Genomic DNA, 56240 nt, shown 5'->3' on the forward strand with positions numbered 1-56240 from the left:
TACGACGGGATCTGCAGGCGCCAGGACAGCCACCAGTGATGACAGGAGACCGTGCGGTCGGCGGTGAGCGGGGGTGGCTGGACGATGCCGGAGAGGCGGGGGCTCGTGGTGATCTTCGCGGCGCCGTCGCCTTCGTAGTGCCCGATCCGGTAGATGTCGACGCTGAACTGCTGCGGCGGGTCGACGGTCACGTGGAAGTCGATCGCCTCGCCGGGGGCGGCCGCGCCGGTGGACGTGAACCCCTTGATCTGGCGGTGCACGTCGTCGGCGGTTCGGGGGCCGCCCGTACGGGGGGCCGGGATCCGTGCGGCGCCGGGGGCCGGTGCGTGGTCGACGTACCACGGGACCACCTGGCCGGTGTCGTCGAAGTAGTGCTCGCTGCCGCGGAGCCAGGGCAGGGGGCCCTGGCCGAAGGGGTCGGTCACGGCGTGCGCGAGGGCACCGGATTCCCAGCGGCGGATCACGGGCTGGGAGGAGCTCATCGGGGGCTGAGCTGGGGTCGGTGGTGGCTGGGGTGAGGTCGGTGGGGGCTGGGGTGAGGCCGGTGGGGGCTCGGGTGAGGCCGGTCGGGGCTCGGCTGACGCCGGTGCTGGCTCGGCTGACGCCGGTGCTGGCTGGGGTGAGGCGGCCAGGGACTGCTGTGAGGCGGCCGGAGGCTGCTGTGAGGTGGCCGGGGGCTGGGGTGAGGCGGCCGGGGGCTGCTGTGAGGCGGCCGGGGGCTGGGGTGAGGCGGCCAGGGACTGCTGTGAGGCGGCCGGGGGCTGGGGTGCCTTGGGGGGTAGTGGGTGGGCTTCGGCTTCTGACATCTGCGGGGGCACGGTCGGTCCCGGCTCCGTCCCCGCCGAGGGGCCGGTCGACTTCGGGGGAGGGGTCGGATGCGGCCGCTCGGTCGGCTGCGTTTGCGCCGCCGGCCGCGGCTCTGCCTGCGGCTGCGACTGCGCCGACGGCTGCGACTGCGTCGGTGGCTGCGGTCGTTCGGTCCGCTTCGGCCGCTGCTCCGTCTCCTCCGGCCTTGTGCCCTGCTCGCCACGATCCGGCCCCATTGCCTGCTCCCCTCCCTCATGTCCCGGAGTCCTTGTCCTTGCGTGCGCCGTATCCCGGAGAACTTGTGGATCGGACGCCATACGGCCGCGCATCAGTCGGCCGATACCCAGCACATCACATTACGCACTCACTCCGTCACCGTTCGTTGTGAATTGACTCGATCCGGAGTGGGCAGCCTCCGGGTCGGCCGGCGTGGGACGGAGCGCCGCCAGACGAGTACTGCTATGCCCGGCCGTCGACCCACGGCGGCTGTCCGACGCCATAACGGGCAGGTCAGACCAGCCGTACCGGCTTCTCCGGGCGGACTCCCAGGCGTGCGATCCAGCCACGCAACGGCTCCGGATCGCCGTCTTCCACAAGTCTCAGAACCAGCGGCGTAAGGTCCGCCGCGCGTTCGCCGCCGACCAGGAGCGCCGGCCCGTCGAGCCAGTCGAGGCCGGGAGCGGCCCCGGCGGTGTCCACGGCGGCGCAGCACACCATCGCCGTGACATGGTCGGTCAGCAGCTCACGGCCGGTACGCGGCGGCTGTGACGGGAAGAGCGGCAGCATGCCGTCGTCCCACAGGCCATCGCCCCCTCCCGTACCGGCGCCAGGAGTGCTACCGGAACGATCCGCCGCAGCAGAGCGCGCGTCCGGGGACGCGGACTCCTCCCGGGCCAGCTCCGCGCTGAGACACGCCGCGAGGGCTTCGCCCCGCCCGTGTTCGCCATGCGGGGGTATGCCGGGGTCGGCCACGTCGGTGCGGGCCGCGTCGGAGTCGGCCATATCGGTGCAGGCCGCGTCGGAGCCGGTGTTCGGGGGGGCCTCCGCGCGGGCGCCTCCGTCTGCGCCGGCACCCGCATCGGCACCGGCACCGGCACCCGCCTCGGCACCCGCATCGGCGCCGACTGCGCGGGGCGCGGGCGATGCGGCAGCAGGTGCCGGCTTGGGCGTCGGGCCGTACGTAGGCGCGGTGGGAGCAGCCGGGGACGGGGAGCCTGGAGCTGCGGTGCGTGGTGGAGCTGCGGCGGGTGCTGCAGGTGTCGAGCTTGTCGACGGGCCGGTGCCGCGGACGGTGAGGTGGTCCATCACTCGCGCCAGGGTCGGACCCTCCGAGTGGGGCGCCGCGGCGTGTCCGGCCGTGCGGGGCAGAGGCCACAGGGCGTCCAGTACACGATGCAGGCGCGCCGCGTCCGTACGCCACTTGCGGTCGACCACCTCGTCCGGATATTCCTGCCAGCTCACCGGCGCCCAGTCGGGCCCCGGCTCCGCAGGCCCGCCGTGGAAGAGGTGGGCGGCGAGCAGGGACGCCGCCTCGTCCACCGCGCCCGGCTCCTCCAGCAGATCACAGGCCGGCCGCTCCCCGAGCCGGGAGGCGAAGCCCTCGGCGAGGCGGTCGCGGCGCGAGAGCTCGGTGAGGGCGGCCACCACACCCGCGTCGAGCCGGGACGGCCAGCGCCCCATCCGCCATGCCGGCAGTGCGACCCGTGTCAGAAGCCGGTCCCATCCGGCGTACGCCAGGCCCACCTGTTCCTGAGCGACGATCCGCAGACCGTAGTCCACAGCCTGTGCACGCTCGGCGGCCGCTGCCGCCACACCCCGCTCCATCTCGGCCGCATGCCCGCGACAGCTGCGCAGCAGGAGCCGGGCCACCCACCCGACGGACGCGAGCACCGCCCGGGACAGCGGCCCCCTCCTGGGTACGGACGTCACCGCGACCGCCGCGTCCAACCCTCGTACGAAGCGTCGGGCCGCGGATATGTCGGGGTGCGCGGAAGGCCCCGTACCAGCGACGACCGGGGCGAGCACCGCCCGCAGTTCACCGACGCGCATCCACCACAGGAACGGGGATCCGATGACCAGGACCGGCGCCGCCGTGCCCCGGCGCGACCGGGCCGATGCCGTCTGCACGCCGCGTATCGCGCCACGTATGTCGTCTCTTCCTTCGGCAGCAGGCGGGCCGTGCGCCGGGTGGGTGCGGTCCTCGAGCCAGCTGTCGCAGTCCGGGGTCAGCGCTATCGCCGAGGGTGCGGGCACGTCGAGCCGGTCCGCGAGGTCCCTCACCATCCGGTAGAGGTCGGGGGCGGACGCCTCCGGGATCGACACTGTGGGACTCACCGCCGGTCTGGAGCGGGCTATGACGAGAGCAACGCCCGCTGCGGCGACCAGCACGGCGACGGCGAGCAACGTCACGATCCACCGGAGGGCGTCCCAGCCACGGCCGCCCATATGCCCGGTGGCGCCGCCGGCCAGCAGTACGACGGCGACGGCGGCGGGCAGCAGAGCAACGGCCAGCGCCCTGCTGCGGATGCGCAGCACGGCGAGGGCCCGGGAGCGCGCGACCTGCGCGCCCACCTCCACAGCCATACCGGACACGACCGGATGTCACCCCCTAGTGCCCGCCCGGCGCGTGCTGTGCCAGCCACCGCCGTCGGACGTCCTTGGCGTTGCTCACTCCCCCACTGTGGCACCCACCACTGACATCGCAATGCCGGTGGGCCAAGTGCCGGAACGCTTGCGCCGCACCCTAGTTGGGGCTCCCGCCCGCGTCAGCCGGATGGGTCAGCGCTCACTCGATGGAGGGGCTTTGGGTAGAGGTGGATGACAGGTGGGTGAGGCTTGGGCCCTGAATCGGAGGGGATCCGGGTGTCGGGGCTGTGGGCTGGGCGCCGGAAGTCTCCGGGGCCGGGGCCGACGGCCCGGGGCTGTGGCCCCACGGCCGGATTCTCCGGTGCAGGCCGACGGCCCGTCGGCCGGAGCCCGGACTCTCCGAGTCCGAGGCCGACGGCCCGGGACGGTGCCAGGGCAGGAATCTCCGAGCCCGAGCCCGAGCCGGAGCCGGAGGCCGGCAGCCCGTGCTGTGGCCGGGGCCGGATGCACCGGTCCGGGGGTCCAGGGCTCAGGCATGCGGGCCCCCGGAATCGGAGCTTCAGTCCCCAGCGGCCTCCGCCGCCTTCGCGGCGATGTCCGTGCGGTGCTGGGAGCCTTCCAGCTGGATGCGGGACAGCGCCGTGTACGCGCGCTCGCGCGCCTGCGTGAGGTCCGCGCCGGTCGCTGTCACCGACAAGACGCGCCCGCCCGCGCTCACGACGGCGGGGCCGTCCTGCTTCGTGCCGGCATGCAGCACGTACGCGTGGGGGGCATCCTGCGCCGCCACCTCGTCGAGGCCTTCGATGGCGTCACCGGTACGCGGCGTGCCCGGGTAGTTGTGCGAGGCGACGACCACCGTCACGGCGGCGTCGTCGCTCCAGCGCAGCGGCTCGAGGTCGGCCAGCGTGCCGTTTGCGGCGGCCAGGAGCACCCCGGCGAGCGGCGTCTTCAGACGCGCCAGCACCACCTGGGTCTCGGGGTCGCCGAAGCGCGCGTTGAACTCGATGACCCGTACGCCGCGCGCGGTGATCGCCAGACCGGCGTAGAGGAGACCGGAGAACGGCGTACCGCGCCGCCGCAGCTCGTCCACCGTCGGCTGCAGGACGGTCTGGAGGACCTCGTCGACCAGCTTCGGGTCGGCCCACGGCAGCGGCGAGTACGCACCCATGCCGCCGGTGTTCGGGCCCTCGTCGTTGTCGAGGGCGCGCTTGAAGTCCTGCGCGGGCTGCAGGGGAACGACGGTCGTACCGTCGGTGATCGCGAAGAGCGAGACCTCCGGGCCGTCCAGGTACTCCTCGATGACCACGCGGTCGCACGCGTTCGCGTGGGCCCTCGCGGCCTCGATGTGGCCCGTGACGACGACGCCCTTGCCCGCGGCGAGGCCGTCGTCCTTGACGACGTACGGGGCGCCGAACGCGTCGAGCGCCTCGTCCACCTCGTCCGGCGTGGTGCACACGTAGCTGCGGGCGGTGGGGACTCCGGCCGCGGCCATGACCTCCTTGGCAAAGGCCTTGGACCCCTCCAGCTGCGCCGCCTCCTTCGAGGGGCCGAAGCAGGGGATGCCCGCCGCGCGCACGGCGTCCGCGACGCCGGCCACGAGCGGCGCCTCGGGGCCGACCACGACCAGGTCGGCCTCCACCTCCGTGGCCAGGGCGGCGACGGCCGCGCCGTCGAGGGCGTCGACCGCGTGCAGCTCGGCCACCTCGGCGATGCCCGCGTTACCGGGAGCGCAGTGCAGGGCGGAGACGTCGGGGTCGAGGGACAGAGAGCGGCACAGGGCGTGTTCGCGGGCGCCGCTGCCGATGACGAGGACCTTCACGGCAGCCAGCCTAACCGCCGACGGCGTATGCGCTTGTACGGGCTTCCGAAGGTGGGGGTGGGGAGCGTTTGTGCGTTCCTCCAGCCTGCCGCCCCGCCGACGCGCTCAAACGTTGGAGAACTCGCCCTGTTCGTTGGACTACTCCGGTGTTCGCTGGAGTACTCCCCCTACTCGTTGGAGTACTCCTCCACGACCGTCGCGCCCAGCTCCCGGACGATCAGGTCATGGCCGGACAGGGCCGACTCGTCGAGATCCGGGTCGTCGGCCTCGGGAACGTCGTCCTCGGGGGCGACATGGCGCCGCTCCGCCTCGCGGCGCTCCGGCTCGGAGGGCGAGGACTGCGGCGGCCCTGGCCGCGCGGGCGCCGCCGAAGCAGGGGGCTGGGGCTGGGCATGGGCGGGGGCCTGGGCCGAGGGAGCGGCCGGTCGCGGAGCCGAGGCCGGTGGCTGCTGAGCGACCGGGCGCGGCGTGGCCGGTCCACCGCCACCCGCGGCGAAACCGCTGTTGAACCCCCCGCCGGAGGCGGGCGGCGATGCGGCACCGCCACCCGACGGGTCGACGATCGCCTCGACCTTCCACTGCACGTTGAACTGCTCGGCCAGCGCCTGACGCAGTACGTCCTCGCTGCCACTGCTCGCGAAGTTGTCCCGGGCACCGGCATTGACGAACCCGAGCTGCAGGGTCGTCCCGTCGAACCCTGTGACCTGGGCGTTCTGGCTGAGCAGGATCCAGGTGAAGCGCCTTCGGTTCTTGACGGCCTCGAGGATGTTCGGCCACAGGGCTCGCGGGTCGAGGCCTCCGGAGGCGGGCTGCTGCGCGGACGATGCCGGCGGCTGCGGTGCCTGCGGCGGCTGCGCGGGCCCTGCCGAGGGCGCATACGGCTGTGGACCCGACTGGGCAGATGCGGTCACCGATGGCGTGGAGCCGCCGGGCGAGGTGCCACTGGTCGCGGCTGCCCCCGCCGGGCCGGTTCCACCACCCGCCGCTGCCGCCGTGGGCCAGCCGCCCGGACGCCGCCCGCTGCCCGCCCCTGCTGCGGCCGCCGTCGGCCAGGCCCCAGGTGCGGACCCGGAAGACACAGAAGGTGCCGAAGGCGCAGAAGGTGCAGAAGGTACTGAAGGTGCTGAGGGGCCGGAAGGCGCTGAAGGCCCGGAAGATGCTGGGCGCCCAGAAGGCGCTGAGGGCCCGGAAGGCGCTGAAGGCCCGGAAGGCGCTGAAGGCCCGGAAGGCCCAGAGGACCCGGACGTGCCGGAAGGGGCCTCCGCCAGGTTCGGGGACGGGGCGTCCGCTCGGGGCGCGGCGGCATCATGCTGAGCCGCGGGCACGCCCGCGGGCGCCGGGGAAGCCTGGGCGGGAGTCCCCTCTCCGCCGGCACCCCCGCGTACCGCCGCCCGCGCCGCCGCGGGCCCGCCGCCAGGAGGAACAACCGGTCCGGCGGCCGGCGCCATCGGGGCGTGGGCGTCGGGCCCGGGAACATAGCCCATCGCCGGCCCGGCCCCGCCCGGTACGAAGTTCCCCCCGCGCTCGAGCCGGTCGAGGCGGGCCAGCACGGAACGCTCGTCGTCGTATGCGGCGGGCAGCAGGACGCGCGCGCAGATCAGCTCGAGCTGAAGGCGTGGCGATGTCGCGCCGCGCATCTCCGTGAGCCCCTCGTTGACGATGTCGGCGGCACGGCTGAGCTCGGCGCCGCCGAAGACTCCCGCCTGCGCCTGCATGCGCTCAACGAGGTCGACAGGGCCGTCGATGAGTCCCTTCTCCGCGGCATCGGGCACCGCTGCCAGAATGACGAGGTCGCGCAGCCGCTCCAGAAGATCGGCGACGAACCGCCGCGGGTCGTTGCCCCCCTCGATGACGCGATCCACGATCTCGAAGGCCGCCGCGCCGTCACCGGAGGCGAAGGCTTCCACGACCGAGTCGAGCAGGGACCCGTCGGTGTACCCGAGGAGGGCCGTCGCCATGGCATACGTCACACCCTCCTCACCGGCACCGGCGAGCAGCTGGTCCATGACGGACATGGAGTCACGCACGGATCCGGCACCGGCGCGCACGACGAGCGGGATCACTCCGTCCTCGACGGGGATGTTCTCCTTCCCGCAGACCTCGGCCAGATAGTCCCGCAGGGTCCCCGGCGGGACGAGCCGGAAGGGGTAGTGGTGCGTCCTCGACCGAATCGTCCCGATGACCTTCTCGGGCTCGGTCGTGGCGAAGATGAACTTGAGGTGCTCCGGCGGCTCCTCGACCACCTTCAGCAGGGCGTTGAACCCCGCCGAGGTGACCATGTGCGCCTCGTCGATGATGTAGATCTTGTAACGGCTGGCGGCCGGCCCGAAGAACGCCTTCTCTCGCAGGTCACGGGCGTCGTCCACGCCACCGTGCGACGCGGCGTCGATCTCGATGACGTCGATCGAACCCGGCCCGTTCCGCGCCAGGTCCCGGCACGACTGGCACTCGCCGCAGGGCGTCGGTGTGGGCCCCTGCTCGCAGTTCAGACACCGCGCGAGGATCCGGGCACTGGTCGTCTTGCCACAGCCGCGCGGCCCGCTGAACAGGTACGCGTGATTGACCCGGTTGTTCCGCAGCGCCTGCTGCAGCGGGCCGGTGACATGCTCCTGCCCGATGACCTCGGCGAACGACTCCGGGCGATAGCGGCGGTACAGCGCGAGAGACGACACGCATACGAGGTTATAGGCGCCCACTGACAACACGGACTGCGCGCGGACGGCTTCGAGAACCCTTCCGGCCTCGTCAGAGCGGCTCCGGCAATGTGCGTGGCCGCCAGTCGCCAGGTGTCCGTCACAACGAGTCACACGGTGCAGACGCAAAGCGCCCCCCACGCACCCGCCAGAGCCAACCTACCCTTGCTGCCTTCCGGCCCTGGGGGAGTTCAGTCAGATAGCGCCACGTGAGGGGCTCTGCACAGGGTACCCGATTCCACGGGCGCGAACGAGTTCGCGAGCACCGCCCGCCGTCATGTAATGTTTCCGGCGGAGGATTCGCCTAGAGGCCTAGGGCGCACGCTTGGAAAGCGTGTTGGGGGCAACCCCTCACGAGTTCGAATCTCGTATCCTCCGCCAGTGCCTCACCGGGCACGATGTCGAAGGGCCCCACCGTTCGCGGTGGGGCCCTTCGTCGTGCGTGGTCTCAGTTTTGGTCTCAGTTGCTGTGATTGGACCGGGGTGGACTTCGGCGAACAGTGATCTGGTTCACCGTGACGGTCACTCGTTCTCGGCGGGTTCGGCGGATTCCGCGGTCCAGGCGATGCGCGGTGGCACGACACTTGCGCACAGGGGCCCGCCACGCATGTCAGTCAGTCCGAGGCGGCCTACCAGCAGACCGGTGAGTGCAGCGGCGTCGAGTACGTCGGCGGGCACGGCGTCGAGCATCAGCTTGGCGCGGCGGAACATCGTAAAAGTGCCGGAGTCATCGACGGTTCCCCACGACAGGTAGACGAACCGAGCTCCTGGGCGTCCCTGAACGTAGGGTCCTTTCACGTCGGTGCCGCCAGGTGAGGCCGCCGTGGTGCACGCCAGGGTCCAGGTCGCCGAGGCAGCGTCGCCAGGCTTGGGGTCAAGGAGTTCAGCCGGACGGTCGCGGCGTTGCACGGCGACGTGGATGTTGCGGTACGCCGGAACGTCGTCGCGTGCGAATGCTCCGGGTGGGCAGGTGAGCCCGGGAAGGTCGACAGCGTCGATGCGGATGCGCATGTCGGCCATCATCCGCGCGGGGCGCTGCTTGGCCCAGCTCTCCGTGTGGTGCGGCGGTGGGGACATCTCCGACGGCAAGCCTGTACCTGGGTAAGTGCCTGGCACTCAACTGCACGATGACTCTCCTCGGTGCGGGAGGCGTCCCGACTTTGTCGTGCCTCCTGGGGGGCCGGTGTCCGTGTGAACGGTCAGTCGGCGAGGAAGGCGCTCACCTGGCCGGCGAAGTCCTCGGCGTGTTGGAAGAGGAAGGCGTGGCCGGCGTCGCTGTAGGCGACGAGGGTGGCGTCGGGGACGTACTGGACGGCGGTGTAGGACGCCAGGGCGGGGATCATCGCGTCCTTGATGCCGGTGGCGTACAGAACGGGCTGCCGGATGGTTGCCAGGTCCGCTCGCACCTGCTCGAAGGGGATCGACGCGTCCTTCGCGATCGCGGCCATCTGACCCATGGCCGCCGCCTCGGACACGTCGGCGAGCCCGGTGGCCAGCCGTGTGGCCACCCTGGCGAGATGCTCGTACCCGGCGGCGCGCCCGGTGTCCGTCTCGGGGAAGAACAGGAACACAAGGTCGTCCCCGGTGGTCTCGGGCTTGGTAATGGTGGCCCGCACCTTCGGGTCCGGATCGGGAGCGCCGGGCACCGTGCCGCCGGGATTGGCGGCCGCCACGACCAGCTTGCGCACCAGGTCGGGCCGAAGGCGGGCGATGTGCTGGGCGATGGTGCCGCCCAGAGTCCAGCCGAGCAGGTCCACCTGGGGCAGACGGAGAGCCTCGATGAACTCGACGGTGCCGTCGGCCATCCCCTCGACCGAGTCGCGCGGGGTGCCGGTGGTGTAGCCGGTGCCGACGTTGTCGAACACGATCACGTCATGGCTGGCGGCGAGGTGGTCCAGGAACTCCGGGTCCCACCAGTCGAGGGTCCCCCGGACCCGGTTCAGCAGGACCAGCGGGACACCGCCCCGCGGGCCGATGCGCCGGTAGGTGAACGTCGCGGAGGGTCCTTCCACGGTGAGGTCCTCGGCCGCGTCTGCAATGTATGTGCTCATGGCGGGGTTCGCTTTCCTGTCGATGTGTCGTGGAGGTCTTCTGGGAGTCGTCAGGCGGGCAGGTGGTTGAGCTTGCGCAACTGCTGGTCGAACATGCGGGAGGGGACCATGCGGCGCATGGTGCGGACGCGTCCGGTCATGGCGCCGGCGGTGTAGCGCAGCTTGGGCTTGGCGTCGGTGGCCGCCGCGACGATCTCCTTGGCGACGACGGCGGGGTCGTCGCCGCCCTTGACCGCGCCGGCCATGTACTCCTCGAAGGCGAGCCGCCGCTTGGCGTAGACGTCCAGGGGCTGGTCGGGCCGCACGGTGGCCGCCTCGATCGCGGTGTTGGTCCAGGCTGGTTCGACGAGCAAGGACCGTACGCCGTACTCGCGTACCTCGTGGTCGACGGACTCCGAGTAGCCTTCGACGGCGTGCTTGGAGGCGGCGTAGACCGCCATGTAGGGCTGCGGCATGAACCCGACGATGGACGAGATGTTGACGATCCGTCCGCTGCGCTGGGCGCGCATGTGCGGCAGGACGGCGTTCGTCATGCGGATGACGCCGAAGACGTTGATGTCGAAGAGGCCCTGCGCCTGCGCGGCGGAGCTCTCCTCGGCGGCGCCCGCCGAGCCGATACCCGCGTTGTTGACCAGGACGTCGATCCGCCCGAACCGGTCGATCACCTCGCCGACCGCAGCGGTCACCGAATCGTCGCTGGTCACATCGAGGTCGAGGAAGGTCACGCCCTTCACCGGGGTGACGTGCACGGTGTTGCGGCTGGTGCCGACCACGTCGTAGCCCGCCGCGGCCAGCGCGAGCGCGGCTGCCTTTCCGATGCCGGAGGACGCACCCGTGATGAGGGCTACCGGTCGTGTCGTCGTTGCCATCTCGGACTCCTGACTCAGGGGATCGCGTGTGTCTTGCCGTGTAGGGGATCGCTTCCGGTGTCCCCTCAATCGGTTTCATCAATGTATCAGGTTTTCCTGTAGCAGCAACAGTAGAGCATCAATTAATCGGTTATCCGTAGCGTCAACGTATCCTCTACGGAAGGTCAACGGATGGGCTGACGCTGCCGGGCAGGGGTCGTTCCAAGGTGCCGCCGGCTCCATGAAGCAGACCCGCGGACGGCGGGCTGAGCTGCAACGACGTGTTGGGCCGGGCGGACACGCAGGCCGTCGCCGTGACGGCCAGGACGACGCACCGACCCTTTCGCGGCCAGCACGCGCCACCGGCCGCGGGGGCGCCTCAGTCGCCCATTGGGCCCATGGCTTCGATGGCGGCGCAGATGTGAGCGAATGGTCTGGGGTGCGCAGTCGTGACGCGGAGGGCTGCGAGGGCGCCGGGGGACTCTCTGCGTGGCTCTGCCCCGCCGGACGGGGCTCCGGCGGGGCAGGTGTGTTGATCGGCCGTCACCGTGTGCGGTGTCGGTGACCGTCTCGCGGTGATGGATTGATGGGTTGTCAGTGGTCGAGGAAGGTGTTCACCTCGGCGCCGAACTTGGCGGCGTACTGGAAGAGGAACCCGTGGCCGGCGTTCGGGTAGATGCTGAGCTGGGCGTTGGGGAGGTACTTGGCCAACAGGTGGGAGTTCTTGGGGGGCATCAGGATGTCGCTGTCCCCGTCTGCGACCAGCGTGGGCTGGAAGAGGGCGTTGAGCCGCACCAGCTTGGACTTGTCCGGGATGCCCCACTCCGACATCGCGGTGAGCTGCGCGTCGCGGGTCTGGAGGCTCGCGGGCGCGTCGTGGTCAGTGGTGCGCTGGCCGAGGCGCTGCAGGAACTCAGTTCCGGCGGCCTGGCTGGATGCGGTGTTCTTGAAGAACAGGAAGAGGAAGTCGGCAGGGCCGGGGTTGTCCGCCAACGCGCTCGCCAGCACCTTGGGGTCGGACGCCCTCTGGTCGACCCCGCCCTGCGGGCCGGTGCCGGCCAGGACGACGCGACGGACCTGCCAGGGGCGCCGCAGGGCGACCTCCTGAGCCACCTGGCCGCCGAGGGAGAAGCCGAACACGTCGTAGCGGGGCAGCTTGAGGGCGTCGATGAAGTCGATGGCGTCCAGGCTCATCTGCTGGATGGTGCTGGGCGTGGTGCCGGTTGAGCCGCCGACGCCGACGTTGTCCACGAGGATGACCTCGCGCTTGGCGGCGATGGTGTCGATGAGCTGGGGGTCCCAGTTGTCGAGGGTGCCGCGGTAGTGCTGGAGGAAGAGCAGGGGCACGCTGCCGGCGCTGGGGTTGCCGAAGCGCCGGTACTGGTAGGTGACGCCGTTGGCGGCCTTGACGCGCAGGTTGGGGGCGGTGGCGGCGCTCTGGGGGCTCTGCGTCTGTACGACCGCGTGACGGGTGACGCTGGAGCTGTCGCTCACTGCGCTCGCCACACTCGGCGCGGCGCCGGCGACGGCGGCGACGACCGACATGGTGGCCAGCGCCACTGCGGTGCGTCGGGAGACACGGGTGCGTAGCTTCGTTGTGGGCATGCCAATTCCTTGAGTCGGGTTCGGATGTCTCCTCCGGCAGGGGAGACGGGATACCGGTCGTGAGCGACGGTCGTGCAGATGCCCGCTCCGTCGGTGCGGCGCGATCCCTTAACGGTGTCACTAAGGTATCAACTATCGCCAGAGTTGCAACATCAGAGAATCAATTAATGAGATACCCGTAGCGTTCACGTATCCTCTACAGGGGACCGGATAGCGAACCAGACAGGAGACAGACATGGGCCGAGCACTGCGGGCAGATGCCGAGCGCAGTGTGCGCGCGATTCTGGAGGCGGCCGAGCAGGTCTTCGCCCAGGACGCCGGCGCCTCCATGGAACAGGTCGCCGAGGCGGCGGGACTGACCAGGATCACCGTTCACCGCCGCTTCGCGAACCGGCAGGCCCTCCTGGAGGCGCTCGCCGTCTCCGCCAAGCAGCAGCTCATCGACGCCATCGAGGAAGCCCGGCCGGACGCCGCTCCCGCACTCGTGGCGCTGCACCGAGTGACGGCGAACGTCCTACGGGTCAAGAACACCTGGCGCTTCACCCTCAGCCACGCCACCGCTCACACCCCCGCCGCAGCCGGCCTCTGGGGCGAGATCAACACCCACACCGTCGATCTCATGAACCGGGCGCAGCGCGAGGGGCTACTCGCCCCGGACGCAGACCTGGAGTGGACGCGGCAGGTGTACTACGCCCTCCTCAGCGAAGCCATCAACAGGCCCGGCGCGGAGCAGGACCCTGCCGCGCAGGACCCGGACGCACTGGCCACGCTCGTCATCGACACCCTCCTGCACGGCGCGGGGCCACGCGGCTAAGTCGCAACGTCGCGACGGGACGCGAAATCCCCCATCGCTGCCGACGCCGCCCGCAGCGCGTCAGCAGCGCTCATGTCGGCCCCCGTCCGCGCGGACGGCATCGGCAGTGACGTAGGCGGCGAGCGCGAAGAACGACAGCGCGATGATCCTCAGCGTTGTCTTCTCGCGCGCCTCGCGCACGGCGTGCTCACGGGCGGAGAACTGCCAGGCCACCGCAGCGGCGGAGGAGACCTCGATGACCGAGTCCAGGCCGAAGCCGATCAGGGCGGTGGAGGAGGCAAGGGTGCCGGCGGTGATGGCGACGGCCGCCTCGATGACGTTGTAGGTGATGGTCGCCGCGACCAGCAGACGTATCCGGCGGGCGAGCACGTCTCGGCGGACCGGGGAGGGGCTGAGGGAGATCGTGGTCATCAGCAGCATCCCTTCTCGTCGGCGTCGGCACAGGTGCGGTCGGTCTCGACAGCCACCACAGCGACACGCAGGTCGTCCAGCGCGTGGCCGAGGCGCTCGTCGGCCAGTTCGTAGCGGGTGCGGCGGCCGTCGGGCACGGTGACGACCAGGCCGCAGTCGCGCAGGCATGCGAGGTGGTTGGAGAGTCGGGTGCGCGAGATGCCGAGCGTGTCGGCGAGATCAGCTGGGTAGGCCGGGGCCTCGCGCAACGCGAGCAGGATGCGGCAGCGGATCGGGTCGGCGAGCGCGCGGCCGAACCGGGCCAGCACGTCGATGTCGGAGGCAACAGTCAGCACAGCACGACAGTACATAGATTCCTGAATTCAGGAAAGCATGGATCGTCAATCTTGGTGAACCTGCCCCGTAACAGACGGGTGGGCAGCACCGGCCCCGGTGCAGCCCACCCGCTTCGGCGTCGACTACCGCTCGTCGCCGTCGCCGTACTTACCCGGATCCTTCGCGCGATCCACAGCCTGTGCACAAGCCGCCGCGAAGGCCGCCGTCACGGCTCCTTCGTCCGTGCCGCTCGCCCGAACGTCGATCGTTCCTCCCACTCGGCGAAGGGTGCTCCAGCGCACCACCTGGTCGGTGTAGAGGTCCGTTTCGAACTCCCAGGCGTCGACCGACCAGGGATCAGGACGAGTAGCCGACTCACGCGCCCCGCCGGGCAGGAAGGCGGCGTGGGCATGGTGGACAACGCGCCGGTCGGGAAGGCGGTCACGGACGGCGCTCCGGCCACCCGGCCCTTCCCGGTCCCAATTCCGCCGGTCCCACTCCTCAACCTCCGCCAGCTGCCCGGGCCGTTCGGAGCGCCAGCGTTCCACGACGAAGTCGGCGGGCTCACGATCGCGGAAGGGGACGAGATACTCGCCGATGCGAGCGACGTACACCAGCACGCCGTCGGAAGCCTCGGCCGCACTGGCGGCCTCCCCGCCTCCGTCAGCGGCCATAGGCCACAGCAGTCCGCTGACCTTGGCGGCTGTGTCCCTCAGAACGCGACCGGTCAGGTGCTGGTAACGGCGGTGCATCCGGGCAGAGTTGCCGGGCTCCCAGCCCATGATCCGGTCCACCACGGCGTCGGGGACGCCGAGGATGAGCAGCACGGTCGCGGCCGTGTGGCGGGCGTCGTGGAGGCGGCCGTCGCGGACGCCGGCAGCCTTAAGCAGGTCCTTCCACCGGTGGTAATCGGTGTTGGGATTGAGCGGCTCACCCGTCGGCGAGGTGAACACGTACCCCTTCTCCACCCACAAATCGCGGGCGAGGACGCGCTCGCGGGCCTGCTCCTCCTTGTGCTGCAGGAGCAGCTTCAGCAGCTCCTCGGGAACACCGATCGGGCGCTTACCCGCCTTGGACTTCGTTCCCTTGGTCTCCTTACGGGTGTTGACCTTCTGCGGGCAGTACCCGGGCTTACGGCCGCAGCGGTTGCCGCAGCCGTGCTTGTAGCGGGGCCGCAGGCGGCTCTTCCGTACATGGATCACACCGGCATCGAAGTGGACGTCCTCCCACGTCAGGCCGAGGACCTCGCCCTGGCGCAGGCCGAGTGCGAGGGCGATGACCCAGCGGGCGGTGTTGCGATGCTTCTCGGCTTCGAGGAGCAGACGCTGGACCTCCTCGATGGTGTACGGCTCGACCTCCTCTTCCTCCATCTTCGGCGCCTTGGCGATCGAGACGGGGTTGAGGGTGATGTGCCGCCGCCGCACAGCCTCGTTGAGGGAGGTGTTCAGGGTGCGGTGGGCCTGGTGCGCGGTGCCGGCGGCACTGCCGGCCTCCTGCATCGTCTTGTAGAGCCGCTCGATGTGCTCGGGCTCCAGCTTCTCCAGGCGATGGGCTCCCAGGCCGGGGATGAGGTGACGGTAGACGGCGACCCGGTAGCCGTCGATCGTGTACTCGCCGACGCTCGGCGCGGCGATGTTCTCCACCCAGTGTGTGAGCCAGGTCTGCACCGTCCAGTGCTGGCCGGCCTTGCGGACGCTGCCGGCGTCGCGCTGGCGTTCCAGCTCGCGTACGACCTTGGTGATCTCGGCGCGCGTCTTGCGGCTGGCGTGGCGGCGGTCCGGGCTGCCGTCGTCCTTGACGCCGACGGTGACGCGGCCGTGCCAACGGCCGTCCTTGCCGAGGTAGATGGTGGAGGCGCCGTTGGGCTGGCGGGACGTGCGGGGCTTCTTCGGCTGTGCCATGTGCGCCCCGCTCAGGCCGCGGCGCCGAAGTCCGAGGGCCTGTAGCGGCGGGCCAGGAATTCGGCGAGCGCCTCGGCGGGTATGCGGCGCAGGCTGCCGATCTTTACGGAACGCATCTCCCCGGACGAGACGTACTCGTACATCTTCGTCCGGCCGATGCCGAGGCGGCGGGCGGCCTCCTCGACGGTGAGCCCGACGAGGGTGGGGTCGCCGGGTACGTCGTCCCGCTCGGGCATCAGGGCGCGCAGGGCACCCTCGGGGATGCCGAGCAGCTGGGCGATCTGGGTCACGGGCAGGGGGAACTCGGGCAAGAGGGCTCCTCACCCGGTCACGTACGGAGCGCCAACTCCGGTCGGACCGGTCGTGGTGGTGTGGGTGATGGTTGGGCGGTTGCGCAGACGCGCGAAGGTGCCGCAGAGGGAAGCCCTGGGTGTTCCAGCACCGAGGGCCTGGCGGCGGGTGGGTTACTCGTCGACGTCAGCGTCAGCTTCAGCGGCCTGCGGGCTGAAGGCGTCGCCGAGCCAGCGGATAAGCCGGGAGCGGGCTCCCTTGTGGCGGTGGAAGTCGCCGTTGGAGGCTGCGTCCAATTCGTGGGCGAGCAGGTTGCGGACCATGGTGTCCTGGTCCGGGTTGGCCTTGGTGTACTCCCGGAGCTGGTCCTGGACCGCGTCCATGGACTTGCCGAGGGAACGCCATTCCTTCCACAGCTCGACGTACTCACCGACCAGCCGACGGATGATCGGGTTGGCCATCTGCCCTGGCGGGCTGGCCAGTTCGTCGAGGGTCATGTCGAAGACCTTGCAGAAGCCGAGCGCCTCGTCGGTGTTGACGCGGCGGCGCGGCTTACCGCTCTCGATGCGCCAGATCGCGGACTGACCGATGGGGTGGCCGGCCTCGGCCATCTTCTCGGCCAGGGTGACCGAACTCCAGCCGCGTGCCTCGCGCTCCAGCTTCACGCGCTCGGCGATGTTGTCCTCGACCGGAGGCCGCGCGTTCGTGGCGCTCGCGTCGTCGTCGCCCTTGCCGCTGGCCATCTTCTCCTCCTCGTCGTGCGGGCCTGCCGTACAGCTGCGGCCTAGGGTGAACCAGTTAACATCATTTGGAAGCCGAATGCAACTAGACGTCTCCCGAATGCTCAGGGTAGGCTTATGGCGTCCGGCGGTGAACACGGCTGGACAAGCAGAAACCCCCGGTGCTGGAACACCGGGGGCGAAGCGGAAACCCTCACAACCGCCCAACCATGACGATCTGGACCGGTGGCCGGAGTTGGCGCTCCATGTGGCCTACCGGGAGAGGAGTCCTATTGACCGAGAGTACGGGTCACATGCACGAGATGCCATCCCGCTTCGGATACGGCCCCACGCCGTCTCCGGACGAGTCCGCGCAGGCTCCTTTCAACCTGGAAGCCGAGCGCGCGGTGCTCGGCGCCTGTATGCACAACTGCGACGTCATCGACGCGGTCCGGCCGATCCTGGGCGAGGACGCCTTCTATCGGCCTGCGCACGAGACGGTCTGGCGCGCACTGCTCGCCCTGCACCGCGAGGGCAGGCCGACCGACCCGATCGTTCTCAGCGAGCTGCTCCAGGAGCAGGGGGATCTGAAGCGTGTCGGCGGCGCCGTCTACCTGCACCAGCTCGCCAGTGCGCTCTACGACGCCGGCAGCGCGGAGCACCACGCGGAGATCATCCGCAAGAAGGCCGACCTCCGCCGCCTGCACGCCTCCGCCGTGCGAACCGTCCAGCGTGCCCAGGAGCCCGGCGCCGACCCTGACGAGATACGCAGCGAGATCGAAGCGGAAGTGCGCGCCGAGCGCGAGCGTGCTCTCGCTTCGGGACAGGGCCGCCTGTCCCGCTTCGCCAAAGACGGATGGACCTTCGTCAAGGAGACCGGCGCGCACGCCGAACCTCTGTGGGGAACGCGCGACAAGACGGTCTGGGCACCGGGCGAGAGCCTGATGATCGTCGGCGCCCCGGGCGTCGGCAAGACCACCCTGGCCCACCAGGTGGTCTTCGCCCGTCTCGGCCTGCAGGAGACGGTCCTGGAGATGCCGGTCACTCCCAGCAGGCGGGTGCTCTACCTGGCCATGGACCGCCCGAAGCAGATCGCCAAGGCCATGGCCCGCCGGGTCTTCGACACCGACGAGAAGATCCTGCGCGAGCGGCTCGTCGTCTGGCAGGGCCCACTACCCGCCAGTTTGGACAAGGAGCCCGACCTCCTCGCTGATCTCGCCGCCGCTCACCGGGCCGACACGATCGTGATCGACAGCCTCAAGGACGCGGTGAGCACCATGGTCGACGACGGCCTCGCGGTCGCCTTCCACAACGCCCGCAATCGCGCCCTGCGAGGCGGCGTGGAGATCCTGGAGCTGCACCACCAGCGCAAGGCCACCGCCGACGCCCCGCGCGGCCAACGCCCCAGCCTGGACCAGGTCTACGGCTCCACCTGGTACGTCTCCGGCGCAGGCAGCGTCCTGTTCGTCACCGGCAAGGCCGGCGACCCCGCCGTCACCCTGCACCACCTCAAGACCCCCACCGGGGAGATCGGCCCGCTGGACGTCACCCACGACCACGTGCGCGGCACCACCACGGTCGACCCCACCAAGGACCCCGCCGTCCTGATCCGCAACGCCCCGAACGGACTGACTGCCCGAGAGCTGGCAGTCGCCCTGCTCGGCGGGGGCGACCCCGACCGCGCCGACGTGGAGAAGGCACGACGCCACCTGGGCCGCCTCGTCGACAGCGGCCTGGCCACCAAGGCCGACGGGATCGCCGGAGGTGCCGGAGGCGGGCAGCAGACCCGCTACTACGCCTCCGCACGCCACCTCACCGCCGTCGGGTGAACCCCTCTCGGCCCGCGTGAAGCGATCACGCGACCGTACACGCGGCCCTCAATGCCGGCACCCCTCCGTGAACCGCTCACAGCGTGCACGCTCATCGCAAAATCGCAGGTCAAGCGATCACGCGAGCGTCCACGCCGTACACGCGCCCTAGCGATCACGCGCGGGGCCCCCTTTAGAAGGGGGCCCGCGTGTACGCCCCCTCCGTGAAAGCCCCTCACTCCATCGCCCTCCTCCCCTTGGAGACCGTCTGCATGACCCTCGGCAACACCGCACACATAAGCGCCGACAGCGACACCATGTCGCTCCTGCCTGACTGGACCACCTCGTCTGCGGCCGGCGCAGTTCTGCTCCTCGTCGCCCTGCTCGCTGGATGGCTGCAGCGCCGACGCGCCCAGAACCCCGATGCCGGGCAGCGACGTGGCACCGCCGCCATCCCGGTCGCCGCTGTCGCCGCGATCGGCTGCACCGCCTACAGCGCGGACACCAGCTGGCGTTTCGCCGCCGACTACCTCGATATGGGCGGCACCATCGAGCGCGCCGCGATGTTCGCCGCGGCCGAACTCGCCCTGTTCGCCACCGCGCTAATGGCCCGGCAGAACCTCAATGGCCCGAAGCAGGCGCCCGGGGCGCCCGGCACCCTCACCTGGGTGATCACCGCCGTGCAGATCGTTCCCGCCTACGCCGAGTCCGGGCTGGTCGGCGGAACCGTGCGCGCCGTCGTCGGCCCGGTCTTGGCGGCCGTGCTCTGGCACCTGGCCATGGGCATCGAACTGCGCAGCCGCAGCCCACACGCCGATTCCCGCAGCCTGACCGCCGTCCTCGCCCGACAGATGCGGGAACGGCTGCTGGCCCGTCTGGGGATCGCCGACCGGGACGCGGACGCAGCCCGGATCATCCGCGAGCGCGCCCTCGACCGGGCCGTCACCCTGATCCTCCGGGCAGAGGCCATGAAACCCGAGAAACGCGCCAAGGGGCGAGGCCGGCGCCTCACCCGCCGCCTGCACCAAGCACTGGAGCAGGCCGACGTCGACCGCGACAAGCGCCAGGACGAGCTGCTGCTGCGCAAGCTCGCCACCCGGCAACAGGCCCTCGCTCTGGCCTCCATTCCCCTGCCCCGGCGCTGGCCCGCCCTTACCGCGGGCACGCCGAGCGGCTCCACGCCTGCCCGCCCGCGCGTCACAGCGACGAGGCGGGCAGAGAATCCGGGCCGCCCGCCCGAGAACGATGCGGGCGATGACACGGCCCACCGGGCTGCCCACCCAGAGCCCGAAAACCGCCCGCACCGGCCCGCCCGCACCATCACGAGCCCGGAACCGAAAACGGGCGAGGAAGAACCCGATGCCGATCCGGGCAAGGCCGCACGGGCGAAGCTGAACCGCCCGGGCCCCAAACCGCGCGCGACACGGGAAGCTCTCATCGCCTACGCCCACCGCATCCACGGCGAGACCGGACGTCTCTCCCGCGATCTGCTGGAGGACACCGTTCGCGAGGACGGCTACAGCGTCGCCAGCGACACCGCCGGGGAGGTCGTCCGCACCGTCAAGGCCGAGCTGAAGGCCGCGCGCGGCGGCCACCCCCACTGAACCCGCTCCACCCACAACGCCCAAGGAAGACCGCCCAATGCACGACTCGCACCACGAACTACCCACCAGCAAAAGGAGATGACTACCGCAAGCCCGCCGGGAGCAAGTTGTACCGGGAGCAATGCTCCCGGGGTTCCCGCCCCAGGGGTGGCGGGAGCAGTCCGGCGCCAGGGGGCACCGGACCAGCAGGCTGCGACCGAGGGCGGATCGCAGCAGGGAGGGGAACGGCAGGCCGAGTCCCTTGCGAAGAGACGTCAGCGCGCGCGTCAGCCGAAGTCACGCAAGCGCCTGCACCAGCCCAGTTGCCGTATGAACGACGCCGAGTTCAAGCGATTCGCCGATTCCGCCGCCCACTGCAAGATGTCCAACGCCGCCTTCCTCGCCTACGCCGTCGACAAAGCCGCCCGCGACCTGACCCGCACCGCCGCCGAGATCGCCACCGAACGGCAAGTCATCGACGAGTTGTTCGCAGCCCGCCGGCACCTGGGCCGCATCCACGGCCTGTTCAACCAGATCGCCAAGGCCCTCAACTCCGGCGCCGACGCACCCCACCTGGATGCCGCAGCCCAGGCCGTCCGCAGCGCCGCCCGCCGTATGGAGGACGCCGCCGATGCCCTGCTCGCCCACCGCGACGGCGGTGCCCCTGCGTGATCCCCAGCATCCACAAGCGCGGCAGCGAAACCATCGGCCTGATCCGCTACCTCTACGGCCCCGGCACCGAAGAGGAACACATCGACCCCCACCTGGTAGCCGCCTTCGACCCGCTCAGTCCCGACCCCGGCCGCGACCCGAAGGCCACCTACGAGCAGCTTGAGCGTCTGCTCGACCAGCCCGTCAACGCCCTGCCCGCCAGTAAGCGCCCCGAGAAGCACGTGTGGCATCTGTCTGTGCGGGCTGCCCCGGAGGACCCGATCCTGTCCGACGAGGACTGGGCGGCCATCGCCCGCCGCATGGTCGCCGCCACCGGAATCGCCCCCGACGGCGATGAGAAAGCCTGCCGGTGGGCAGCCGTCCGCCATGCCGACGACCATATCCACATCATTGCCACCCTCGTCCGGGACGACGGCCGCCGACCCCGTCGGCACAACGAGGCCCGCCGCGCCCAGGCCGAATGCCGCCGTATCGAAGTCGGCTACGGGCTACGTCGCGTCGCGCCCGGGACGGCACCGCCGCCAAGCGCCCCACGAGCGCCGAACGCCACAAGGCGGAACGCGAGGGCAGGGAGCAGCCAGCGCGCGAGGAGCTGCGGGAGACCGTACGGCGGGCAGTGGCCGGAGCGACGAGTGAGGAGGAGTTCTTCGACCGGCTGGCCGCCGCCGGCCTGCTGATCCACAAGCGCGTCGCGCCCTCCGGCGACCTGCTCGGCTACAAGGTCGCTCTCCCGGACAACCGCAATGGCGACAAGGAACCAGTGTTCTACGCAGGCTCCACCCTCTCCCCCGACCTGTCCCTGCCCCGCATCCGCAAACGCTTCTCCGGCGACAGCGACGCCGCCGACGGAAGCGACATGGCACCGTCCGACCGAGCCTCCGATCCCGCGCCAAGCGGTCCGGCTACTGCGCGGCGCCGTGCAGCCACGGCTGTGTGGCAGGCGGTGCTGGTCGTCGACGACGGTGAGGACGCGGCAGTGGCCGCGCACATCGCGGCGGCCGGGGAGGTCCTGGACGCGCTCGCCAAGACCTCCGCCGCCCACACCCGCCATCAACTGCGCGAGGCGGCCTTCGCGTTCGAGCGGGCCACCCGCTCGCACGTCAAGGCCAAGCGTGGGCACGAACGCGCCCTGCGCCAGGCAGCCCGCGACCTCGTCTACAGCGGGCCGGCGCTCGGCCGCGGGGAAGACGGGGCGACCACGGCAATGGTGATCGACATGGCGTTCTTCCTCGTCACGGCCGCCGCGCACTGGCACGCGAAGAAGGGGCACGCCCAGCAGGCAGCCGCCGCCCGGGAGTCCGCCGAGCACCTGCGCGCCGCCTACCAAGCCGCTGCCAACGTCCCACTGGGCGTGCTGCACCAGCGGGGTCAGCGCCTGTCGCAGTCCCTACGCCAGAGGCAGACCGTCCACCTGCGCCAGGCGGTGCCGGAGTTGGCGGATCAGGTTCTCGCCGAACCGGGCTGGCACGCCCTGGCCGCCACGCTCGCCGACGCCGAGAGCGCCGGCCACGACCCGGCGGTGCTGCTGACCGAGGCCGCCGGGCGGCGGGAGCTGGGCACCGCCGGGTCGATCAGCGACGTGCTCGTGTGGCGGCTGCGACGCATGGCCGACCTGCCCGCCGACGCAGGTACGCCGCCTTCCCCTCCGCTGTCGCATGACAACGTGGCGACGGACGCTTCCGTCTCCTCCCCGCGTCTTGGACGTGGGACTCGCAGGTAATCCCGCCCCACGGAGGCGGCTTTCGGTCATTGTTCGATCGGAACGCCTCCGTGCGCGTCTTGTATGGATTTGCGATATGGCGGCTCTTCCTGGGTCCGAGGACGATGCCCCTCTGTGCCCGCCGCTGACCATCGTCGTGGCCGGGCGCCAGGAAACACGGGGGTGGGGACTTGTCATACGCGGAGCACCAGTCGGTGTTCTCGGCGCCCGCAGTGCCTTTGGGGACGGCGGCCGACGCCCGAGAAGTGATCAGGCAAGGGGCCTACACCGAGGGCATCACCCGCCGGTTGAGCGCCGCCACCTTCGCCCGTACGGACTGGCTGGCAGTACTCCGCGCCGTACTGACGCAACTGTGGAAAGACCTGAAGGCCGCCGTACGGAAACGTCTGCGATGGCTCTTCCCCGCCAAGGAGGCCGAGAAGACGGCCGAGGCAGCGGAGCCGACACCGCCAGCGGTCGTACTGGGTGAGGACTACGCCGTCTGGGTCCGCCGTCGGATCAAGAAGTCGGCGCGGCCAGTACCGGTCTACGGCTTCCATCAGGAGCCGGTGGTGCACGCGTGCGATCGTGCCATCCAGCACATGCGAAGACGCCGAGTGGCCATCGTGCTCGTGGTCGGCGTCGTTGTCTGGCAGGCCATCGTCGGTGCCCTCACCGCAGGCTGGGCGGTCCTCGCGCTATTGACCGGGTTGTGGGGCGTCTACCTGGTGGAGCGCTACTTGGCGCAGCTACGGCTCAACGCCTTGATGGCCGGAGAACTGCACGCGCCTCCGACAGCGGTGCAGGCCCACGCCCTGCCGTACTTCTACGAGCGTCGCCGAAACGGCGACCGGCACCGGTTCCTGGGGGCCGGGCTTCAGGCATGGCAGGAGGCCGTCATCGGCATCGACGTCGAGCCCGCCCCCGAGAGCCAGGACGACGAATACGACAGGGCGTGGACGCTTACGGGCCCCAGCTCACCGGCGCAGAACCCCGGTCAACCTGACATGGCCGAGGTAGCCAAGGCTGTCCTGGACGCGTTGACGAAGCACAACAAGCCGGTGGCCCGCAAGCCGCTGAAGCACTTCACCGCCGCTCAGCTGCATGCCCACATCGCACGCCGCCTGGACGATCCGGCACCGTCCCATCACCGCGATCACCCCAAGCTTCGCGTGGAGGTCATCGGGATCGCCGGCATCCATAACAAGCGCTGGGACCAGATCGGCGACGACGCCTGGCGCAGCCTGCACACCCTCGCCCTGGACAACATCGGCGACAAGCCCGCCGAGGAGATCGCTCGCCGCTACATCTGGGCCCGCGTCACCGCCTGGAACGGCGACCTCGTCGCCGCCGTACTCGTCAACTTCGCCTACCAGGGCGGCTTCCTGCGCGTCACCGTCCGCCCGCACATCATGGGACCGCTCAACCCGCAGGTCGCCGGTCTCAAGCCCGCAGATCCGCGCAGCCTGAAGTGGCTGGGCCGCACCGCGTTCAACGCCCTCGGCGACGTGTACGTCGGACTCGACTGGCTCATACGCCGCAAGGCCCGCAAGCGGCCTGAGCTCGACCCGGGCAGCGGACCAGTCAGCCTCCGCGAGGTCTACAGCGTCCGCTGGCTCGAGGACATGCACATGCACGACGACGCCCGCTACTACGTGCAGATGATGCAGCGCCGGGTCTTCGACTCCACCGAAATCTTCCTGCGCGACCACAACGTCGACATCGCCGCCTATCGCCAACAGTCGACCGCGATCTACAACTTCGGCGTCATGAACGGCGGCACCATGACCGGCGCAGTCCAGGCCACGCCGTTCTCCGTCAACCCGTCCATGACGAACTGACCCACGAACCCGCCAGGAGCCCACATGTCCATCCGCCGCCAGCCCAATCCGGTACCCAACGGCCCCAACTTCGGCATCATCAACAACGGTGACATGACCGGGCCCGCCCAAGCCGCGCCGTTCTCCCAGAACGCCACCCAGACAAACAACATCACCAACGAAGCCGTCGACAAGGCCCGCGAAAGCATCGAAGACCTCCGCCGGCGACTGGAAGAACTGCGCGGTCAGTACCCCGAAGTGGACGCCGCCCTGCGCGACCTCGACATGATCACCCCGCGCCTCGACGAACCCGAACGCGATCCCGGCACTCTGCGCTACATGCTCCAGAACCTCGTAGAACGCTGCGGCGGCATCCCCAACCTCCTCGCCGCAGCCCAGCTCGTCCAGTCCACGGTCACGGCCCTCCTGCCCGGCTCCTGAGGCCCCTCCAGTACAAGGGCGGCATTTCAACTGGCACGAGGGAAACGGCCTGCTGCAGGGCACCAGCCGTCAGCTGCGGCGGACAACTGTGAGCCGCCCCGCCGCGCACTTGGGCAGGGTGCGACGGGGCACCGGGACCGGTGAGGCGAGCGAGGAGGCGAACGCGGTGACCAGGCCGTGGGGGACGCTGGCGCTGAAGCTGGCGCACCACAGATAGGGAGCACCGAGAACGGGTTCCGCCCACGCCTGCCAGCCCACCAAGTCAGGGCGTGGATCAGCGTCCTCGATGAGCGGCGGCAGCAGCTCCCGGGAGACGCAAGGGGAGAACCCGGGGTCCGTGGCGGTGGTGCGGGGGCGGTCCACGTCGCGGATCCAGCCTCCGGCGCTGAGCGCGGTGAGGACCGTCTCCGACTCCGCGATGCCGGCATCGGGCGCCTCACCGGCCTCAATTGCAATGAGGAGATCAGCGAGCGCCTCGTACGGGACGCCGGTAGTGAAGTACGCGTTCCACTCCGCCATCACGGAGGCACCATGCCGGCGGCCGCTCAGCTGCCAGGCCACCGGCAGTCCACCCAGCTCGAATGGGTAGGCCGCGAGGGTCCACTCGGCGCCGCACAACCCGTCCGGGCTCAGATACAGCAGCGTGTGGCGGGCGGTCGGCCACATGCGCCAGCCGAGGCCGACCAGGGTGTCGCCGATCCGCTCGGCGAGCGCATCGTCATCTCCGGCCAAATGGCGCGGGGTGACCCAGTACACCGGATCCGGCAATTCTGGACGGAAGGGATCGCTGGCGTGGTGCGGTTGCAGGGGCGCCTCCGTAGGATCGGGGAAGGTCACTGACCGTCGTTGACCTGGGGGTTCGGAAGATTGTCCACGTTGACATGCAGGTTCGCGGTACACCAGTGCTTTCGGGATCTTCCCTGTCTGCCTCCGGCGAACTGGTGAACCCGTAGAAATAGGCCGGCGGACGAGTGACCAGCCGTCCGAAGTCCTGGCAAGTTTGGGCAAGTTCCTGGCTCGACGACTCAGTCGCGGGCAAGCTCTGGCACAGAGATCGTTACCGGCATCCGAGGAGGACATCATGGCCCTGCGTAGGCTCGGTAAGGACCCGGAGAGTCCCAGTGGCGGCTCCCCCACCATCTACCTCGACGAGGAGAAGGACAGCTACCTCGTGCAGGGGCTGAAGGTGGAGGACATCGAGCGCCTCGGGCAGATGGACATCCCCGGCCACGAGTCGGTGGTGGAGATCCCCCGACGCATGGTGCAGTTCTTCCTGGAGGTGAAGAAGGCCGATGAGGACCCCGACGTTTGAGGAGCTGTTCCGCGACTGCCAGAGGACGGCCGTCCATCTGGAGATGCGCGACGCCTACATGAAGTCGGACCCGGCCTTCATCGACTGGAAGGCCGGCATCACACTCGACCCTGCCGAGCGCTGGGGCGACTGGCACAGCATCGTCACAGAAGCGACCTCACGAAGCGTCGAGGTCCGCCGAGCCCGCGTCGTCTCGACGCCCGTCAGCGAGTACATCCGCTTCGAGTACGACGTGACGGATGGACTGAACGTCGCCGCCGGCGAAGACGTCCGCTGGCTCTCCCGGCGAAACGCAACGGGCCTCGCACTTCCAGGCAACGACTTCTGGCTCTTCGATTCCAGCCTCGTTCTCGTCAACCACTTCGATGGTGAAGGCGAGAACATGGAGGTGGAACTCACGGAGGACCCTGAGGTGGTAAAGCTCTGCGAGTCGGCCTTCGAGGCCGTATGGGCGCGGGCAACACCGCACGCAGAGTTCCAGCTGGTCTGACAGCCCGAAAAACACCGTCGCAGCGACATGACATCGCCATCTTCGAGCGTTCAGGAAGCCCGCCGGGCTCTTGGCAGACGCCTGAGCGAAATCCGGCTCGAAGCCGGGCTCACCAAGCGAGCGTTGGCCAGCAGTCTCGGCTGGCATGAGTCGAAGTGTTCGCGCTTCGAGAGCGGCACGCGTCCGCCCTCGGAGCGCGACCTGCGTGCATGGGCCGCTGCTTGCGGTGCGGAGAGCGCGGCCGAGGATCTCGTCTCGACAGCCCGCGGCATCGAAGGCATGTACGTCGAGTGGCGCCGGTTGGAGCGCACCGGCCTGAAGCAGGCCCAGGAGTCCGTCCTCCCCCTGTGGGAACGCACCCAGCGCTTCCGCATCTACTCCCCCTGGCTCATTCCCGGCCCGGTGCAGACGGCCTCGTACATCACCGCGCTGCTCACCTCAATTCGGAATCGTCGCGGCCTCATTGATGACGTGCCGGCTGCCGTCAAGGTGCGTGTGGAGAAGCAGCAGATCGTGTACGGCAACCACACGTTCGCGATCCTCCTGGAAGAGGGAGCGCTCCGAAAGCGCATAGGTGGGACGGAGGTGATGGCCGGCCAACTCGGCTATCTGCTCAGCGTTATGGCGCTGCCTTCGGTGAGTATCGGCATCATTCCTGAGGACGCCGACCGTTCCAGCCTCTGGCCCGTCGAGGGCTTCTTCCTGTACGACGACCACACGGTCCACGTCGAACTCGTCTCGGCCCATCTCGCCGTCACGCAGAAGCACGAACTTGCCATGTATGCCCAGACGTTCACGGATCTGGCCGAGCTTGCCGTCTACGGCCCGGCGGCGCGCGAAATCATCACGGCGGCCATCGAATCCCTGGGGTGAATGCCGGGCAAGTTCCGGCACACTCGTAGAGCCCTTCCTGTCGCCCTTCTTAGCGTTACTGGCACGGCCGGAAACGCGCGCTGAAGGGGCGAGACGGTGATCACTGTGGCAAGTAGCGGCAAGGCATCGAGAGCAACCGACAGCGCGGGTACCGAAGTTCTCCCAGTCGCCGTCGAGACGATTTCGGAGAGCACCGAGGTAGCCCTCTCCATGCAGATGGCCACCTCCACCCGCAAGGACATGGACGCGTCTCTGCCGGAGATCGTCGGGCACCTCAACCTTCTGCTCGGTGAGGATCTGGGGGCGGACGAGGACGAGGACGTGCGGGAGTTGTTCCGCAAGGGATACCGGCTCCTCGACTTGCAGAACCGTCCGACCGCGGAGACTCCGTCGTTCGGCGTCTTCATCTACCTCCGGGATGTCGCCGACATCACGCGAAGGCTCCTGTGGATCTACACACAACGCCACGGGCTCGGTGCCCCGTGAGTATCCGGGAGGACCAGATCGTCCGGGAGCTGTCCCACTACATCTACGAGCACCCTGGCGAGCAGATGGCGCTGATGCCGGTGTACGACTCCGCCCGCGACCACGCACAGCACAGGACCTGCACCCACAGCCAGCGCTGCCCCCTCGTGACTACGGGCGCGGTCATCGTCGACGAACGCAACTGCGTACTCTCTCTGCGGCACAAAGGTGCCTTCGCCCTCGCGGAGGTGGAGCCGGAGGACCAGGACGACTCGCTCAGTGGAGCGGCTCTTCGCCTGTTGGCCGAGGCGGTCGGCATCCGGGAGGTGTGGACGGAACCCGACGGCGATGGCCCCTTCCTGATCGACGTGACCAGAGCGGGGCAACACAGGTACGGCCCCCGCCTCCGGATCGGCTTCAGATACCTCTTCCAGGCCCACTCCGGCGCCGTCGCTCCGATGGTGATCGAAGCGGGTGCAGCGGCCTGGATGCCCCTCGGGGAGATCGGCATCCCGGCAGTCCGCAACCGCCTTCACGGCCACCTGGTCGGCGCCCCGTGAGCCCCCGAAACCAACAACTCTGCTACGTGGCAAGCCTCTTGGCACTCGGCGGTTCGATCCTCCTGGCCATCTGGAGAGGCTGAATGTACGAGCGCCGCACCACCGAACCAACCTCTGTGCCTCCTCCCCTCGGCACCGTCCCCGGTTACAGGCAACCAAGCGATGTCCACATAGGCGATTTCGTGTTCCTCGACGGGTTGTACCTGCGGGTCCGCGACATGAGATCCGCCGGCACCGCGGGGCGCCGGGTTCTGATCTTCGACGGGCACTCCCCGTGGGTCATGGAGGAGTCGGCGACGACGTATCGGCCCGTCGAACTCCTCTGACCCGAAGCTCCATTCAGCCATCACGAGAACTGTCACCTCACGCCAGCGAGGAGCTTTGCCATGCGCTTCCGCAAGATCCACGGAGCGGGGAACGACTTCGTCCTGTTATCCGACCCCGCGCCGGACGGCGAGAAGGACTGGCCAAAGGAGGCCGAGCGCCTCTGTGCCAGACGAACCGGCGTAGGCGCGGATGGCCTTGTCATCAGCAGCCTGATCAGCATCAGCCCGGTCGTCCTCGAAGTCGGCTGCTTCAACGCTGACGGCTCGATCGCGACGATGTGCGGTAACGCTCTGCGGTGTACCGCCTGGGCCGCCCACCACGACCACGGCTTCCGCGAGATGAGCCTCCGCATGGCGGGGGTGACGCACGAGGCGATCGTGAGCGACGACTCCGTGTGGGTCACGGCCGAAGTCGGCGCGGTCCACCCGCGACGAGTTCAGACCGTCATCAACGGCAAGCCCACTTGGTTCGACAGCGCCCACACCGGCACCGAACACGTCGTCGCCATCGTGGACGACGTGAACGCCATCGACGCGGTACTCGTCGGACGCCTCGTCCGCCACCACGCGGACCTTGCCCCGCTGGGGACGAACGTCAACTTCGTACAGGCCGCCGGCAGCCAGGCGCTGAAGATCCGCACCTACGAGCGCGGCGTCGAGGCGGAAACCCTGTCATGCGGGAGCGGAGCCGTCGCGGCCGTCGTCATCGCCACCCTGCGCGGCCTCGTGTCGCCGCGTGCCGTCACCGTCCACAACCGCGCCGCGGAGCCGCTCACGGTCCGGCCCCATCCCGACCGGCCGAAGCGGACTCACTGGGTCGGTGGACCGGTCACCAACACCTTCGAAGGGGTCCTCGCATGACTCAGTTCCTCGACTCCAGCTCCGGCCTCGCGGTGCGCGAGGCCGCCCAGAACCTTCGCGACTGGCAGCGCGACCGAGAGGGGCTCGGCGTCGCCCTCGTCTACGGGCCGGTATCAGCAGAGGACCGGCTCTACCACTCGAAGTGCCCCGTGGACCAGCGCTCCGTGACCGCACTGTCCGAGGCCCTCGACGACATCGGCGCCCGCTGGAAAATACTGAACCCGTGCGAGCCGGACTTCATCACGGAGTTGGCCGGCTACGACGTCGCCCTCTCGAACCTTCACGGTCCGTACGGCGAGGACGGGCGGCTGCAGGGCCTGCTCGACTACCTGCGCGTGCCGTACTGCGGCAGCGGAGTCGCAGCGTCCGCAGTAGCCGCAGACAAGATCCTGTGCAAGCGGGTGATGCTGAGCCTCGGCATCCCCACGCCCGGATGGTGGGTCTGGTCCGGCGGCCCGATGCACTGGAACGGGCGGGCGGCGATGGTCAAACCGCCCTTCGGCGGCTCCAGCGTGGGCATGAGCCTGGTCCGCGAACAGGCGGACCTTCCCGTGGCGCTGGCCGAGGCTGCCGGCGAGGAAGGCGACGCCGTACTGGTCGAGGACTACCTGACCGGCGTACCACTAACCGTGGGACTCCTAGAACTACCCGGAGGCGTGGTCGTCGTACTTCCCCCACTGGCCACCGAAGCCACCGAGGCGGAGTTCTACGACGCCGACACGAAGCTCGACGTGGAGTCCAGGGGCGCCGTAGCCGTACGGGCAGCCGAGCTGTCACCCGAGGTACGGGCCAAGGTCACCGAGTACGCCACGGCGCTGTGGGACGGACTCGGGCTGCGTGGATCGGCGCGCGTCGACTTCATCCTCACCGAGGACGACCAGCCGTACGTGCTGGAGGTCAACAGCACGCCGGGCATGTCCCGTGACAGCAACTTCGTGGTGGGCGCCGCGATGGTCGGACTCACGCACACAGATGTCGTAGTGGCCATGTTGCACGAGGCGTTGACCCGACCGCCATACGATGTCCCCCTGCCCACTCCCGCGTTCTCCAGCACCACACTGACTCGGGAGACTGCCGTCTCACCGTAGGAGCCCGCCCACTGTGTCGCGCGTCCACGATGTCCCCATGTGCCGACAGCTCATCGCCCCCGCCGAATGGGATCTGCACGGAGGATGGGCACTCGGGGACAGGCTGGAATGGTCCAACCGGGCGTGCGGCCTGGCGTCGCTGAGAATGATCCTGCTCGCCTACGGGCGCAAGGCACCCACGGTCACGGAACTGCTGAAACTCGCGGTCAAGCACGAGGTTCTGACCCCGCGTGGAGCCGTTCACGCGGGGATCGCGAGCCTGGCTACCGACCTCGGAGTCCCTTCGACCGCCGAGCCGGTCCCGGTCGAGGACCTGACGCGGTGGCTCGACGACGCACCGCTCATCGTGTCCGTGACCGAGCAGTTTCCCGACGACGGCCGCGCCGGCGGCCACCTCGTCATCCTCCGTGGCTACGAGGATGGCCCCGACCCGACGATCCACTTCCGAGACCCGTCGGCCTGGGGCCAGACACACGATCGAGTCCCCCTCAGCTGCGTATCCGCTTCCTACACCGGCCGCGCAATCACCTTCGCGCCCCTCATTCACAACGGAGAGTCCTGATGACCGAGGCAGACGGCGACACGACCGAGGCCGCGGGCGGCCGGAGGATCGCCGTGCTCGGAGAGATGCTGGAGCTGGGCGACGAGTCCGTCGAAGCCCACCGCGAGGTCGGACGCATGGCGGCCGAAAACGGCGTCGACTTCGTGGTGGCGGTCGGCGGAGACCTCGCCAAGCAACTCGCCTTGGCGGCGGGCGCGGCGGGCGTGCCGGACATCGCGATGGTGGGCGACAACGGCACCGCCGCCGCTTACCTGAAGTCCATCATCCGCCCCGGCGACGTCGTTCTGGTGAAGGCGTCCCGCGGCGGTCAGTTGTGGCAAGTCGCGCAGGCACTCACAGGGCAGCCTGTTACGGGGTTGTGAGTCTTCCTCAGCCCCAACGAGTGGCTCCACGCCCTGCCCGTCGACCTGAACTCCCCATCCACCCTTCAAAGCAGCTACGCCGCAGGCAATTCCTCGGAAGGTTCCGGTTCAGCTGACAGGCTGCCAATAGTGAGACCCAGCATAAGAGCCCCTTCGAGCGCCGCGAGGACGCTCAAGAGCTGAACCTTCTCCTCAGGCGTCCCGTGATCAGCATGCTTCATCTTCTGCAACTGATTCCGAATAGAGACCAATGAAATAGCGATCACATCGTGGATAAAGTCGGGACCTTGACCATCATCGTTGTCGCTAGCCTCGCGTGGCATGATGGGGTCGCCGCCATAAACAAAGCATAGGGCTTCCGCACGCTTGGTCGGGCGCCTTTGCCCTTGCACTTCGTGCGTCAAATCTATCCCATCTGGAAGATTGCCATCCACCCAGGCCAGAACTTCTGCAGGCTTAAAGCTTTCTCGCATGATGCGATCAAGCAACTCGATGAGGGAGTTGGCGGCCTGGGAAACACCATCCTCCGAGAATCGAAGAGCGTCTCGCGCGCCTCGAATTTTCCGTACAAGCGGAGAATTCCTGCGCTCCACACGCTTGACCGAAGCTTCCGCCACCATGGAGCGAAAGCTGGCCACCAGGTCGTCTATGCCTTCTGGCGCCAGCGTCGCAAGATCAGATTTCTTCGCACTTGTCAGTTCCATGGGAAGGGCGGCGAGGACCTTCTCCCCGAGGAAGTCGTCGAGCGACACCAGCATTTCGACGGCATTCACCGCGAGAATATTGGCCGGCTGGACATCCTTAAGCTGATTTTGTGAAGAAATCTTGACGGCGTCATTCCATGCCACAATGAAAGGAGTGAGTGCGCGCACCCCGCGTCGAACGGCCAGCGCGACCACGGCACCATCTTGCTTTAGGGAATCAATGAAGCGCTTATACGTTGCCGCCCCCAGAAGGCGCTCAGCGAAGCTGCTGTAGTTCTGGTTCTTAAACCGCTCCACCCAGCGTTGCAGCTGCTCACCTTCACATTCATCAACGAAGGCTTGGACCATTTCCTTCAGCCGCTCTTCTGTAACCTCTGAAAAACAGTCCTCAACCCGTTCCTGCCACGGCCGCGGGTCACTGTCGTTGGTCAGCGCCTTGCACAGCGAGACGAAGGCCTCCATCAAGAGCACGGCAGATTCACTGATTCGCAGTGTCTCAAGCAGCCCAGGATCCAACGTCCGCGTGCAGGCGGCAAAGCTGGACTGGTAGACGGTGACAGGTGTGGGTTCTTGCACTGTGCCTCGCCTCACTCTGACAAGTACGCGCGCTCACCAAAGAAAGTACCGATGTACGCAACGATGCGGTACGGAATTTCGTGGACGGAGCTGCCGACGAGAACCGGCAGGGTCTCCTGTGGGTGGACTGTACGACACGCCACTGACATCGCTGAGTGACCGTCAGATACCTGTGCTGTGACTCGACATCGACCGGCTCAACATCTGTTGGCGGAGCGCTCGATGCGTCGGGCAACTGGGACCGACCCGAGGACATGCCCGAGATCACGGGGTTGGAGCTGGGGAACGCAGACATCCCGGTACTGGCAGAGCGGGCAGGGCTCGACGCAGCGAAGTTCCTCCAGCAGCTATGCGGGCTGTAGCAGCGCGTGCTTGAACACACCACGGCGTGTGGGAGATTGGCAGCGGCGCCCGCGCCCTACGCCGGGTATCGCCTGCCTACGGTGAGCCCCGCCAGCCCGTGACTATGCCTTGCGCCCCTTCGTAGCGGCGCAAGCCGACTTTGCGTTGGTAGCCGCGTTGAGCCGGGCTAGATGCGCGCGTTGAGCTACCTCGCCTCCGAACGACGACCAACCGAACAGAGATGCCAGCAGTTCGGCTGCAAGAGCTGCCGCTGCCGTCGATGCAGCCATCGCCCTGGACATGGATGCAGGGGGCCTGGCAACGAATCGACCTCGGCTCTGTGCAGCCGTGATCGCACATTGCTCCGACCAGAGCTCGAAGACCTGAGCGAGACGGGCGAAGAAGGCAGCCGCCGCGGCCAAGCAAACATAGAAGGCGACGAGCCCTACGCCGATGCGTGCAGCGATACCCGGAGTCGGTTCATGGTCGGTCCAAGGCCAGCCCATGACCGCATAGACGACGGCCAGACCCGCCGAAGCGGCAATCCATGCCGACCCGAACAGAGACTCCAGGCGGTCCTCGTAGTCATCCTCCTCGTCGTCGTCCTGCTCGGGCCGGCGCTTCGGCGGCGCCGGATTGCCGGACGTCTTCTTCCCGTACGGCGGGAGAAAGACCTGCCAGAGGCCACCGTGGACGTCGCCGCCCACAAACGTGCCGGAGCCGTGGTTGTGCTGCTCCCGGTGCTCAGCGTCCGCCATCTGACGCCCCGCCGTAGTTGAAGGTCATGCCCCCGTGGACGTCACCACCGATGAACGTTCCTGTGCCGGTGTTGTGCTGGTTCCAGACCTTCGAGGCCGGCGGGGTAGGTACCGCGAGTTCGTCCACTTCGCTCATGGCGTCGCGGTGCTCGGCAAGGTACTGGGCGATGAGCTGCGCCCAGGCGGTCGCTGCGAGCGCCTGGGCCTCTGGAGAGGGCGCCGTGAGCTGGGCAGCGGTGTCATCCACTGCCTGAGCGGCCGCTCTCTGTTCATCCGGGGTGGCGCGGCGGAAGAAGTGCGCGACCTTCAGGCGCATCTTCTCGGCGCCCGACGTGGCTATGGCCGCGACGAGCGTGCCGGCTGCGCCAGTGGCCACAGCCATTAATTCGGCGTCGTACATGATCGAGATGTCTCCCCGTTCGTGGTGACGTGCCCCAGCAGAACCTACCGGGCACCACTGACACTCCGAAGGGACAACCCGCATACACAGACTCCGAGAGGGCCACGCAGCCAGCCAGGCGACACCGGCTCCTGATCGGCACGTCGCATGGGCTCGAATGCGGTGCCTGACCAGGCAGAACACCGAGCACCCTGGTCTCAGTTCTGGTCTCATTCGCCCCCGTCCGGAACCGTCCAAGAGCTCCGCCATCACCCACTCCACCCCAGGTCAGAACACCCCCGCCCCCCACCGAACCCCCGGACGAAGACTTGGAAAGCGTGTTGGGGGCAACCCCTCACGAGTTCGAATCTCGTATCCTCCGCCAGTGCCTCACCGGGCACGATGTCGAAGGGCCCCACCGTTCGCGGTGGGGCCCTTCGACGTTGTCCGTCTCAATTTCCGTATTTCCGTCTCAGTTGGCTTTTGCGTCTCAGTCGGACTTCGAACCGCGTCCGAGTGACGGCGTGCGCTGCGGCCCGCCGCACACCAGAGCGAACGAGGCCCCGACCGGACACTGGCCGGGGCCCGGCGACGAGGGCGAAGCCTCGCGTCAGATGGACCGAGGGCGAAGCCTCGCGTCAGATGGAGACCGCGACGCCGTTGAACGTCGTGTCAGGGGTCTGGGGGCTGGTGAAGCGGGCATTGACCAGGTAAAGGCGGTCGCCCCAGCGGGCGGCTGTGGTGGGGACGTCGAAGCGGGGGTCCGTGATCGTGCGGCGCAGGGTGGCCGAGCTGATCTTGGCGTCGAGGTCGAACACGCTGATGAGGTTCTGGCGGTTCTGCACCACGTACAGCGCCTGGCCGATGCGGAAGAGGCCGTCGCCGTTGGCGACGTCGGCCGCGCCGTTCAGCACGATCTCGGTGGCGTGACCGGTCTTGAGGTCCACGTGGTAGAGCTTGCCGGGCGAGCTGCTGACGACGATCAGCCCTCGGCCGTCGGGGGTGCCGACGATGCCGTTGGCGTTGTTCACATTGGGCGTCTGCACCCAGTCACCGCTGAGCGGCAGGGCCCGGATCTCTCCTTCGCGGCCGCGCGGCAGGCCGTAGAGCACGCTGTCGCGGGAGTCGGTGAACCAGGCGCGGTCGCCGAGCAGGATGACGTCGTTGATGAAGTGTCCGGACGGGTCCGTCAGTTGGTACGTGGTCACGAGGTTGCCGGTGCGGCTGTCGACGACCCTCGCCGTCCCTCCGCCGCCTCCGGCGACGTAGAGCAGGCCGTCGCGGTCCAGCTTCAGCCCGATGGCGGCCGTGCCGGTGGCGCCCTCGTAGAGGAAACCGCCTTCGCCGGTGCGCAGATCGGTGCGGTAGACGGCGCCGTTGGCGCGGGATCCCATATAGGCGTAGGGCTTTCCGCCGATGGTGATCCCCTCGGGGAGGAAGCCGTTGGGGAGCGGGAACTCGGTCGGCCACGCGGCAGCCGTGGCGGCGGAAGCAGCGCTCGCCGTGCCGGCGCCGGTCGCCACTGCGAGCGCGGCGACGGCGGCACCGCCGAGGACGGTGCGCCGGGACGGCTGGGGGTGGTTCCGGGTCATGGTTCCTTGCCTCCGTGATGAGTGGGGTGGGGCTGCGAACTCAGTACCTCAGCGAACTCTCAGTACCTCAGCGAACTCTGCGAACTCTCGGAACTCTTGGGAACTTTATGAACCGGGTGAGCTTGGTGCACTGGGCTTCAATCCGGTTTCATCATCCGTTCGTTCGTAACGGGCCGCCGTCCGCGGGAGTTCCCCCGGCACCCCTACACCCAGGGCTCGGCTGGCTGGCCTTCTCGGATGACCATCGAGCTGCGAGCCGGGGCCCTCAGGCTCCCGCCCTCAAAGGCCCCTAGCCCTCAAAGGCCCCCGGCTCTCAAAGGCCCGGCCCTCAAAGGCCCCGGCCCTCAAAGACAAGGCGTACGCGGCAGCCGAGGCCGCCTCTGACCTCCGCCATCGCCCTCGGCGGCCCCGACCCCGAATCCGGCGGGCCCAGCCCCGAACCCTGCGGCGTTCACCCCGAATCCGGCGGCGGCCCCTGCCCCGAACTCCGGGGCCCCCACGCCGTAACCGAAAGCCCTGCCCCGGGCACCCTCCCGGGACCAGGCGACGCCCGCCCCGGAGCCGACCGTCCCCTCGCCGGAGCCGACAGTCCCCTCTCCGGACGTCCCCTCCCCGGAGCCGACAGTCCCCTCCCGGGACATCACCTCCCCGGACGTCCCCTCCCCTGCCGCGGAGTCCACCACCCAGGCCGCCGCGGACCCCACCGGCTTCCGCAGCATGATCAGCGCCGCGTCGTCGTGCAGGCGGCCCCCCACATGCGTCAGGAGTTCGTCGTGAAGTGCGGCGACGGTATGGGACGGATCGTGGGTGACATGCCGCGCGAGCCGCTCACCGAGCGGATAGAACTCGCGGCGGTGGTCGCGGGCCTCGGTGACCCCGTCGGTGTAGAGCAGGAGCTGGTCCCCGTCGTCGAAAGGCAGTATGTGGAGGGCCGGGGTCTCGCCGCCGAGGGCCCCCAGCCCCAGCGGCGGGGCCGGACGGGACGGCTCGACGGCTGTGACCTCGCAGTCGCGCACCAGCAGCGGCGGGGCGTGCCCGCAGTTCACCAGCTCCATGCGCCCGTCCTTCGGGTATCCCGCGACCACGGCGGTGACGAAGTCGTCGGCCGCGAGGTTGCGCGCCAGGCTCCGTTCGATCCTGGCGACGACGTCGAGGAGGTCGGGCTCGTCGTACGCCGCCTCGCGGAAGACACCGAGCACCAGCGCGGCGGTGCTCACCGCGGGCAGCCCCTTGCCGCGCACATCGCCGACGATCAGCCGGACCCCGTACGGCGTGGGCACCAGCGCGTAGAGGTCGCCGCCGATCCGGGCCTCCGCCGCGGCGGCGCTGTAGCGGACGGCCACCTGGAACGGGCCTACGGCGGCAGGAACGGGTCTCAGCAGCGCGTGCTGGGCGGCCTCGGCAACCGAACGCACGGCTGCCAGAACCCGTTCGCGGCGCCCGCGCAGTGCGCTGGCCAGGCCACTCGCCAGGGTGACGGCGACCACGGTGGCCAGCACGACCGCCAGGTCGCCGGCCGACATGCCGTCCAGTGTTCCGAGCAGGGCTCCCAGGGCGGAGGCGAGGAATCCGACGCACACGACGGCTCGCGGCCGGCTGACGGCGGCGGCCAGCGCGGGACCGACGGGGAGCAGCGGCAGCCACAGCCGGGCGCCGCCGACGAAGCAGAGGATCACGACGGCGAAGACGATCAGTGCGGGCGCGCCGGCGGCGACGAGTGCCCCCGAGCCGCCGCCGGTCCGTCGCCCGCAGCCGGCCGGTCGCTTCGTGAACAACCACGCCGGCCGACGATCACGCTGATGATCCGCCTGCCTCATGCCTCTCCGAGAATCGTCACCTGCTGGAGTGCTTCACCGACGGAATGCCCGTCGGCCGCGGTGGGCGCCCGACGGAATCCTCGTCCGGTGGCGATAACACGCGCGAATGTCCGCTTCATCCAGATAACAAGGTCTTCGTACCCTGCCACAAGCGAGATTTTTCAGATAGTGAGCGACAGGCCCCGCGTCACACGGCCTGCTGCCGGGATCAGACGCTCCCGTACCCGGTCGATGCGGGAGAGACGGTCAGCCCGAACGGAGACACCGAGCGAGCCGAGCGTGTTCCCGCTGTAGACGGGCACCGCGACGCAGACCGTACCGAGGGTGTACTCCTCCAGGTCCATGACCGTGGGAGTGGCCGGATCCGAGTCGAGCCTGCGAAGCAGTTCGGCACGCTGGGTGATGGTGCGCGGGGTGAGGTCGGCCAGGGGGTGCCGGGACAGATAGTCGTTGCGGGACTCGTCGTCCAGCTCGCGCAGCACGGACTTGCCCAGCGCGGTGGCGTGGCCCGCGTCCTCGAACCCCACCCAGAGATCGACCCGCGGCGCCCTGGGGCTGTCGACGATCTCGGCGACGCGGATCTCGCCCTCCTCGTAGAAGGTCAGATAGGTGGCGGCCGACAGCTGGTCCCGCAGCGCGGTGAGGGTCGGGCGGATACGGCTGAGCAGCGCCTGAGCGCGGCTTCCCGTCTGCAGTCCGTGCAGCCTGTCGCCGAGTACGAACCCGCCGTCGTCGAGCTTCTGCACATACCCGTCGTGCGCCAGAGTGCGCAGGAGGTGGTACGTGGTGGCGATGGGCATGCCGGTCTCGCGTGCCAGCTGCTTCGCCGGGGCGCCGCCCTCGTGCGCGCCGACTGCCTCCAGCAGACGGAAGGCCCGCTGCACGGACGTGATGAGCGTAGGGCCGCCTTCAGCACCCATGTCACCAGCCTGCGACGCGAGCGTCGCGCCAGCAAGGTCATGCGGCACGGGAAAACCACCGAAAAGACCGGAAAGCACGCGGGAGACCACCGCCGTCGTCGATGCCGGCACCGTCGGCCGGTGGGCACGACCTGACGCCCGACGCGCAAGCGGAATCAATGGTTCCGTGACATCCGTCATACCGGCTTCCGGCACTAAGCGTGCCCATTAGTAGATGCCGCTCTGCCGACATATGGGATTTGTCCGTCTTGGCATGGGGGCATATCGCGCCGGGCCGCCCGGCATTCCACCCGCTCGACACTTTCGCCCGTTTACAGAGCATAAAGGCTTCCTGACGGGCCGCCAGAATTCCCGGGAGCGTCCGCATCCCCGGCCAGCACGCCCGTACGCCCATGGCAAGCGCCGCCAAAGGCTACGAAGCCAGGTAGTACGAGAGCCCTTTGCCCTGTATTGGCAGCGGTCCTAAGAATGACGACTCCGCAGTACGTCTCCGCAGTTCAGGAGCGGAGTCTGCGCAGAGCACCAGCCGCACAAGGGGCGCTTTGCGATTACCGAGTGAGGTCACCCATGGGGAAGCACCGCAAGAAGAACTACTACCGCCGGATAACCGTGGCTGCCGTCGCGATCGGCGCCGTGGGAGTGCCGTCCGTCGCCATGGCCTGTACCGAATGGCCGGACGGAAGCGACGGTCAGTTCCACAGCGCCGAGAAGACCGCGTCCCTCCAGCAGCGTGGGACGGAGGCCGACTGGCAGCGCTGGGCCCGCAACTGGGACCGTGAGAACAATTCGACGGGGTCGAAGACCCGCACCGCGCCTCCCGGCACAGCGAAGACCTCTGCCCCGAAGACCTCCGCACCGAAGACCTCTGTCCCGAAGACCTCCGCACCGGAGTCCCCGGCCACGACGTCTCCGAGCACTCCGAAGACGACCGCGCCGAAGCCCGAGACCACCTCGTCTCCCGGTACGCCGAGCACGGCCGGTACTCCGAAGACCACCGAGCCCACCTCCGCGACGCCCGCGTCTCCGAGCACCCCTACCGCGCCCGCCTCGGCCTCCGGGTCCGTCGCTCGCATCGTGGAACTCGTCAACAACGAGCGCAGCAAGGCCGGATGCTCCCCCGTGACCCTGAACGCGACCCTTTCCAAGGCCGCTCAGGCTCACAGCGAGGACATGGCCGAACACCAGAACATGTCGCACACCGGCTCCGACGGGTCCTCCCCCGGCGACCGGATCACGCGTGCCGGCTACAGCTTCAGCACCTACGGCGAGAACGTCGCCTACGGATACTCCTCTCCCGAGCAGGTCATGGCGGGCTGGATGTCCAGCCCCGGCCACAAGGCCAACATCCTCAACTGCTCCTTCAAGGAGATCGGCGTCGGTCTCGCCCAGCCCAACGACTACTGGACCCAGGAATTCGGTACGGCCCGGTAGACAGCAGGAGGGGACGGCTCTCGGCGTACGCACAGTGGTACGCCGAGAGCCGTACGTCGTAAGGACTGGACACGCAGGGACGTAAGGCACGCAGGCAGGGTCAGGCGGCAATCGGCTGGCACCGCGGGCACCAGACCGTGCCGCGCCCCCCGATGCGGTCCCGGCGCAGTGGCTCACCGCATCGCGGGCAGGCGGCATCGCTGTCGTCACGGTGGCCCGTGAGCCAGGACCTGCGGGGCGGTACGCAGCCGGCGCTGATGGACGACCGCAGGGTGCGGCGCATGTCCTTGTACAGCCGACCGCGCTGGGCGTCGGTCAGGGCGGCGGCCGGGATCGCGGGGTGCAGCCCCGCGCGCCACAGGATCTCGTCGGCCAGCAGATTGCCGAGACCGGCCAGTACCGACTGATCGGTGAGCACGGCTTTGACGCGGCCGCGTCGCCCGGAGAGCACGGTGTCGAACGCGTCGCGGTCCACCGCCATCGCGTCGGGCCCCTGCCGGTCCAGGATCCGCGCCACGCCGGTGTCGTCGGCCAGCCACAGTCCCTGGAGTTTGCGCTGGTCGCGGTAGCGGAGCTGACGGTCGCCGCCCACGCCGTCACGGCCCACGCCGTCACGGTCCGCGCTGTCGCGGCCCACGGTGAAGAGCACCCGGTCATGAGGATGCGGCGCGTCGTCGGGGGCGCAGCAGAGCAGCTGCCCGGTCATGCCGAAGTGCAGCATGACGGTGGGCCCTCCCCCAAGCTCTCGGCTTCGCTCGAGCAGGGGGGACCCCCAGTCGGTGCGGGCGAGCAGCCACTTTCCGTGCCGCTCGGGCTCGGTGAACCTCCGGCCTTCCAGTTCGCGGCGCAGCTTCCGCGCGCTGACCCCGTGCAGGACGCCCGGGTCGCGCACGTCGACCCGCTCGATCCGCCTCCCCTTCGCGCAGGAGGCGAGAACCTCCCGGAACGCCTCGACATCCGGCAGCTCAGGCATGCCGTCCACCGCCATCCGCGCACTCGGCCGGCCGGATCCCGCGATCCGCGCGAGATCCACTGCGGCCGAGTACCCCCAGGCGCCCAGGTTCAGGAGTGCGGCTCCCGTACGACGGCGATGTCTCCGGGCGGGACGGTGACCGATCCGGAGGCCGGCTTGCCGGTCAGCAGCTCGGTGGCGTCGGGCGCGACCGGGACGTCCGCGCCGTCACCGGCGTGGTCGATCAGGAAGAGGTAGTCGGCGTCCGCGCCGCGCCGCCGGACCGCCTCGACGCCGGGCGGGACGGCCGTACGAAGGACCGGCTGGACACCCGCCTCGTCGCGGATGCGGTCGAGGAGGGAGGCGAGCGTGGCCGGGTCCGGGCGCGTGGCCAGGTACCAGGCCGTACCCGCCCCGTGTGCATGCCGCGTCACGGCCGGGACGCCGGCCAGCTGCCCCTGCGCGTACGACGCCACCGCCTCCGCACCCGCGAGCCGCAGCCGCTCCGACCACAGGGTGCAGCCGGCGCCGTCCGGCACGTCCCCGGTCAGGCCCAGTGACTCGCCCGGCAGCAGCGGGAAGAGTTCGTCGGTGCGTACGCCGAGTGCGTCCCGGAAGGCCCCGGGATAACCGCCCAGCCGCACATGGCAGTTCTCGTCGACTGCGCCACTGTGGAACCCGACAGCGAAGGTGCCGCCGCGCTCGGCGAAGCCGGTGAGGTTGGCGGCGCCCGCGTCGTCGACCAGGTACAGGCTCGGGGCGAGGACCAGGCGGTAGCGGGAGAGGTCCGCGTCGGGGCGTACGAAGTCCACCGCCACACCCGCCCGCCACAGCGGCTCGTACCAGTCCCGTACGAGGTCCTGGAAGCGGAGCTCGCCGCTGGGCTGCGACGGGAGCTCCAGCGCCCAGCGGGCGTCCCAGTCCCAGACGATCGCGACCTCCGCCGTGCCGGTGCTGCCGCGCACCTCGGCCAGGGCCTTCAGATCGGCGCCGAGCCGGACCACGTCCCGCCAGATCTGGCTGTCCGTCCCGGCGTGCGGCAGCATCGCCGAGTGCCACTGCTCGGCTCCCGCCTTGGCGGCCCGCCACTGGAAGTACGCGATGCCGTCCGCGCCGCGCGCGACATGGGCGAGGGCGTTGCGGCGCAGCTCGCCCAGGCGCTTCGCGCGGTTGACGGGCTGCCAGTTGACGGCGCCTGTGGAGTGCTCCATCAGCAGCCAGGGCCCGCCCGCCAGCGAGCGCACCAGGTCGCCGCCGAGCGCGATGTCGATCTCCGACTCGGGATCGGTGGACATCAGGTAGTGGTCGTTGGAGACGACGTCCAGCTCGGGCGCCCAGCGCCAGTAGTCGAGCGCGTCGAAGTTCTGCATCACCATGAAGTTGGTGGTGGCGGGTATGGCGGGGGCCGCCTCGCGCAGCACGTCCCGCTCGGCGGTGCAGAGCGACAGCAGCTCGTCGGAGCAGAAGCGCCGCCAGTCCAGCTGGTGCGTCGGGTTGGGCACGGCTCCGGTCGCGCGGGGCGGCAGGATCTCGTCCCAGTCGTAATACCACTGACTCCAGAACGTGGTGCCCCAGGCGTGGTTGAGCGCGTCCAGATCGTCCCCGTACCGCGCCCTCAGCCAGCGGCGGAAGGCTGCCGCGCTGGTGTCGCAGTAGCAGGCGGCGTTGTGGCAGCCGTACTCGTTGTGCACGTGCCACATGACGACGGCCGGGTGGTCCGCGTACCGCTCGGCGATGGCCCCGGCGATCCGCAGGGCGGCGTCGCGGTAGGCGGGGCTGCTGGGGCAGAACGTCTGGCGGCTGCCGTAAAAGAGGGTGCGGCCGTCCTTGTCGACGGGGAGCGCCTCCGGGTGAGCGCGGAAGAACCACGCGGGAGGCGCGGCCGTGGGCGTGGCCAGGTCGGCGGCGATGCCGTTCTCGTGGAGCAGGTCGAGGAGCCGGTCCATGCGGGAGAAGTCGTAGACGCCTTCGGAGGGCTCCATCAACGCCCAGGAGAAGATGCCGACGCTGACCATGGTCACGCCCGCCTCGCGCATCAGGCGCATGTCCTCGGCCCACACCTCCTCGGGCCACTGCTCGGGGTTGTAGTCACCGCCGTACGCGATGCCGGGGACGGAGAGAGTGCGCTGGGCGGTCACTGGGAGGCTCCCTCTAGGGCGAGGCGGGTAGGCGCGGTGAGCAGGCGGCGGGTGGTGGCCAGACCCCAGTCGTCCAGGGACAGCAGCCGGTCGCTGCTGGCCATGAGGCCGCCGGTGGCCTCCACGTGCGCGGCCCAGCGCTCCCGAGTCTCCACGGCGGGGCGGGCCATCAGGCAGTCCGGGTCGTTGACCCAGAAGCGGCCGTGCTGCCACTGGCGGCCCACGCCCGTGAACTCGGCTGCCTCCTGACCGGGTTGGCTGAAATCTCCGCTCTCGGGATCGCGGTACGGGGCCGTGTCCGGGCTGACGCGCATGGCGTCGAAGAGCCCGATGGACGGCAGGATCGGCGCCCCGCAGCCGAGCAGGTAGGCATCGGGGCCGATGGCCTGGCGGATCAGGGCGATGCCCTCGCGGTAGGCGGTGAGGGCGTCGGCGCCGGAGTGGCGGGCGCCGTCCATGGCCCCGGCGTAGAGGAAGTCGGCCTTGAAGTAGTCGTAGCCCTCGGCGCGCAGGGTCGCGAAGACGTCGACGAGGTACCCGGCCGCGTGCGGGTGGGTGGTGTCCAGGACGTGGAGGTCGTGGCCCCAGTTGCGCCCGGCGTGCAGCGGTGTGGTGCCGTCGGCGGCCCGTACGAGCCAGTCCGGGTGCTCGGCGGCGAGCTCGCTGTCGGGGGCGACCAGGAACGGGGCGGTCCAGATACCGGCCCGGCGGCCGCTCTCGCGGATGGTGTCGGCGAGCCCGGCGCGGGACCGGAAGCGGCCGGAGAGGGTGAGCCAGTCACCGAGGGCGCTCTGGTAGCCGTCGTCGATCTGGACGACGTCGACGGGCAGGCCGAGGGTGTCCATGGCGCCGAGGTTCTCGTGGATGTCGTCCTCGGTGACGGCGGTGAAGTACTCGTACCAGGAGCACCACACGGTCGGCGCCGGGCGGGGAGCCGGCAGCCCGAGGGCCTGCACGACACCGTCCGCCCAGGCGGCGAGGGCGGCCTGGATGCCACCGGTGCCCTCGTGGCTGTGCTCGGTGACCGGCCCGTCGGCACTGACCTCGGCACGGCCGTCCCGGATCTGGAGCCGGATCGACGGTACGGACCGCAGCGGATCGGCGGCCGCCCACAGCCGTACGGGCGAGCCGTCCCCGGGGTCGAGCGCCAGCAGCCCTTCGCCCTGGAAGGTGCCGGCCGGAACGGTGACCCCGGGCCGATAGCAGACGGTCGCCCAGTTGTCGTTGGTCGGGCGGTACGGCGCCGCGTCGACTGCGTAGGCGCCGCTGGGGCTCCAGGACTGCCAGCCCTCCTCGTGGACGCGGGCGTGGGCCGGGTCCACGGGGACGGAGGCGAGCGGCGTGAAGGGGTGGTGCACGGGTGTCTCTTTCAAGAAAGGGGCCGTCAGCCCTTGTTGGCGCCCAGCGTCAGCCCGCTGACGAACTGCCGCTGCAGCACGAAGTACACGATCAGCGTGGGGATCGCGGTGAGCAGGGCGCCGGCGGCGACCAGGTTGGGGTCGGTGAAGTACGTCCCGGAGAGGTTGTTCAGCGCCGAGGTGATCGGCATGTTCTCACCGGTCGAGATCAGGACGAGGGCCCAGAAGAAGTCGTTGTAGATCCAGATGGACAGCAACGTCGCCAGGGCCGCCATCGCCGGGCGGCACAGCGGCAGCACGATCTGCCAGTACTGACGCCACACCGAGGCGCCGTCCACCAGCGCGGCCTCGGTCAATTCGTGCGGCAGCGTGCGCATGTAGTTGCTCAGCACGAAGGCGCAGAAGCCCGACTGGAACGCGACGTGGATCAGCACCAGGCCCAGGGCGGAGTCGTAGAGCTTGCCGCTCATCGTGATGCCGGGCAGGTCGATGAGCAGGTACAGCCGGTACAGCGGGGTGATGATGACCTGCTGCGGAAGCAGGTTGCCCGCCGTGAAGACCAGCAGCAGCGCCAGGTTGAGGCGGAAGTCGAAGCGGCTCACGTAGAAGGCGACCATCGACGACAGGAACAGCGTCAACAGCACCGCCGGGACGGCGATGATCATCGTGTTGAGGAAGTAGTGCGACATGTCCGACTGCGTGAACGCGTTCGTGAAGTTGTCGAAGTTCAGCGTGTCGGGCCAGGACACGTATCCCTTCTCACTGGTCTCCGCGTACGGCCGCATCGCCGAGTAGACCGCCCAGAGCAGCGGCGCCAGCCAGGCCAGCGCCGCGCCGGCGAGGAAGAGGTGCAGCAGGACCCGGGCGGGGCGGATGGGGGCGCGCTTCTTCAGCGCGACGGTGCCGGTGCTCATGCGCGCCGCTCCTTCCGGAAGGTGGCCACCAGGTAGGGGATGATCACGACGAGCGAGATCAGCAGCAGGACGACCGCGATCGCGGAGCCGTATCCGATGCGGCTGGACTCACCGATGATGTTGTTGGTGACCAGGATCGAGAGCAGCTCGGTGCCCTCGGCGCCCTTGTTGAAGACGAAGACCAGGTCGAAGCAGCGCAGGGCCTCGATGATGGTGACGACCAGGACGACGGTGTTGGTGGGGCGCAGCGTCGGGAAGACGACGTTCTTGAACGTCTGCCACTCGTTGGCCCCGTCGAGGGCGGAGGCCTCCCGCAGTGCGGGGTCGACGCCCTTCAGGCCGGCCAGGTACAGGATCATCATGTAGCCGGTGTGGCGCCACGACGCGGCGACGAGGACCGCCCAGAGGTTGAGGTCCGGGTCGCCGATCCAGTCGATGTACTTGCCGGGCTCGTTGGCCCCGATGATGCTGTTGATCAGGCCGGTGTCGGGGTTGTAGATCAGCTGCCAGACGAAGCCGATGACGGCCATCGACAGCACGACGGGCAGGAAGAACGCGGTCTGGTACACCCTGCTGAAGCGGATCTTCTTGTCCAGCTGCACGGCCAGGAACAGGCCGAGCGGGGTCGGGATCACGATCAGGACGACGAACCAGATGACGTTGTGCTGGACGGCGGGCCAGAACTGCGGGTTCTGCTCGAAGAGTTCCTTGAAGTTCTGCAGCCCGACCCACTGGATCGAGTCGAAGCCGATGCCGTCCCAGGTGGTGAAGGCCAGCGCGATGGAGGCGAGGGCCGTCACCCACACGAGGGCGATGTGCAGGATGGTCGGCAGGCCCGCCATCAGACCGAGGGTGAGCCGGTCGCGGCGGGTCAGCAGGCGGCGGTGCCCATGGGGCACGTTCGTGGCGGGGGCAGCGCCCGAAGGCGGCACGTCGGCCGCCTCCGGGATCTCCTTGGCGATGTCGGTCGTCATGAGGAGGCGAAGATCGTCTTCTTCTGGCGCTCGATCGAGGACAGCAGGCTGTCGACGCCCTTGGGGTCACGGACGAACTTCTGCAGCGCGGGCTGCATCACCGTGGAGGTGAAGTCCGGCCGGCTGTCACGGTCCATGAACTGCGTCAGGGACTTGGCACCGGAGATCATGTCGTACGCCTTCTTCTGCAGGGCGCTGTACGACGAGGTGTCGGCGCCGGTGGCGGCGTGGACCACGCTCGGGTCGGACTTGAGGTAGATGTCCTCGGCCTCCGTGGTGCCGAGGTACTCCAGGAGCTTGACCGCCCCGGCCTTGTTCTTCGGGCTCTTGCTCATCATGAAGCCGTCGGTCGGCGCCTCGACGGTGTCCTGCCCGTACGCCGGGTCGATCTCCGGGAAGGCGAAGAAGTCGAGGTCCTCGAGGGCGGCCTTGTCGGTGAACTGCTGGGCCACGAAGGTGCCCAGGAGGTACATGCCGGCCTTCTTCGAGGCCAGCGTCTGGGCCGCGTCCTGCCAGGTGCGGCCGACGGCGCCCTCCTGGTGGTAGGGGAGGATCTCGGCCCACAGGTCGAAGGCCTTGCGCACCTTGGCGTCGGTCCAGGAGGCCTTGCCCGCCATCAGCTCGACGTGGAAGTCGTAGCCGTTCTGGCGGAAGTTGATCTGGTCGAAGGTGCCGAGCGCGGGCCAGGCGTCCTTGTCGCCGAAGGCGATCGGGACGAGGCCGTCCTTCTTCATCTGCTTGCACAGGGCGACGAAGTCGTCCCACTTGGTGGGGACTTCGTAGCCGTTCTCCTTGAAGACGCTCTTCCGGTAGAAGATGGCCCACGGGTACGAGTACAGCGGCACGAAGTAGTACTTGCCGTCCTCGCCCTTGCTGAGCTTGTGCATCGCCTCGGGGAAGTTGCCCCCGATGGTCTTCCACACGTCGTCGATCGGGGTGGCCAGTCCCTTGGCCGCGAAGAACTGCATCCGGTACCCGGCGAACCAGGTGAACACGTCGTCCGGTGTGCCCTGGAGGTAGGAGTTGATCTGCTCCTGGAAGGTGTTGGAGTCCTTGGTGTTCACGTCGACCGTGATGCCGGACTTCTTCTTGTAGGCCGCGTAGATGTCGGCGAACGCCTTCTTCGGCACCGGGTCGGACGCCTTGGAGCCGAGGGTGACGGTCTTCGGGTCGGCGGCCGTGCCGCTGCCGCCGCAGGCGCTGAGCAGGGGTATGCCGGCGCCGAGAGCGGCGGCGCCACCGATGCCGCGCAGCAGCGTGCGACGGCTCGGGCCCGGGACGGAGAGACCGGAGGGTGAGATGTGCATGACGGCTCCTGAGGGCAGGGTCAGCCAGGGACCTGTGTCGAAGGAGGGGCGGAGAGCAAAATCGACCAGAAATCAACCTGACCGAACATCGTGGGGGTTATAACAGCCGGATGTCCTGTCATGCGTCAAGGGGGTCTTGTCCGTCTTTCTCGAAACGTGATGGACACCCTCCGTGTGCGCTTCTGTAATGGTTCAGGGACGTCTCGGCGGATGCCGGGGGGAGGCCGGGAACTCCGGATGGCTACCGGCCATCGCCCGATATCCGCGGGCCCGCACGCCCAGCTCAGAGTGGACTAAACGGCCTAAACTACGCACAAAGCCTTTTTGTGGCCGATTGAGGGCAGCATGGGCTCCAGCGGTGCGGAACGCAGGGCGCAGCCGACCGGTGCCCAGGGCGTCGGCGGCACGTCGGGACGTGACGACGCCCTGGTCGCGGCCGTCATCAAGGCCGTCGAGGTGACCGGGGCGCATGCGGCAAGCGCCTTCCTGATCGCGCGCGACCAGAGCTCGCTCGTGCTCACTGCGGCAGCGGGCACACCGCCCTCCCTGATCGGCGGCTGGCACCGGATCCCCGTGAACAGCGGACTCCCCGTGGCAGAGGCGTACCGCTCCGGGCGGACGGTCCATCTGGCCGACGCCGACGAAACCGTACGGCGGTTCCCCCAGTTCGCCGTGGCCATGCCGTACCCCTTCGGCTCGGCGTCCGTACCGGTGAAGTCAGGCCGGCGGGTCTTCGGGGCCATGTCCGTGGTGTGGGCCTCCCGGCCCAGCGGAGAGGGCCTGTCGCAGACGCAGCGACGGCAGCTGCGCGCCGCGGCCGACCGTCTCGGCGCAGCGCTCGCCGCGCTGGACGCACACGGCGCGCTCGACGGGCCGGACGCCGCGAACATCCCACTGGTGGTCCCGGTGCCGTCCGGCCCGGCGGTCAGGGTGGGCCTGTTCGACTGGGACCTCGACACCGGGGCCGTCACGGCGGACGACGAGATGTGCGCGATCTTCGGCATCCCCCCTCATGAGTTCGACGGGCGGGCGGCCACGCTGGAGGCCAGGCTCGACCCCACGGACGTCCGCGGCTTCCGCTCCGCCGCCCGCGTCGCGATCGAGGAGGGCCGCGTCCTCGCCCAGTACCTGCGCATGAGGGACAGCGAGACTCACCGGACCGTCGAGGTGTGGGGACACGCGGCCGACGTGCCCGAGGACCGGCGGGCCGAGACTCGCCCCCCGCCCCGCCTGGTCGGCGCCGTCCTCGACTCCGGAACCGGTCTGGCCGCGGTCGCCGCCATCGAACGGCTCGCGGACGGCTTCTTCGCGCTCGCCCCGGACGGGCGCGTCACCTACGCCAACCGCGGTCTCGAACGGCTGCTGCGCGTCGGCCAGGACGAACTGCTCGGCCATCGCCCCTGGGACGTACTGCCCTGGCTGTCCGACCCCGTCTACGAGGACCGGTACCGGGCCGCCCTCATCACCCAGAAGCCGGTCTCGTTCCTGGTCCGCCGCCCGCCCGACCACTGGCTCGTGTTCTCCTTCCACCCGGGCACCCACGGCATGACCGGGTGGGCCGCTCCGGCCACGGGCAAGCCGGTGGCGGAGCGGCTCGCCGAAGAGGGCGCGACCGTCATGGAAGGCGCGACCGTCACGTCCTCCGCGCCGATGGCCGCCCCCCGCCTGGGGTCGCTCTACCGCGTGCTGCACATGGGCAGCGCGCTGACCGAGGCGGTCACCGCCCGCGAGGTGTGCAGGGCCGTCGCCGAACAGCTGCTCCCGGCGTTCGGCGGCCAGAAGCTGGCGGTCTTCGAGGTGGACGAGCGGCGACTGCACCTGCTCTGGCAGGGCGGCTACCCGGAGGGTTTCCTCGACCAGTTCGAAGGCATACTCCTGGAGTCGTGCCAGCCCGCGACGGACTCACTCACCTCCGGTACCCCCCGGTTCATCGAGGACCGGCAGGAACTCCTCAAGAACTATCCGGGCTTCAGCACCAAGGCGATCGACTCCAGCGCCTGGGCGTTCCTGCCGCTCATCGCCTCCGGCCGTCCTGTGGGCGTCTGCATCCTCGGCTTCAACGACGCCCACCGGTTTCCCAGCGAGGAGCGCGGCGTCCTCACCGCGATGGGCGGGCTGATCGCCCAGGCGCTGGAACGCGCCCGGCTCTACGACGCCGAGTCCGCCATCGCCCGCGGCCTGCAGGACGCCCTGCTGCCGCACCGGCTGCCCCGGCTGCCGGACATGCACGTCACCGGCCGCTACCTCCCCGGCACCCGCGGCATGGACATCGGCGGCGACTGGTACGACGCCATCCCCGCCGGTGAGGGTGTCGCCCTGATCGTCGGGGACGTCGAGGGTCACAACGTCGCCGCGGCCGCGCTCATGGGCCAGCTGCGCAGCGCCGTACGTGCCTTCGCCACCGCCGGACACCGGCCCCGCGACGTGGTCGCCAGCACCAACCGGCTGCTTCTCGGCCTCGACTCCGGGCTCCTCGCCAGCTGCTGCTATGTCCTGTTCCACCCCCGTACCGGGCTCGCACGCCTGGTCCGCGCGGGCCACTGCCCGCCCCTCCTACGAGAGCCGGACGGCCGGACCCGGGCCCTGGACCTGCCGTGCGGCCCGATACTCGGCGTAGAGGAAGCACCCGACTACCCGGAGTCGGAGCTGCACCTGTCACCCGGCTCGGTCCTTGCGCTCTACACGGACGGGCTGATCGAGAGACGCGGTTCGGACCTCGGTACCGGCATCGAAGCGCTGCGATCCTCGCTGGCTCACGCACACGCCTCATCCCTGGAGGAACTGGCCGACCGTCTGCTGATCGACGCCCGCCACACCCCGCACCGCCTGGACGACATCGCGCTGCTGCTGACCGAGTACGTCCCTGCGCGCGCGGCCTGATCCGCCGACGGTGCGCTGACGCAGCACGACCCGCCGCGTCACCCCGTACGGACGCGTGCTGCGCCGCGTACGCGGGCGCGCAATCATCGGGACATGGATGTCACCCTTCACCTCGCCCAGCAGCCCGAAGCGGACGAGCTGCTCGGCCGCAGTCCGCTGGCAGCACTCGTCGGGATGCTGCTGGACCAGCAGATCCCCATGGAGTGGGCGTTCTCCGGGCCGTACACGATCGCCCAGCGCCTGGGAGCCGACGACCTCGACGCGCACGAGATCGCGGCATACGACCCCGAGGCTTTCGCCACGCTCCTCTCCGCCAAACCGGCCGTGCACCGCTACCCGGGCTCGATGGCCCAGCGCATCCAGCAGCTGTGCCAGTACCTCGTGGAGCACTACGACGGAGAGGCGAGCGCCGTCTGGGACGGCGCCGACAGCGGCAGGGAACTCCTCCGGCGCCTGGGCGACCTGCCCGGATTCGGAAAGCAGAAGGCCCAGATCTTCCTCGCCCTGCTGGGCAAGCAGCTCGGCGTACGCCCCGAGGGCTGGCGGGAGGCCGCGGGTCCGTACGGCGAGGCCAAGTCGTATCGCTCGGTGGCCGACATCACGGGCCCGGAATCCCTGGCGAAGGTCCGCGCGCACAAACAGGAGATGAAGGCCGCGGCGAAGGCGGCAAAGGCAGCGAAGTGACCGACGGCCCGGAACCGCGGGTGGTTCCGGGCCGTCGTCGTGTGCCGCGCCTCAGCCGCGGTCACGTTCGTCGGGCTGCTTCTCCCTGGGGTGCTCGGGATCGGCCTTGTGCTCAGGGTCGGCCGGCCGTGGCTCGGCGTGGGAGTTGCGCAGGGCCTCGGCGCGTACGAGTGCGTGCAGAGCCGCGTAGGGATCGTGGGCCATGACTGTGCTGTCCTTCTGCTCGTGTGTCTTGTGTGGGGCGGTACTCGCAGACGGGGTGCACGCATGCGTGATGACGCGAACGCGTGAAGCGCGAATGCGTGGTTGTGTCGCATGCCTGACTGCTCGCGTACCTGGTTGCTCGTGTGCGTGATCGCTCGCGCGTTCTCTGCCGGCGGGTGCGAGGCGGGGGTCTGGTGACCGGGCCGCCGCTCAGCAGCGCAGCACGATGCAGCGCAAGGAGAGCGCGGAGGGGACGTACGACGCTGCGGGGCCGGGACGCGGCCACGGCCGAGCACGGACCGCCCCGGCCCGGGTCACGGAGGGGGCGTCCGGCAGATGAGTGGGGTGCCGGGTGGGCAGTCGGAGGGTCGACTCCGGCGAGTCGTGGGTGGACTCGCCGCCGGCCTCGCCGACGACGGCCACCAGGGGCAGCGGGGCGTCGGCCCCGGCGGGATCGGTCAGCGTGACGGACGTACCGACGAGCAGCGCCAGAAGCACGATCACCCTGGCCCAGGCGCATGGACGCATACGGCGTCGGGCGCGGGAGCGGGTGGTGCTCATAGGAGGTCATGTCCCCGGGTACGGCGACGACGCACCGGGCGAGGCCCGAGATCCCCCCGCATGGCGTACGGCAATGGGGCCAGGAAGTGCCCCCAGCCGCGCCGCGGCGGCGGACCCGCTCCCGTGGCGGCCCGTCCGCTCCCGCGGCGGCGAGCCCACCCGCTCCCGTGGCGGCCCGTCCGCTCCCATGGCGGCGAGCCCACCCGCTCCCGTGGCGGCCCGTCCGCTCCCGCGGCGGCGGACCCACCCGCTCCCGTGGCGGCCCGTCCGCTCCCGCGGCGGCGGACCCACCCGCTCCCCTGGCGGCCCATCCACTCCCGCGGCGGCGAGCCCACCCGCTCCCCTGGCGGCCCATCCACTCCCGCGGCGGCGGACCCACCCGCTCCCCTGGCGGCCCATCCACTCCCGCGGCGGCGGACCCACCCGCTCCCCTGGCGGCCCATCCACTCCCGCGGCGGCGAGCCCACCCGCTCCCCTGGCGGCCCATCCACTCCCGCGGCGGCCGGGCCCGCGACACCGTCGGCCTCATCGGGAGCACCGATTCCGGGGGGCCCGCCGCACCGTCGGCCTCATCGGACGCACCGGTTCCGGGCGGGCACCGGCGCTCCGTCCGGACGGGCTCCGCCGCTCCCTCCACGCGGGTTCCGCCGCCCCGCAGCACCCCCTCACCGGTAGGACCCGGTCAACGCGCGTGGACGCGATCGGCGCGCCGCGGCTCGCATCAGCCGGGCTTCCTGGCTGGGGCGTTACCGGTTTGTGGGCATTACGGCGTTATTTTCCACCGCCGCACTCCGCCTGCGAGGCTGCGCCCGGAGAGCCTCGCCCGGTAGGCTTTCCGTGTGATCTTCAAGCGCATCGGAAACGGCCGGCCGTACCCCGACCACGGCCGGGAAAGCACCCGGCAGTGGGCGGACGTCGCGCCGCGCCCGGTCCGCCTCGATCAGCTCGTGACGACCAAGGGCCAACTGGACCTCGAGACGCTGCTTGCCGAGGACTCGACCTTCTACGGCGACCTCTTCGCGCACGTCGTGAAGTGGCAGGGCGACCTCTACCTCGAGGACGGCCTGCACCGCGCCGTCCGGGCCGCGCTCCAGCAGCGTCAGGTGCTGCACGCCCGCGTCCTCGAGCTGGACTGACACCCCGGCGCCCGCGCTCCACCCCGGGGCGGGCCGACACCGCGCCTGTGCACGGCCGCCTCGTACGGCCGGCTCGCACGGCCGCCTCGCACGGTCGGCTGTGCACGGCTGGCTCTGCACGGCCGCCTCCCACGGCCGACTTGATCGCCCGGCCACATGGATCGCGACCGCATGGATCACACGTCCGCGTGGATCGCGCGGCCGCATTGACCCTTTCGGGTTGCACCGGGCGCGAGTCAATGATCATTTAGTAGGAATCAAGGCTGAGCCGCACTACTCTGCGCTCATGAGCATGCTCACTCCCCCCGGCATGGGTGGCCAGTACCGGATCAAGGGGGACAAATATCCGCGTATGCGCCGGAACAACCGGAGACGCAGGATCGTGCTCGCGGTCGTCGCCTCAGCCGCTGCGGTCGCCCTGATCGGCTGGGGAACGCTGCAGCTCATCGATGTCTTCTCGGGCGGAGGCAAGGCCAACGCCGCGGGCCCGGCACGGCAGTGCAAGCCCACAGCGACCCCGTCGTCGGGGAAGTCGAAGCCCGTGCCGAAACCGGCTCAGATCACGGTCAACGTCTTCAACGCCACGCCCCGTAGCGGCCTCGCCAAGAAGACGGCCGACGAACTCAAGGCGCGCGGCTTCACCATCGGCAAGGTGGGCAACGCGACGAAGAAGTACGACAAGAAGGTCGCCGGCCCGGGGGTGCTGCTCGGGCCGCAGTCCGCCGCCGACACCGCCCTGCCGGTACTCGCCACCCAGCTGGCGGGCGCCGAGCGGCAGACCGACACCCGCAAGGGCGACGACGTCGACCTCATCATCGGTACGGCCTTCAAGGAGCTGACGAAGAAGCAGGACGCCGAGCGCGCCCTGGCCGCACTCGGCAGTCCGTCCCCGGCGCCCTCCGCCTCCTGCGCCTGAACGGCGTCGCTCCGGCGGAGGTGACTATTACTCGGCCGCCCCGTACATCCGGTCCCCCGCGTCGCCCAGCCCGGGCACGATGTAGCCCTGCTCGTTGAGGCGCTCGTCGACCGATGCGGTCACGACCGTCACCGGCGTGCCCGCGAGGTCGCGCTCCATGACCTCGACGCCCTCGGGCGCGGCCAGCAGCACCACGGCCGTCACATCGTCGGCCCCGCGCTTGATCAGCTCCTGGATCGCCGCGACGAGCGTGCCACCGGTGGCCAGCATCGGGTCCAGGACGTAGACCTGCCGCCCTGACAGGTCCTCCGGCATCCGGGTGGCGTACGTCGAGGCCTGCAGCGTCTCCTCGTCCCGGATCATCCCGAGGAAGCCGACCTCGGCCGTCGGCAGCAGCCGCACCATGCCGTCGAGCATGCCCAGGCCCGCTCGCAGGATCGGCACGACCAGCGGCCGCGGATGGGACAGCTTGACGCCGGTGGTCCTCGCCACCGGCGTCGTGATGTCGACCTGCTCCGTGCGCACGTCCCGCGTGGCCTCGTACGCGAGCAGGGTGACCAGCTCGTCGGCGAGGCGCCGGAAGGTCGGGGAGTCGGTGCGCTGGTCGCGCAGAGTGGTGAGCTTGTGGGCCACCAGGGGGTGGTCGACGACGTGGAGACGCATGACCACAACACTAACGGGGCAGGGACGCCGCCCGCTCCGGCATCGACCGGCCCGATCACCCGCCCGCTCCGGCATCGACCGGCCCCACCGCCCGCCCGCTCTGGCATCAAACGGGCCGACGGAGGGAAAGTGGGAAGGACGGACTGGGGTGGTGGGGACGATGCCGGACCGGGAGCACAACGCGGAACAGCGGGAGAGCGACGCCGAACGCAGGAGGCGCCGCGCGCAGTTCCTTCGTGATCTCCGCGAGGCGCGGGAGCTGCGCGAACGTGTCCAGCCGCGCCGCGCCCGGGCCGCACGGATGCGCCAGGCGATGCGCATGCGTACGTTCCGCTGGTAACCGCACCCCACGGTCGGCGTATCGCCTGGCCCAGTGGGACCGGTGCCAGTGCCCCCCAAAGGCCCATCCAGTGACAACAAGGCGGGACACAGCGGGCGGAAGACCTCTCCTGAACGCCGGGTTTCTGCCACGATTCCGATTGGGCGGGGCTTGAACTGCACTCCCCGCCCTCAACCTCCGCCGGGGGGACCCCCAACCGGCACGCCTAGGACCAGTGGGAGAGTCACGGTGTACTTCGCCGCACTGCTCGCGCGCACCGAAGACGGGTGGGAAGCGAGCGACACAGAGCTCGACGATGTGGAGACCCTGTCGGATCTGACCGATCTGGCCCGTGACGCCTCGGTCGACGAGGACACGGTGCTCGTACTCATCGAGCAGGAGGACGCGTGGTTCGGCGTCGTCCGCGTGGACGGCGAGGAGGACCCGCGTATCTACGTGTCGGACGCGGCCGCCGCCGCCCGCAGCTCGTACGGCGAGATCCTGCTCACCGACGAACTGCTCGGCCGGGACCCCGACGCCGAGGACGACCTGGACGCCCTCGACCTCGACGGCACCGAGGACGGCGAGCCCGAGGACGACGAGTCCGAGGACGAGGACGAGCCCGTGGAGGCCGCCGATTCCGTGCCCTCGGGCCCCATCGGGGACACGGAGATCCTTTCCGACCTGGGCGTCGACGAGAAGGAACTGCTCGCCCTGGACGGCGGCGACGCCCTCGGCGAGATCGCCGACGTCCTCGGGGCCTCCGAGGTGCTGGAGACCGTCCGCTAGGCCCTGTCGTCAAACTCCCGTCGTCCGCCCGAAGCGCGGGGCAGACGGGAGTCGACGACAGGGCCTAGGCCCTGTCGTCCGGCCTCGGGGCGGGCACCGATAGGTTCCGCGGGTGAGCACAGCGAAGGACCAGTCGAAGGATCA

General features: G+C 69.6%; 51 protein-coding genes, 1 tRNA gene, 1 other RNA gene and 3 pseudogenes (1 of these 56 running past the window's edge). 25 read left to right on the forward strand and 31 right to left on the reverse strand.

Going from position 1 to position 56240, the window contains the following annotated elements; genetic code table 11:
• The 5 genes from H1D24_RS30760 to ffs form a co-directional block, all read right to left on the reverse strand.
• Positions 1-482, reverse strand: partial view of a N,N-dimethylformamidase beta subunit family domain-containing protein gene (locus H1D24_RS30760; protein ID WP_181660997.1) — the 5' portion only. It extends 1006 nt beyond the left edge of the window; only the first 482 of its 1488 coding nucleotides appear in the window; the start codon lies at positions 480-482; the stop codon falls past the left edge of the window.
• Between the two features lie 835 nt (positions 483-1317).
• Entirely contained in the window at positions 1318-3399 is a 2082-nt protein-coding gene (locus H1D24_RS30765) for a hypothetical protein (RefSeq protein ID WP_181660998.1), read from the reverse strand.
• Between the two features lie 553 nt (positions 3400-3952).
• Positions 3953-5212, reverse strand: coding sequence for a phosphoribosylamine--glycine ligase (gene purD, locus H1D24_RS30770; RefSeq protein ID WP_181660999.1), 1260 nt, complete (start codon positions 5210-5212; stop codon positions 3953-3955).
• Positions 5213-5379: 167 nt separating this feature from the next.
• Positions 5380-7884 carry a DNA polymerase III subunit gamma and tau gene (locus H1D24_RS30775; RefSeq protein WP_181661000.1) on the reverse strand — a complete coding sequence of 835 codons (2505 nt, stop codon included), beginning with the start codon at positions 7882-7884 and terminating at the stop codon, positions 5380-5382.
• 147 nt (positions 7885-8031) lie between these two features.
• Positions 8032-8126: signal recognition particle sRNA small type (ffs, locus tag H1D24_RS30780), an RNA gene on the reverse strand.
• A 72-nt stretch (positions 8127-8198) separates the two neighbouring features.
• On the opposite strand from ffs, the gene H1D24_RS30785 reads away from it, so the two are divergent.
• Positions 8199-8286 (forward strand) — tRNA-Ser (locus H1D24_RS30785).
• A gap of 141 nt (positions 8287-8427) precedes the next feature.
• Here the strand turns inward: H1D24_RS30785 and H1D24_RS30790 are convergent.
• The 4 genes from H1D24_RS30790 to H1D24_RS30805 form a co-directional block, all read right to left on the reverse strand.
• Positions 8428-8928 carry a DUF5990 family protein gene (locus H1D24_RS30790; protein WP_181661049.1) on the reverse strand — a complete coding sequence of 167 codons (501 nt, stop codon included), beginning with the start codon at positions 8926-8928 and terminating at the stop codon, positions 8428-8430.
• 176 nt (positions 8929-9104) lie between these two features.
• Positions 9105-9956, reverse strand: a complete 852-nt coding sequence (locus H1D24_RS30795) for an alpha/beta fold hydrolase (RefSeq protein ID WP_181661001.1) — start codon at positions 9954-9956, stop codon at positions 9105-9107.
• Positions 9957-10006: 50 nt separating this feature from the next.
• Positions 10007-10825: an oxidoreductase gene (locus H1D24_RS30800; RefSeq protein WP_181661002.1), complete on the reverse strand. Its 819-nt coding sequence runs from the start codon at positions 10823-10825 to the stop codon at positions 10007-10009.
• Between the two features lie 573 nt (positions 10826-11398).
• Complete coding sequence (locus tag H1D24_RS30805; protein WP_181661003.1) at positions 11399-12409, reverse strand: alpha/beta fold hydrolase; 1011 nt, start codon at positions 12407-12409, stop codon at positions 11399-11401.
• A gap of 235 nt (positions 12410-12644) precedes the next feature.
• Between H1D24_RS30805 and H1D24_RS30810 the strand changes: the two genes are divergently transcribed.
• A complete protein-coding gene (locus tag H1D24_RS30810; protein ID WP_181661004.1) occupies positions 12645-13223 on the forward strand; it encodes a TetR/AcrR family transcriptional regulator in 579 nt (192 codons plus the stop codon).
• Between the two features lie 69 nt (positions 13224-13292).
• Here H1D24_RS30810 and H1D24_RS30815 read toward each other — a convergent pair.
• The 5 genes and pseudogenes from H1D24_RS30815 to H1D24_RS30835 form a co-directional block, all read right to left on the reverse strand.
• Positions 13293-13643, reverse strand: a pseudogene (locus H1D24_RS30815) (cation transporter); the annotation flags it as partial.
• Positions 13634-13969 (reverse strand): ArsR/SmtB family transcription factor, encoded by a 336-nt coding sequence (locus H1D24_RS30820; RefSeq protein ID WP_181661005.1) that lies wholly within the window; start codon positions 13967-13969, stop codon positions 13634-13636. The pseudogene H1D24_RS30815 and the gene H1D24_RS30820, both read right to left, overlap by 10 nt.
• Before the next feature lie 123 nt (positions 13970-14092).
• On the reverse strand, positions 14093-15850 hold the full coding sequence (locus H1D24_RS30825; RefSeq protein ID WP_181661006.1) for a tyrosine-type recombinase/integrase: 1758 nt from the start codon (positions 15848-15850) through the stop codon (positions 14093-14095).
• Positions 15851-15861: 11 nt separating this feature from the next.
• Positions 15862-16161, reverse strand: coding sequence for a helix-turn-helix domain-containing protein (locus tag H1D24_RS30830; RefSeq protein ID WP_220137430.1), 300 nt, complete (start codon positions 16159-16161; stop codon positions 15862-15864).
• A 153-nt stretch (positions 16162-16314) separates the two neighbouring features.
• Positions 16315-16884 carry a helix-turn-helix domain-containing protein gene (locus H1D24_RS30835; RefSeq protein ID WP_181661007.1) on the reverse strand — a complete coding sequence of 190 codons (570 nt, stop codon included), beginning with the start codon at positions 16882-16884 and terminating at the stop codon, positions 16315-16317.
• Positions 16885-17174: 290 nt separating this feature from the next.
• Between H1D24_RS30835 and H1D24_RS30840 the strand changes: the two genes are divergently transcribed.
• From H1D24_RS30840 to H1D24_RS30865, 6 genes and pseudogenes are all read left to right on the forward strand, one after another.
• On the forward strand, positions 17175-18689 hold the full coding sequence (locus H1D24_RS30840; RefSeq protein ID WP_181661051.1) for a DnaB-like helicase N-terminal domain-containing protein: 1515 nt from the start codon (positions 17175-17177) through the stop codon (positions 18687-18689).
• A gap of 296 nt (positions 18690-18985) precedes the next feature.
• Positions 18986-20272, forward strand: coding sequence for a hypothetical protein (locus H1D24_RS30845; protein WP_181661052.1), 1287 nt, complete (start codon positions 18986-18988; stop codon positions 20270-20272).
• A gap of 309 nt (positions 20273-20581) precedes the next feature.
• The gene (locus H1D24_RS30850; RefSeq protein WP_181661008.1) at positions 20582-20923 is read left to right on the forward strand and encodes a plasmid mobilization relaxosome protein MobC; all 342 of its coding nucleotides are present in this window, start codon (positions 20582-20584) and stop codon (positions 20921-20923) included.
• Positions 20920-22643: pseudogene (locus tag H1D24_RS30855) on the forward strand (relaxase/mobilization nuclease domain-containing protein). The gene H1D24_RS30850 and the pseudogene H1D24_RS30855 overlap by 4 nt, the downstream one beginning before the upstream one ends.
• Positions 22644-22813: 170 nt before the next feature.
• Positions 22814-24463: an AbeC-like domain-containing protein gene (locus tag H1D24_RS30860; protein WP_258564430.1), complete on the forward strand. Its 1650-nt coding sequence runs from the start codon at positions 22814-22816 to the stop codon at positions 24461-24463.
• Between the two features lie 24 nt (positions 24464-24487).
• Entirely contained in the window at positions 24488-24883 is a 396-nt protein-coding gene (locus H1D24_RS30865) for a hypothetical protein (RefSeq protein ID WP_181661009.1), read from the forward strand.
• Positions 24884-24952: 69 nt separating this feature from the next.
• Here H1D24_RS30865 and H1D24_RS30870 read toward each other — a convergent pair whose 3' ends face one another.
• The gene (locus H1D24_RS30870; protein WP_181661054.1) at positions 24953-25639 is read right to left on the reverse strand and encodes an SPDY domain-containing protein; all 687 of its coding nucleotides are present in this window, start codon (positions 25637-25639) and stop codon (positions 24953-24955) included.
• Positions 25640-25964: 325 nt separating this feature from the next.
• Between H1D24_RS30870 and H1D24_RS30875 the strand changes: the two genes are divergently transcribed.
• The 10 genes from H1D24_RS30875 (at position 25965) to H1D24_RS30920 (ending at position 31782) form a co-directional block, all read left to right on the forward strand.
• Complete coding sequence (locus tag H1D24_RS30875) at positions 25965-26195, forward strand: hypothetical protein (protein ID WP_181661010.1); 231 nt, start codon at positions 25965-25967, stop codon at positions 26193-26195.
• Positions 26176-26685, forward strand: a complete 510-nt coding sequence (locus tag H1D24_RS30880; RefSeq protein WP_181661011.1) for a DUF6879 family protein — start codon at positions 26176-26178, stop codon at positions 26683-26685. The genes H1D24_RS30875 and H1D24_RS30880 overlap by 20 nt, the downstream gene beginning before the upstream one ends.
• A gap of 27 nt (positions 26686-26712) precedes the next feature.
• Positions 26713-27558: a helix-turn-helix domain-containing protein gene (locus tag H1D24_RS30885; protein WP_181661012.1), complete on the forward strand. Its 846-nt coding sequence runs from the start codon at positions 26713-26715 to the stop codon at positions 27556-27558.
• A gap of 210 nt (positions 27559-27768) precedes the next feature.
• On the forward strand, positions 27769-28044 hold the full coding sequence (locus H1D24_RS30890) for a hypothetical protein (RefSeq protein ID WP_220137432.1): 276 nt from the start codon (positions 27769-27771) through the stop codon (positions 28042-28044).
• Entirely contained in the window at positions 28041-28583 is a 543-nt protein-coding gene (locus H1D24_RS30895) for an NUDIX hydrolase (RefSeq protein WP_181661013.1), read from the forward strand. Before H1D24_RS30890 ends, H1D24_RS30895 begins: the two co-directional genes overlap by 4 nt.
• 83 nt (positions 28584-28666) lie before the next feature.
• On the forward strand, positions 28667-28909 hold the full coding sequence (locus tag H1D24_RS30900; RefSeq protein WP_181661014.1) for a hypothetical protein: 243 nt from the start codon (positions 28667-28669) through the stop codon (positions 28907-28909).
• A gap of 60 nt (positions 28910-28969) precedes the next feature.
• On the forward strand, positions 28970-29770 hold the full coding sequence (dapF, locus tag H1D24_RS30905) for a diaminopimelate epimerase (RefSeq protein ID WP_181661015.1): 801 nt from the start codon (positions 28970-28972) through the stop codon (positions 29768-29770).
• Positions 29767-30858 (forward strand): D-alanine--D-alanine ligase family protein, encoded by a 1092-nt coding sequence (locus H1D24_RS30910; RefSeq protein ID WP_181661016.1) that lies wholly within the window; start codon positions 29767-29769, stop codon positions 30856-30858. The genes dapF and H1D24_RS30910 overlap by 4 nt, the downstream gene beginning before the upstream one ends.
• A gap of 37 nt (positions 30859-30895) precedes the next feature.
• Entirely contained in the window at positions 30896-31420 is a 525-nt protein-coding gene (locus H1D24_RS30915; RefSeq protein WP_181661017.1) for a cysteine peptidase family C39 domain-containing protein, read from the forward strand.
• Positions 31420-31782, forward strand: a complete 363-nt coding sequence (locus tag H1D24_RS30920) for a glutamate ligase domain-containing protein (RefSeq protein WP_181661018.1) — start codon at positions 31420-31422, stop codon at positions 31780-31782. Before H1D24_RS30915 ends, H1D24_RS30920 begins: the two co-directional genes overlap by 1 nt.
• A 74-nt stretch (positions 31783-31856) precedes the next feature.
• On the opposite strand, the gene H1D24_RS30925 is transcribed toward H1D24_RS30920, so the two are convergent.
• The 7 genes and pseudogenes from H1D24_RS30925 to H1D24_RS43705 all read right to left on the reverse strand — a co-directional run bounded on the left by H1D24_RS30925 (position 31857) and on the right by H1D24_RS43705 (position 39943).
• The gene (locus H1D24_RS30925; protein WP_181661019.1) at positions 31857-33062 is read right to left on the reverse strand and encodes a hypothetical protein; all 1206 of its coding nucleotides are present in this window, start codon (positions 33060-33062) and stop codon (positions 31857-31859) included.
• Positions 33063-33526: 464 nt separating this feature from the next.
• Positions 33527-34162, reverse strand: a complete 636-nt coding sequence (locus H1D24_RS30930; protein ID WP_181661020.1) for a hypothetical protein — start codon at positions 34160-34162, stop codon at positions 33527-33529.
• Positions 34149-34562 carry a hypothetical protein gene (locus tag H1D24_RS30935; protein WP_181661021.1) on the reverse strand — a complete coding sequence of 138 codons (414 nt, stop codon included), beginning with the start codon at positions 34560-34562 and terminating at the stop codon, positions 34149-34151. Before H1D24_RS30935 ends, H1D24_RS30930 begins: the two co-directional genes overlap by 14 nt.
• Positions 34563-35179: 617 nt before the next feature.
• On the reverse strand, positions 35180-36133 hold the full coding sequence (locus H1D24_RS30940) for an SMP-30/gluconolactonase/LRE family protein (protein ID WP_181661022.1): 954 nt from the start codon (positions 36131-36133) through the stop codon (positions 35180-35182).
• 686 nt (positions 36134-36819) lie between these two features.
• Positions 36820-37950, reverse strand: a pseudogene (locus tag H1D24_RS30945) (PP2C family protein-serine/threonine phosphatase); the annotation flags it as partial.
• A gap of 161 nt (positions 37951-38111) precedes the next feature.
• Positions 38112-38870, reverse strand: coding sequence for an IclR family transcriptional regulator (locus H1D24_RS30950; RefSeq protein ID WP_181661024.1), 759 nt, complete (start codon positions 38868-38870; stop codon positions 38112-38114).
• Between the two features lie 689 nt (positions 38871-39559).
• Positions 39560-39943 carry a hypothetical protein gene (locus H1D24_RS43705; protein ID WP_309484497.1) on the reverse strand — a complete coding sequence of 128 codons (384 nt, stop codon included), beginning with the start codon at positions 39941-39943 and terminating at the stop codon, positions 39560-39562.
• 1 nt (position 39944) lies between these two features.
• Between H1D24_RS43705 and H1D24_RS43710 the strand changes: the two genes are divergently transcribed.
• Positions 39945-40301: a CAP domain-containing protein gene (locus H1D24_RS43710; protein ID WP_309484498.1), complete on the forward strand. Its 357-nt coding sequence runs from the start codon at positions 39945-39947 to the stop codon at positions 40299-40301.
• A gap of 100 nt (positions 40302-40401) precedes the next feature.
• Here H1D24_RS43710 and H1D24_RS30960 read toward each other — a convergent pair whose 3' ends face one another.
• The 6 genes from H1D24_RS30960 to H1D24_RS30985 all read right to left on the reverse strand — a co-directional run bounded on the left by H1D24_RS30960 (position 40402) and on the right by H1D24_RS30985 (position 47944).
• A complete protein-coding gene (locus H1D24_RS30960) occupies positions 40402-41274 on the reverse strand; it encodes an Fpg/Nei family DNA glycosylase (protein ID WP_181661026.1) in 873 nt (290 codons plus the stop codon).
• Between the two features lie 89 nt (positions 41275-41363).
• Positions 41364-43391 carry a beta-galactosidase gene (locus H1D24_RS30965; protein ID WP_181661027.1) on the reverse strand — a complete coding sequence of 676 codons (2028 nt, stop codon included), beginning with the start codon at positions 43389-43391 and terminating at the stop codon, positions 41364-41366.
• Positions 43388-44749, reverse strand: coding sequence for a glycoside hydrolase family 36 protein (locus tag H1D24_RS30970; protein ID WP_181661056.1), 1362 nt, complete (start codon positions 44747-44749; stop codon positions 43388-43390). The genes H1D24_RS30965 and H1D24_RS30970 overlap by 4 nt, the downstream gene beginning before the upstream one ends.
• A gap of 26 nt (positions 44750-44775) precedes the next feature.
• The gene (locus tag H1D24_RS30975) at positions 44776-45663 is read right to left on the reverse strand and encodes a carbohydrate ABC transporter permease (protein WP_181661028.1); all 888 of its coding nucleotides are present in this window, start codon (positions 45661-45663) and stop codon (positions 44776-44778) included.
• On the reverse strand, positions 45660-46637 hold the full coding sequence (locus tag H1D24_RS30980) for a carbohydrate ABC transporter permease (RefSeq protein ID WP_181661029.1): 978 nt from the start codon (positions 46635-46637) through the stop codon (positions 45660-45662). Before H1D24_RS30980 ends, H1D24_RS30975 begins: the two co-directional genes overlap by 4 nt.
• A complete protein-coding gene (locus H1D24_RS30985; protein WP_181661030.1) occupies positions 46634-47944 on the reverse strand; it encodes an ABC transporter substrate-binding protein in 1311 nt (436 codons plus the stop codon). The genes H1D24_RS30980 and H1D24_RS30985 overlap by 4 nt, the downstream gene beginning before the upstream one ends.
• A 345-nt stretch (positions 47945-48289) precedes the next feature.
• Here H1D24_RS30985 and H1D24_RS30990 point away from each other — a divergent pair, with 345 nt between their 5' ends.
• Both H1D24_RS30990 and H1D24_RS30995 read left to right on the forward strand, forming a co-directional pair.
• Positions 48290-50824, forward strand: coding sequence for a SpoIIE family protein phosphatase (locus H1D24_RS30990; protein WP_181661031.1), 2535 nt, complete (start codon positions 48290-48292; stop codon positions 50822-50824).
• A gap of 93 nt (positions 50825-50917) precedes the next feature.
• Positions 50918-51508, forward strand: coding sequence for an HhH-GPD-type base excision DNA repair protein (locus tag H1D24_RS30995; RefSeq protein ID WP_181661032.1), 591 nt, complete (start codon positions 50918-50920; stop codon positions 51506-51508).
• Between the two features lie 51 nt (positions 51509-51559).
• Here the strand turns inward: H1D24_RS30995 and H1D24_RS31000 are convergent, their stop codons facing one another.
• A complete protein-coding gene (locus tag H1D24_RS31000) occupies positions 51560-51712 on the reverse strand; it encodes a hypothetical protein (RefSeq protein WP_181661033.1) in 153 nt (50 codons plus the stop codon).
• Positions 51713-51922: 210 nt separating this feature from the next.
• On the reverse strand, positions 51923-52273 hold the full coding sequence (locus H1D24_RS31005; RefSeq protein ID WP_181661034.1) for a hypothetical protein: 351 nt from the start codon (positions 52271-52273) through the stop codon (positions 51923-51925).
• Between the two features lie 839 nt (positions 52274-53112).
• Here H1D24_RS31005 and H1D24_RS31010 point away from each other — a divergent pair.
• Positions 53113-53409, forward strand: a complete 297-nt coding sequence (locus tag H1D24_RS31010; RefSeq protein ID WP_003999914.1) for a type II toxin-antitoxin system VapB family antitoxin — start codon at positions 53113-53115, stop codon at positions 53407-53409.
• Between the two features lie 286 nt (positions 53410-53695).
• Positions 53696-54325, forward strand: coding sequence for a LytR C-terminal domain-containing protein (locus tag H1D24_RS31015; RefSeq protein ID WP_181661035.1), 630 nt, complete (start codon positions 53696-53698; stop codon positions 54323-54325).
• Between the two features lie 27 nt (positions 54326-54352).
• Here H1D24_RS31015 and upp read toward each other — a convergent pair whose 3' ends face one another.
• The gene (gene upp / locus H1D24_RS31020; protein ID WP_181661036.1) at positions 54353-54988 is read right to left on the reverse strand and encodes a uracil phosphoribosyltransferase; all 636 of its coding nucleotides are present in this window, start codon (positions 54986-54988) and stop codon (positions 54353-54355) included.
• Between the two features lie 160 nt (positions 54989-55148).
• Here upp and H1D24_RS31025 point away from each other — a divergent pair, with 160 nt between their 5' ends.
• Together H1D24_RS31025 and H1D24_RS31030 are read left to right on the forward strand one after the other, a co-directional pair.
• The gene (locus tag H1D24_RS31025) at positions 55149-55328 is read left to right on the forward strand and encodes a hypothetical protein (protein ID WP_181661057.1); all 180 of its coding nucleotides are present in this window, start codon (positions 55149-55151) and stop codon (positions 55326-55328) included.
• Between the two features lie 228 nt (positions 55329-55556).
• On the forward strand, positions 55557-56096 hold the full coding sequence (locus H1D24_RS31030) for a tRNA adenosine deaminase-associated protein (protein ID WP_181661037.1): 540 nt from the start codon (positions 55557-55559) through the stop codon (positions 56094-56096).
• Positions 56097-56240 lie beyond the last annotated feature (144 nt).

Origin of the sequence: Streptomyces himalayensis subsp. himalayensis, assembly GCF_013778455.1 — a bacterium.
Taxonomy (GTDB): Bacteria; Actinomycetota; Actinomycetes; order Streptomycetales; family Streptomycetaceae; genus Streptomyces; species Streptomyces himalayensis.

What these genes read in the sequence shown, in the direction of transcription:
- H1D24_RS30790 (WP_181661049.1), bottom strand. Translation starts at nt 8,928, where the DNA reads ATGATGGCCGACATGCGCATCCGCATCGACGCTGTCGACCTTCCCGGG.
- H1D24_RS30795 (WP_181661001.1), bottom strand. Translation starts at nt 9,956, where the DNA reads ATGAGCACATACATTGCAGACGCGGCCGAGGACCTCACCGTGGAAGGA.
- H1D24_RS30800 (WP_181661002.1), bottom strand. Translation starts at nt 10,825, where the DNA reads ATGGCAACGACGACACGACCGGTAGCCCTCATCACGGGTGCGTCCTCC.
- H1D24_RS30805 (WP_181661003.1), bottom strand. Translation starts at nt 12,409, where the DNA reads ATGCCCACAACGAAGCTACGCACCCGTGTCTCCCGACGCACCGCAGTG.
- H1D24_RS30810 (WP_181661004.1), top strand. Translation starts at nt 12,645, where the DNA reads ATGGGCCGAGCACTGCGGGCAGATGCCGAGCGCAGTGTGCGCGCGATT.
- H1D24_RS30825 (WP_181661006.1), bottom strand. Translation starts at nt 15,850, where the DNA reads ATGGCACAGCCGAAGAAGCCCCGCACGTCCCGCCAGCCCAACGGCGCC.
- H1D24_RS30835 (WP_181661007.1), bottom strand. Translation starts at nt 16,884, where the DNA reads ATGGCCAGCGGCAAGGGCGACGACGACGCGAGCGCCACGAACGCGCGG.
- H1D24_RS30840 (WP_181661051.1), top strand. Translation starts at nt 17,175, where the DNA reads ATGCACGAGATGCCATCCCGCTTCGGATACGGCCCCACGCCGTCTCCG.
- H1D24_RS30845 (WP_181661052.1), top strand. Translation starts at nt 18,986, where the DNA reads ATGTCGCTCCTGCCTGACTGGACCACCTCGTCTGCGGCCGGCGCAGTT.
- H1D24_RS30850 (WP_181661008.1), top strand. Translation starts at nt 20,582, where the DNA reads ATGAACGACGCCGAGTTCAAGCGATTCGCCGATTCCGCCGCCCACTGC.
- H1D24_RS30865 (WP_181661009.1), top strand. Translation starts at nt 24,488, where the DNA reads ATGTCCATCCGCCGCCAGCCCAATCCGGTACCCAACGGCCCCAACTTC.
- H1D24_RS30875 (WP_181661010.1), top strand. Translation starts at nt 25,965, where the DNA reads ATGGCCCTGCGTAGGCTCGGTAAGGACCCGGAGAGTCCCAGTGGCGGC.
- H1D24_RS30880 (WP_181661011.1), top strand. Translation starts at nt 26,176, where the DNA reads ATGAGGACCCCGACGTTTGAGGAGCTGTTCCGCGACTGCCAGAGGACG.
- H1D24_RS30885 (WP_181661012.1), top strand. Translation starts at nt 26,713, where the DNA reads ATGACATCGCCATCTTCGAGCGTTCAGGAAGCCCGCCGGGCTCTTGGC.
- H1D24_RS30890 (WP_220137432.1), top strand. Translation starts at nt 27,769, where the DNA reads ATGCAGATGGCCACCTCCACCCGCAAGGACATGGACGCGTCTCTGCCG.
- H1D24_RS30900 (WP_181661014.1), top strand. Translation starts at nt 28,667, where the DNA reads ATGTACGAGCGCCGCACCACCGAACCAACCTCTGTGCCTCCTCCCCTC.
- dapF (WP_181661015.1), top strand. Translation starts at nt 28,970, where the DNA reads ATGCGCTTCCGCAAGATCCACGGAGCGGGGAACGACTTCGTCCTGTTA.
- H1D24_RS30910 (WP_181661016.1), top strand. Translation starts at nt 29,767, where the DNA reads ATGACTCAGTTCCTCGACTCCAGCTCCGGCCTCGCGGTGCGCGAGGCC.
- H1D24_RS30915 (WP_181661017.1), top strand. Translation starts at nt 30,896, where the DNA reads ATGTGCCGACAGCTCATCGCCCCCGCCGAATGGGATCTGCACGGAGGA.
- H1D24_RS30920 (WP_181661018.1), top strand. Translation starts at nt 31,420, where the DNA reads ATGACCGAGGCAGACGGCGACACGACCGAGGCCGCGGGCGGCCGGAGG.
- H1D24_RS30930 (WP_181661020.1), bottom strand. Translation starts at nt 34,162, where the DNA reads ATGGCGGACGCTGAGCACCGGGAGCAGCACAACCACGGCTCCGGCACG.
- H1D24_RS30935 (WP_181661021.1), bottom strand. Translation starts at nt 34,562, where the DNA reads ATGTACGACGCCGAATTAATGGCTGTGGCCACTGGCGCAGCCGGCACG.
- H1D24_RS30940 (WP_181661022.1), bottom strand. Translation starts at nt 36,133, where the DNA reads ATGACCCGGAACCACCCCCAGCCGTCCCGGCGCACCGTCCTCGGCGGT.
- H1D24_RS30950 (WP_181661024.1), bottom strand. Translation starts at nt 38,870, where the DNA reads ATGGGTGCTGAAGGCGGCCCTACGCTCATCACGTCCGTGCAGCGGGCC.
- H1D24_RS43705 (WP_309484497.1), bottom strand. Translation starts at nt 39,943, where the DNA reads ATGCGAGCGACGGACCCGGAGGCCGAGGCGGGCGCGGTAGGGGTGCTC.
- H1D24_RS30960 (WP_181661026.1), bottom strand. Translation starts at nt 41,274, where the DNA reads ATGCCTGAGCTGCCGGATGTCGAGGCGTTCCGGGAGGTTCTCGCCTCC.
- H1D24_RS30975 (WP_181661028.1), bottom strand. Translation starts at nt 45,663, where the DNA reads ATGAGCACCGGCACCGTCGCGCTGAAGAAGCGCGCCCCCATCCGCCCC.
- H1D24_RS30980 (WP_181661029.1), bottom strand. Translation starts at nt 46,637, where the DNA reads ATGACGACCGACATCGCCAAGGAGATCCCGGAGGCGGCCGACGTGCCG.
- H1D24_RS30985 (WP_181661030.1), bottom strand. Translation starts at nt 47,944, where the DNA reads ATGCACATCTCACCCTCCGGTCTCTCCGTCCCGGGCCCGAGCCGTCGC.
- H1D24_RS30990 (WP_181661031.1), top strand. Translation starts at nt 48,290, where the DNA reads ATGGGCTCCAGCGGTGCGGAACGCAGGGCGCAGCCGACCGGTGCCCAG.
- H1D24_RS30995 (WP_181661032.1), top strand. Translation starts at nt 50,918, where the DNA reads ATGGATGTCACCCTTCACCTCGCCCAGCAGCCCGAAGCGGACGAGCTG.
- H1D24_RS31000 (WP_181661033.1), bottom strand. Translation starts at nt 51,712, where the DNA reads ATGGCCCACGATCCCTACGCGGCTCTGCACGCACTCGTACGCGCCGAG.
- H1D24_RS31005 (WP_181661034.1), bottom strand. Translation starts at nt 52,273, where the DNA reads ATGAGCACCACCCGCTCCCGCGCCCGACGCCGTATGCGTCCATGCGCC.
- H1D24_RS31015 (WP_181661035.1), top strand. Translation starts at nt 53,696, where the DNA reads ATGAGCATGCTCACTCCCCCCGGCATGGGTGGCCAGTACCGGATCAAG.
- upp (WP_181661036.1), bottom strand. Translation starts at nt 54,988, where the DNA reads ATGCGTCTCCACGTCGTCGACCACCCCCTGGTGGCCCACAAGCTCACC.
- H1D24_RS31025 (WP_181661057.1), top strand. Translation starts at nt 55,149, where the DNA reads ATGCCGGACCGGGAGCACAACGCGGAACAGCGGGAGAGCGACGCCGAA.